The organism is Affinirhizobium straminoryzae (genome assembly GCF_007004135.1).
GTDB classification, from domain to species: domain Bacteria; phylum Pseudomonadota; class Alphaproteobacteria; order Rhizobiales; family Rhizobiaceae; genus Neorhizobium; species Neorhizobium straminoryzae.
The window spans coordinates 1-44367 of the sequence record NZ_VJMG01000083.1; the positions used below are offsets into that span (position 1 = coordinate 1).

Below are 44367 nucleotides of genomic sequence, written 5' to 3' on the forward strand. Positions count from 1 at the left end.
GACCAGAGTTTCGAGGCCGCGCGCGAGGGCGGCCTCGAAACTCTGGTCGAACAGGAAGAATTCGAGTTCGCTCGCCATGAAGGCGGTATAGCCCATATCCGCCAGACGCTTCACCTGGGTCTTCAGGATCGTGCGGGGCGAGTGCGGCACCTCTTCATGGGTATGGTGATCGAGCACGTCGCACAGCACAAGCGCAGTGCCTTCAAGCCACGGCAGCTTGCGCAGCGTCGCAAGGTCCGGCTTCATCGTATAGTCGCCGTAACCCTTCTCCCAGCTGCTGGCCTTGTAGCCCGGCACGGTTTCCATCTCCATGTCGGTCGCCAGCAGATAGTTGCAGCTGTGCGTTTCCTTAAAGGCGCTGTCGACGAAATATTCCGCCTGAAAGCGCTTGCCCATCAGACGGCCCTGCATGTCCACCTGCGCCGCGATCACGGTGTCGATCCGCCCGGCCGCCACGTCGATCTTCAGGTCGTCAAAGGTATAAGTCGAAGTCATATCGATATCCGTTCGAAAGGAGGATACCGCCGCGCCTCCCCGCGCGGCGGCAGGATGCCGGCGATGGCTCAGGCCTCGCCGACGGCTGCCTCGGCGGCAGCAATCTCGGCCTTGCGCTTGGCGATGGCGTCGCCGATCGGCGGGCCCATGAAACGACGGTTCTCGAAGCCGAACCAGACGATCGCCGTCAGCACAAGGAAGCCGACGGTGATTTCCAGCGCCCAGTCGTTTGGCGGCTGCACGCCGATGTAGAAGATGATGGCCATCGAGATGATCACCAGCACTGACACCAGCTTGTAGGTACCGATCCCCATGTTCCACGGCCCCATCTTCGGCCACTTCGGCGTGCCGATGGCCACCAGGCCAAGCGCGATCGGCAGGGCAAAGGACAGGAACAGGAAGATGACCGTGCAGGACACGACGATCGAATAGGCCGGCGTCCCGGCAATCGTGATCGCCGAGGTGAACCAGATGAACAGGACCGACAGGATCGACCCCGTCCAGATGGCCGCCACCGGCGTGCGGTATTTCGTGCTGACCTTGGCAAGCGCCGCCGAGGCGGGCAGGCCCTTGTCGCGCGAGAAGGCGAAGATCATGCGCGAGACGGAGGTGACCGTCGCCAGGCCGCAGAGGAACTGCGAGACGAAAATCAGCGCGTAGAGCACGGTCTTCACCGTGGCATTCACCTGGGTATCCATGGCCCAGAAGAACACGTTCCAGCCCTGCTTGGCCGCATCCTCCATGTTGGGCAGCATCAGGACGAAGGCGCACAGCATGATGTAGCCGAACACGGCGGACCATATGACGGCAGACACCATGCCCTTCGGCACGGAGACGGCCGCCTTCACCGTTTCCTCCGAGGTATGGGCAGAGGCATCATAGCCGGTGATGGTGTAGATCGGCAGAAGCAGGCCAAGCAGGAAGGCCATGCCGCCCGAGACGACATTCGGCCAGACCGCCGCGCCCGTCATCGTGCCATCGGCAGCCATTGTCGGCTGGCCCGTGTAGTTGGCGAAGGTGAAGAGCCGGGCAAACTCGTAGCTCGGCGCAGACACCAGACACACGATGGTGAGAGCCAGCGCGGTGGCAAAGATCAGATAACCGGAGAAATCGGTCAGCTTGGCGGTCAGGCCGATCCCGAAATGATTGATCAGGGCCTGCAGTGCCGTGATGACGGCAGCAAAGACGACGCGATGGACAAGCGTATCCTCGATGCCGAACGTGGTACCGAAGGCGCCGAAGAAGAAGTAGAAGGTGCCGACATTGATCGCGCCGAGCACGGTGACGAGGCCAAGCAGGTTGAGCCAGGCCGACAGCCAGCCGGTAAACCGGTTGCCGAGGATGGAGCCCCAGTGATAGAGGCCGCCGGCTGTCGGATAGGCGGAGCTGATCTGCGCCAGACCCAGCGCGAAGATGCCGGAGATCAGGCAGCCCAGCGGCCAGCCGATGCCGATGGAAGCACCACCGGCCCCGGCCGTTGCCTGCCCCAGCGAATTGATGCCGCCGGACAGGATGCAGATGATCGAGAAGGAAATGGCAAAATTGGAAAACGAGCTCATGCGACGCTCGAGTTCCTGCGCATAGCCCATGGAGTGCAGGATCTGGATATCCTGCTTCTTATCGCTTTCAGTATAATCGGACATGACGTTCCCCTGTTCACAAGATCCGCCGTCTGCCGGACGGATTCCGAGATTGAACTTGCGCAGCTTTCGCTGCGGTCACGCAAACAACTGCTCCCGCGGGGTCTTCGTCTTTTTATGATCGGTGCATGTCGGCGAGTGTCTCGCCGAGCAGCCCCGTCAGGAAATCGGCCACAACCCCTTGGCCGGTTTCCTCCTGAATAAGGTCGTTGCGCACCTCGATCATCACGTTGAGCAGGCCCGCCGGAATGGCGTGCTCTTCCAGCGTATGGGTCACCCCGTCCGTGGGCCCATACGGCTCGTTGCGCGCGATGCGATAGAGATGCGTGGTCTTGGCCGCCTTGAGGAGCGCATCGGCAAGACGGGCATCCCGCTCGTGCAGGATGCCGATCTCCACCGCGCGCGGCTGACCGAAATAGATGGGTGTGAAACTGTGGACGGTGACAAGCACTGTCGGTCTGCCCGCCGCACGGCGCGCGGCAATCTCCTGCGCAATCCGGCTGCGGAACGGCAGATAGATGGCTTGCGCACGCGCCGCCTTCTCCCCGTCCGTCAGGTTCGCATTGCCGGGAATCTGATAGACTTCGCTGACATCACGGATGGCGCCGGGCGATTCCGGCGGACGATTGCAATCATAGGCGAGCCGCGAAAAGCGCTGGTGGATGAGAACGGCATCGAGCTGCCTTGCCATGATCATCGCGACCGGGAGCGCGCCGGGATCCCAGGCGATATGCGAGGACAGCGCCTCTGCCGATAGACCGAGCGTTCCGAGCGATGCAGGAAGCAGGCGACCGCCATGCTCGCACACGAGGAGAACCTCGCCGCGTCCTTGCGGGTTTTCCACAGCGACCGGTTGCCCGTCCGCCTCAGTCAGCAGGTGCGTCTGCGCAAGCATGGATCATCCAGCCCCCTGTGATCATGAAGAAGAGAATTCTTCAACATTGGGTCGCCGTCAATCACCATGCTGAAAGATTCTTTTCAGCGGACACATTGACTTTCATCCGCAGTCGATTGTTAATTCCTGCATGTAAACCGGCAGAAGACCGGCAAGGGGAAAACAGGGAAACGTGACGTCACCTCCACACACGGTGCTGGACGTCATCCGTCTGAACTATGACGGACTGACGCCTGCCGAGCGAAAGCTGGCCGACAGCCTGCTGGAACACTATCCGGTGTCCGGCCTCGGCAGTATTACGACCGTTGCGGAAAATGCCGGCGTATCAACGCCGACCGTGGCCCGCATGGTGCAAAAGCTCGGCTACAAGGGATATCCGGAGTTCCAGCAGCACCTGCATCAGGATCTGGAAGCAACCATTTCAAGCCCGATTGCCAAGCACGACCGCTGGGCGGCCGGCGCGCCGACAGCCCATATTCTCAACCGCTTCGCCGATGCCATCACCGCCAATCTGCGCGACACCCTGAGCAGTCTCGATGTCGCGACTTTCGATGGCGCGGCCGCACTCCTGCGGGACGAAAAGCGCAGCCTCTATTTCGTTGGCGGTCGCATTACGGGCGCGCTTGCCGAATACTTCTTCACCCACATGCAGGTGATCCGGCCGAAGACAACGCTCATCTCCACCAATCGCAGTTCCTGGCCGCAATATCTCCTGAACATGAGCCCCGGCGACGTGCTGGTGATTTTCGACATCCGTCGCTACGAGCAGGAACTTGCGACGCTCGCAGAAGCGTCGGCGGCCAGCGGCGTGGATATCATCCTGTTCACCGATGTCTGGGCCTCTCCGGTCGCCCGCCATGCCCGCCATGTGTTCAAGATCAGCATCGAGGCGCCGTCCGCCTGGGATTCGTCCGTGGTGACGCTGTTCACGGTGGAGGCGCTGATCGAGGCGGTGCAGAGTGCGGCCTGGGAAAAGACCCGTGAGCGCATGAATTCACTGGAAAAGCTCTTCGAACGGTCAAGGCTGTTTCGCCGGCCGACGCCGGCGGAAGGAAGCTAAGCCACTGTAAAGACGCCAAAAGAAGAAGGAGAACGCAAGGCGGCATCGCCATCGTCAGTGTTAACAATCCTGTCACATGCCATTCATCAAACGACTCTACGAGTCGCGCCACACGACAACACCCCAGGAGGACATCGTGATGACCAAGTTCCATCGACTGCTTTCCATGACCACTGCCATGGTCGTTGCGACGGCAAGCCTCGCCTATGCCGAACCGAGCGCAGAACTGATTGCTGCCGCCAAGAAGGAAGGCATGCTGACGACGATCGCCCTGCCCCACGACTGGTGCGGCTATGGCGATGTGATCGCTTCGTTCAAGAAGAAGTATCCGGAAATCCAGGTCAACGAACTGAACCCGGACGCCGGCTCGGCAGACGAAGTCGAAGCCATCAAGGCCAACAAGGACAACAAGGGCCCGCAGGCTCCGGACGTCGTGGACGTGGGCCTCGCCTTCGGTCCGCAGATGAAGAAGGAAGGCCTGCTTCAGCCTTACAAGGTCTCCACCTGGGCCGAAATCCCTGACAACCTGAAGGACGCCGAAGGCTACTGGTACGGCGACTATTACGGCGTCATGTCGCTTCTGGTGAACAAGGACCTGGTGAAGAACACGCCGAAGGACTGGTCTGACCTGAAGAAGCCGGAATATGCCGGCCAGGTTGCGCTTGCCGGCGACCCGCGTGCCTCGAACCAGGCCATTCTCGGTGTTCTCGCGGCCGGCATGGCAGGTGGCGCCAAGGCTGGCAAGGATGCCGGCGAAGCCGGCCTGAAGTATTTCGCCGAACTCAACAAGGCCGGCAACTTCGTCCCCGTCATCGGCAAGTCCGGCACGCTGGCACAGGGCGCAACCCCGATCGTCGTGATGTGGGACTATAATGCGCTGGCCGCCAAGGACACGCTGGCCGGCAACCCGCCGGTGGACGTCGTCGTTCCGGCGTCTGGCGTTCTGGCCGGCGTCTACGTTCAGGGCATCTCGGCCTATGCACCGCACCCGAACGCCGCCAAGCTGTGGATGGAGCACCTCTATTCCGACGAAGGCCAGAACCTGTGGCTGAAGGGCTACTGCCACCCGGTCCGTTTCAACGCCATGGTCAAGGCCGGCAAGGTTCCGCAGGACCTGATCGCCAAGCTGCCGCCGGCAGCCGCCTATGAAAAGGCCTACTTCCCGACGCTCGAGGAAGTCGATGCCAACAAGGCTGCCGTCACCGGCGGCTGGGACAAGGTCGTTGGCGCCAACGTCAAGTAACTGAACTGAAATCCGGTGCCGCCTCGCATTTGACAATCGAGGCGGCACCGTTTTTGCATAACCTGCGATGACTGCAGGAAAGAGGGGCAAGACGAGATGTCGACAGAGACGGCCACGAAGGCCAACAGCGCTGCGCCGCCAGGACGGTTCGCGCGCTTCCCGATGCACTGGCTGGGTGTCGTGCCATTTGCCGCCTTCGTTCTGCTGTTCCTGATCCTGCCGACGATGAAGATCGTCATCGGCGCGTTCCAGACCGCGGATGGCGGCTTCACGCTTTCCAATGTGGCGGGGCTCTTCACGCCCTCGATTCTGGCGGCCTACTGGATTTCCATCAAGATCAGCTTCATGTCCGCGATCCTCGGCTGCCTGATCGGCTTCGCCATGGCCGCCGCCGTGGTGCTGGGCGGCCTGCCGCGCTCGATCCGCGATCCGCTCCTGACCTTTTCCGGCGTCGCATCGAACTTTGCCGGCGTGCCGCTTGCCTTCGCCTTCCTGGCAACGCTCGGGCCCGTCGGCCTCGTCAACCTGTTCCTGCGCAGCGAATTCGGTGTGGACCTGCGCATGCTGGGCTTCAACATTCTTTCCTTCTGGGGCCTGACGGTCACCTATCTGTTCTTCCAGATCCCGCTGATGGTCCTGATCATCACGCCGGCGCTGGACGGGCTGAAGAAGGAATGGCGGGAGGCGGCCGCCATTCTCGGCGCGACCAACGGCCAGTACTGGCGCATGGTGGGCTTTCCCATCCTGCTGCCCTCGCTGCTCGGCACGCTGGCGCTCCTGTTTGCCAATGCCTTCGGCGCCGTGGCAACCGCGATCGCGCTGACAGGCTCCTCGCTCAATATCGTGCCGATCCTGCTCTATGCCCAGATTCGCGGCGATGTGCTCGGCGATCCGCATCTTGGTTATGCACTGGCCTTCGGCATGATCGTCGTGACCGGCTGCGCCAATGCGATCTACATCTGGCTTCGCGCCCGCAGCGAGAGGTGGCTGAAATGAAACGTCTCTGGGCCTGGGCCGCGCTGATCATCGGCCTCATCTATTTCATCCTGCCGCTCGTCGGCATGACCAATTTCTCGCTGAAGATGCGGCGCGGCGAATATTCCTTCGATGCCTATGCCAAGGTCTTCGCCGACAGCCGCTTCCACGAGACCTTCGGCTACTCCGTGTGGATGGCACTGCTGACCATCGTCTTCGGCGTATTCCTGGTGGTGCCGACGGCCTACTGGGTGCGGCTGAAGCTGCCCTATCTTCGCCCCTATATCGAGTTCGTCACGTTGCTGCCGCTGGTCATTCCGGCGATCGTCATCGTGTTCGGCTATATCCGGCTCTACAATACCTCGAGCTGGCTGCCGCTGACGGGCTCCTATGTCGGCACCGACGTGCTGCTGGTGTTCGGCTATGCGACGCTCAGCCTTCCCTACATGTACCGCGCGGTGGATACGGGGCTTCGCACGATCGACGTGACGACGCTGACGGAGGCCGCCCAGAGCCTCGGCGCCGGCTGGGCCACCATCATCGGCCGCGTGATCCTGCCGAATGTCACCGTTGCCGTGATGTCCGGCGCCTTCGTCACCTTCGCCATCGTGATGGGCGAGTTCACCATGGCGGCGCTTCTGAACAAGCCCGCCTTCGGCCCCTACATGCAGTTGCTCGGCGCCAACCGGGCCTATGAACCTGCCGCGCTGGCGGTTATCGCCTTCGGCATCACCTGGGCCTGCCTTGGCCTGATGCAGCTTGTTTCCCGGCTGCAGAAAACCCCGCAGCGCCCGGTTTGAGGATTTTTATCCATGAGTTTTCTGACACTGACCCATCTGCAAAAATCCTTCGGCACCGTGAAGGTCGTCCATGACTTCAATATGGCGATTGAGAAGGGCGAATTCATTTCCTTCCTCGGCCCATCCGGCTGCGGCAAGACCACCGTGCTGCGCATGATTGCCGGCTTCGAAACGCCGACCGGCGGCACCATCGAGATCGACGGCAAGAACCAGACCAACCTTCGCCCCAACCAGCGCAATATCGGCATGGTGTTCCAGGCCTATGCGCTGTTTCCCAACATGAATGTCTTCGACAACGTGGCCTTCGGGCTGAAGGTGGCAGGCAAGCCGAAGGGGGAGATCGAGACCCGCGTGAAGGAGATGCTGAAGCTGATCCATCTCGAGCATCTGGCCGACCGCTATCCCTACCAGATGTCCGGTGGCCAGCAGCAGCGCGTGGCGCTCGCGCGCGCCCTGGCGCCAAAGCCGCAGGTCCTGCTGCTCGACGAGCCGCTGTCGGCGCTCGATGCCAAGATCCGCGTGTCGCTGCGCGAGGAAATCCGCCAGATCCAGCGCCAGCTTGGCATCACCACCGTCTTCGTCACGCATGACCAGGAAGAGGCATTGTCCATTTCCGACCGCATCGTGGTAATGAATGCCGGCAAGGCCGACCAGATCGGCACGCCGGGCGAAATCTACAACCGCCCGACCACCCGCTTCGTCGCCAATTTTGTCGGCACGCTGAACGTGGTGCAGGCCGTGCTGGTGAATGGCGCAGCCGGCACCGTGCAGATCGGTAACAAAACGCTGCAGCTGTCGCAGCCGGTCACGGGCAAGGCCGATGGCAGCAGCATCTCCCTCGCCTTCCGTCCCGAAGCCGCCACGCTGGCGGATGCCGCAAACGGCGATGCGGCGCTCTCCGGCACCGTGATCTCCTCGAACTTCCTCGGCTCGGTTCTGCGCACCAAGGTGGATCTCGGCGGCAACATCGTCTCCTTCGACATGTTCAACCAGCCGTCTGCCGTTCTGCCGAAGACGGGCGACACCGTTTCGCTTTCGCTGCAGCAGGATGGACTGATGGTGCTGGGAGACTGAGCCGAGCCTCTTGCGATCCGGGCAAATCAGGCTACTGCTATGCCCGGTTTATGACAGGAGACGAGATCATGCGCGCCCTCTATTACGAACGTTTCGGTGAAGCGCCGGTGGTTGCCAACCTGCCCGATCCGACGCCGTCCGACGATGGCGTGGTGATCGCGGTCAAGGCAACGGGCCTCTGCCGCAGCGACTGGCACGGCTGGATGGGGCATGATTCCGATATCCACCTGCCGCATGTGCCGGGCCATGAATTTGCCGGTGTGATTGCCGCGACAGGGCGTGACGTGCGCCGCTTCAAGGTGGGTGACCGCGTCACCGTGCCTTTCGTCTCCGGATGCGGACATTGCCATGAATGCCGCTCGGGCAACCAGCAGGTCTGCGAGGCGCAGTTCCAGCCGGGCTTCACCCACTGGGGTTCGTTTGCCGAATATGTGGCGATCGACCATGCCGAGCAGAACCTTGTATCGCTGCCGGAAAGCATGTCCTATGCGACGGCGGCGAGCCTTGGCTGCCGCTTCGCCACCTCCTTCCGCGCCGTGGTGGACCAGGGACGGCTGAAGGGCGGCGAGTGGCTTGCCGTGCATGGCTGCGGCGGCGTCGGCCTCTCGGCCATCATGATCGGCAAGGGACTTGGCGCGCGCATCGTGGCGATCGACATTGCCGCGGACAAGCTGTCGCTGGCGCGCGACCTCGGCGCCGATGTGACCATCAACAGCCGCGACGTGGCCGATGTGGCGGAGGCCGTGCGCGAGGTGACCGGCGGCGGTGCGCATGTTTCCGTCGATGCGCTCGGCCATCCGCAGACCTGCTGCAACTCGATCTCCAACCTCAGGCGGCGCGGCCGCCATGTGCAGGTGGGCCTGATGCTGGCCGACCATGCCATGCCGCAGATCCCGATGGCGCGGGTCATCGCCCATGAGCTGGAAATCTATGGCAGCCATGGCATGCAGGCCTGGCGCTACGATGCCATGCTGTCGATGATCGAGGCCGGCACGCTGCAACCGGAGAAGCTCATTGGCCGCCACATCAGCCTCACCGATGCGGCAGAAGCCCTTCCCGCCATGGACAGCTTCCGCGAAAGCGGCATCAGCATCATCGACCGCTTCGAGTAACCTCCCATGACCTTTCGTCTCGACGTCATTGCCAGCCTCTCCGATGCTGGCAAACCGGGCCGTCCCAACGAGGACCGTTTTGGTGCCAACCGAACCGCCGCCTTCGTGCTGGACGGCGCCACCGGCCTCGGCGACCGGCAGTTCATGACCAGCCATGACACAGATGCCGCCTGGATTGCCGATTACGCGACGCGGCGGATGGCCGTGGAGCTGACGCCGGAGGTGGAGGTCGCAGATGTGCTGCGCGCCATCAGCGCCGATGCGCGCACACTCTTCGATGCGACGGCGGGCGAACAGCCACGCTATGCCTGGCCGGCGGCCGCGCTGGCAGGGCTCCGCGTCACGGAGCGCGGCCTCGAATTCTTCGGCCTCGGGGACAGCGTCGTCTATCTCCTGCATGATGACGGTCGCGCCGAGACGCTGACCGCCCTGCCCCAGGCCTTCGAACGGGAACAGGCCGCCGCCCGCGCCCATCTTTCCCGCCTCGGCGGCATCGGGGCGGCGGGCGCCCTCGTTCACGATCCGCAGACGCTTCAGGATCTGAGGGCAAGCCGTGCCAGACAGAACACGCCGGAGGGCTGGGTCTGGTCGCTGGGCCTTGTCCCCGAGGCGGCCGACCATCTGGCGCTCCAGACGATCCCGCTCTCGGGCGGCGCCACCGCCGTGATCTGCTCGGATGGCCTTGCCGATCTCGTCAGCCTCTACAAGACGACGGATGCCGCCAACCTCGTCCGCCGCGCCGCCACCGCCGGTCTTGGGTCCCTTATCGCGGAACTCAGGCATCTGGAGCGCGAGGTGGACCCGGACGGGCTCAAATACCCACGCTTCAAGCAGAGCGATGATACCACGGCGATGCTGGTGCGGGTGGAGGGGTGAGGCAGGTTTCAATCATCCGCCAGAGTGTGACAATGAATATATCTAACTATCTCCAAATGCGGAGAGCCAAAGAGTGAAGCGGCAACATACGACACCTTTATTGATTTCAGCGGATGATAATTCCGTCTCTCTAGCCGTTGAACTTGACCTCGGAGCATCGGGGCATGGAATGGCCGAGAGCGAAATTCGGGATCTTATACATAAGCATCCGCTGTGCTTACCTATCGCTGAAATTGACCCACTCTTCACCGGTGCCGTTTCCATATGCACAGAGCTTCGAACACCCGCGGGACCAATCGACAATTTTCTCGTGACTGCAGACGGGATGCCAGTGATCGTCGAGTGCAAACTCTGGAGGAATTCGCAGAGCCGACGCGAGGTGGTTGGCCAAATACTCGACTATTCCAAGGAACTGACGAAGTGGTCAGCATCAGATGTCCAGCGTGAGGTTAGCCGTCGAACAGGTCGGAAAGGTAACGTTGTCGTCGATATTCTCCGCAACGGCGGATACGAGATCAATGAGATATTTTTCAATGATGCTCTGAGCTATAACCTGCGCCGCGGAAGATTTTTGTTGCTAATCGTAGGCGACGGGATACGGGAGGGTGTTGAGGCTATATCGGATTATCTGCAAGCACATGCTGGCTTGCACTTCACATTCGGTCTCGTTGAAATGCCGGTCTATAGAACCCCGGACGGCGGCAAATTACTTGTGCCCAGGGTGCTGGTACGCACCCAATCAGTTGTGAGAACTGTCATATCTCTGCCGAACGGCACAGTTATTGCTGAAGAACAAAGCATAGAAGAAGAATTGGAAACTTCGCCCGAGCGGACAGAAATCTTGATTAGACGCAGGGAGGTAAACAAATCGTTTTGGGAAGATTTCCTGCAAGATCTGAAACTTGATGACCCTGATCAACTAGTGCCGAAACCCTCCATCGGGGGCAAAATTACGTTCAAACTCGGCTCGGCTTCCGGCTCGGCATGGATAACCGTTTACCGTGAGGTAAACCCGGATACTGTGGGCGTGTTCCTATCATTCCGCAGCGGCTCGATAGGAGAGCATACGTCGCAAGCGCTTTCAGCTCAGGCATCGGAAATCAAAGAAGAACTTCCATTTGCAACAGTGGATTTCGCTCAGGCACGTCCACAGGTTTCTGCAACTCTCCGCGTCGGAGATCTTGAGGATGCCGTCAACAGGGACCGTGCGCTGTCTTGGTTACGGGAAAAGGCAAACAGCTTCATCAACGCCCTGCGCCCAAGAACGAGATCAATTGAGGAAGAACTGCAGTTGGGACGCAACGGCCGGGAGCAATAGGGAGGCTGAAAACCGCTTCCTAGCGTTCCCGGAAGTCCATAACTGATGCCGGTCATCCATATGCGTCTGGAAGAGTAAAGCCCCCCTCACGCCGCGTCGTCCACCGCCTCCTCGCCGCTCACCGGCACGTAGTTCAGCACAGGCCCCAGCCAGCGTTCAACCTCGGTGATCTCCATGCCCTTGCGACGGGCATAGTCTTCCACCTGGTCGCGCTCCACCTTGGCCACGCCAAAGTAATAGCTGTCGGGATGGCCGATATAGAGGCCGGAGACGGAGGAGCCGGGCCACATGGCAAAACTTTCCGTCAGCACCACGCCAGTGGTTTCCTCGGCCTTCAGGAGATCGAACAGCGTGCGCTTTTCGGTGTGGTCGGGCTGGGCGGGATAACCGGGCGCCGGGCGGATGCCGGCATAGGCTTCCGCCACCAGCTCTTCGTTGGAAAAGCTTTCGTCCCTGGCATAGCCCCAGTACTCGCGGCGCACCTGTTCATGCATGCGCTCGGCAAAGGCCTCGGCAAAGCGGTCGGCGAGCGCCTTGACCATGATCGAGGAATAGTCGTCGTTGGCGCGCTCGAAGCGTTCGGCGATCGCCACCTCCTCGATGCCGGCCGTCACCACGAAGCCGCCGACATAGTCCACCTTGCCGCTCTCGAGCGGGGCGACGAAATCGCTGAGGGCCACGTTCGGACGGCCATCGCGCTTGGAAAGCTGCTGACGGAGCGTGAAGAAGGTCGCGAGGTCTTCGGCGCGGTTCTCGTCGGTGAACAGGCGGATGTCGTCGCCCACCGCATTGGCCGGCCAGAAGCCGATGACGGCGCGCGGACGGAACCACTTTTCCTCCACGATCTTCTTCAGCATGGCCTGCGCATCGGCATAGAGCTGGCGCGCCGCCTCGCCCTGCTTTTCGTCCTCAAGGATCGCCGGAAAACGCCCCTTCAACTCCCAGGTCTGGAAGAAGGGCGTCCAGTCGATATAGGGCACAAGCTCGTCCAGCGCGTAATCCTCGAACACCTTGGTGCCGGTAAAGCTTGGCGTGGTCGGCTGATAGGCCGCCCAGTCGATCTTCTGCGCATTGGCGCGCGCCCGCTCGATCGGCAGGCGCACCTTCTCCGCCTCGGCGCGGGCGTGGGCCGCCGCCACCTTGGCATATTCGGCCCGGATCGTTTCGACATAGGCCTCGCGGCCGCCTTCGGCGAGCAGGCTGGAGACGACGCCGACGGCGCGGCTGGCATCCGTTACATAGACCGCCTGCCCCGCCTTGTATTGCGGATGGATTTTGACGGCCGTGTGCACACGGCTGGTGGTCGCACCGCCGATCAGCAGCGGCATGTCAAAGCCCTGGCGCTCCATTTCGGCGGCCACATGCACCATTTCATCCAGCGACGGCGTGATGAGGCCGGAGAGGCCGATGATATCGACCTTCTGTTCCTTCGCCACCTCGAGGATCTTCGTCGCCGGCACCATGACGCCGAGATCGATGATCTCGTAATTGTTGCAGGCGAGCACGACGCCGACGATGTTCTTGCCGATATCGTGCACATCGCCCTTCACGGTCGCCATCAGCACCTTGCCGGCGGCCTGCTTCTCGTCGCCGCCGTTGAGGCGCTTTTCCTCTTCCATGTAGGGAAGCAGCACGGCAACCGCCTGCTTCATCACGCGGGCGGATTTCACCACCTGCGGCAAAAACATCTTGCCGGAGCCGAACAGATCGCCCACCACGTTCATGCCGGCCATCAACGGCCCTTCGATGACATGCAGCGGACGCTCCGCCTGCTGGCGGGCCTCCTCGGTATCCACCTCGATGAAATCGGTGATGCCGTTGACCAGTGCATGCGACAGACGCTTTTCCACCGGCCATTCGCGCCAGGCGAGATCCTGCGCCTTGGCCTCCTTGGCGCCGGCGCCACGGAAGCGCTCGGCCACTTCCAGCATGCGCTCGGTCGAATCCTTGCGGCGGTTCAGCACCACGTCCTCGCAGGCCTCGCGCAGGTCCGGATCGATATTCTCGTAGATCGCCAGCTGGCCGGCATTCACGATGCCCATGTCCATGCCCGCCTGGATGGCGTGGTAGAGGAACACCGCATGCATGGCCTCGCGCACCGGCTCGTTGCCGCGGAAGGAGAAGGAGAGGTTCGAAACACCGCCGGAAATATGCACCAGTGGCATTTCCTGCCGGATGGTGCGCGTTGCCTCGATGAAATCGACGCCGTAATTGTCATGCTCCTCAATGCCGGTGGCGACCGCGAAGATATTGGGGTCGAAGATGATGTCTTCCGGCGCAAAGCCCGCCTGTTCCGTCAGGATCTTGTAGGCGCGCCGGCAGATCTCCACCTTGCGGGCATAGGTATCGGCCTGCCCCTGCTCGTCGAAGGCCATCACGACCACAGCGGCGCCATAGCGGCGGATCAGACGGGCCTGCCGGACAAAATTCTCCTCGCCTTCCTTTAGCGATATGGAGTTCACCACGGCCTTGCCCTGCACGCATTTGAGGCCGGCCTCGATGATCTCGAATTTTGACGAATCGATCATCACGGGAACGCGCGCGATATCCGGCTCGGCAGCGATGAGGTTCAAAAACTCCACCATGGCGCGGCCGGAATCGATGAGGCCCTCGTCCATGTTGATGTCGATGATCTGGGCACCGTTTTCCACCTGGTCGCGGGCGACCGCAAGTGCCGAGGTATAGTCGGCAGCTGTGATCAGCTTGCGGAATTTGGCCGAGCCCGTGACGTTCGTGCGCTCGCCCACGTTGACGAAGGGAATGTCCTTGGTGAGCGTGAACGGTTCGAGACCGGAGAGCGACATGAAGGGCCGGTGTTCCGGCACCTGGCGCGGGGCAAATTCCTTCACCGTCTCGGCAATGGCGCGGATATGCTCAGGGGTAGAGCCGCAGCAGCCGCCGACCACGTTGACGAGGCCTTCCCTGGCGAATTCGCGCACCTGCCGCGCCATGTCGTCCGGCGACTGGTCGTACTGGCCGAATTCGTTCGGCAGGCCGGCATTCGGATAGGCGCAGACGAAGGTATCGGCCACCGCCGACACTTCCTGCAGATGCGGGCGCATGGCATCTGCCCCCAGCGCACAGTTGAAGCCGATGGTGAACGGGTTGGCGTGGCGAACCGAATTCCAGAAGGCCGTCGGCGTCTGACCGGACAGCGTGCGGCCGGAAAGGTCGGTGATCGTGCCGGAAATCATCACGGGCAGGCGGATGCCCTTCGCCTCGAAGCGCTCCTCGCAGGCAAAGATCGCCGCCTTGGCGTTCAGCGTATCGAAGATCGTCTCGATCAGGATGATGTCGGCACCGCCATCGATCAGACCGTCGATCTGCTCGGCATAGGCAAGCCTCAGATCATCAAAGGAAACAGCGCGGTAGCCGGGATTGTTGACATCCGGCGAGATGGACGCGGTGCGGTTGGTCGGACCGATGGCGCCGGCCACAAAACGGCGCTTGCCATCCTCGCGCATCGCCCGCTCGATCGCCCGGCGCACCACCTGCGCGCCTTCGCGGTTGAGATCGTAGACCGCCCCTTCCATCTGGTAATCGGCCTGGGCGATGCGGGTCGAGGAGAAGGTATTGGTCTCGATGATATCCGCGCCCGCCATGGCATAGCGATAGTGAATCTCCTCGATCGCCTGCGGCTGCGTCAGAATCAGCAGGTCGTTGTTGCCCTGCTGGTGGCAGGCGCAGCCGATGAAACGCTCGCCGCGGAAATGATCCTCATCGAAGCCCAGCCCCTGGATCTGCGTGCCCATGGCGCCATCCAGAATGAGAATGCGCTCGCGCGCGGCCTTCGCCAGCGCCTCGAAGATCTCGTGACCGTTGCGCGCCGCTCCTTCGGGACCAAACAGATGATCAAACACAGGCACTCTCCTCGGGGGCTTGGATGGCAGATCAGGGTTAATCACATAAAGATATCTTTATGTCAATATTTTACCGGGAGAACGCTCTGGCCTGCAATCGGTCATGACAGTCTCTCCCGGGACCGGTATAGGCATGTTCCGTTGCCATTCCAAGTTTCGGAGCTCGCATGAACGCCGCCGGACCGCTTCCTTCGCTCTGGGCAGACCGCCCGTACCATCGCCACTGGCTTCTTGCCCAGGCGGAAGGCCTGATGGATTTCTTCCAGTACCGCGCCATCAATCCAAAGGGCGGTTTCTACGATCTGGACCCTCAGGGCGCGCCGCTTACCACCCACAACCCGGTGCGTGGCATTCACGCCAGCGCCCGCATGGTGCACTGCTTCGCGATCGCCCACCTGCTCGGCCGTCCGGGTGCCGCCGACGTGGTGGATCACGGCATGCGCTACCTCTGGGAAAAGCATCGCGACCAGACCCACGGCGGCTATTTCTGGCAGGCGAATGACGATGGGGCAGCCGACGCCTCCAAGCAGGGGTATGGCCATGCCTTCGTGCTGCTGGCGGCATCCTCCGCCAAGGTGATCGGCCATCCCCTGGCCGACAGCATGCTGGCAGACATTACCGAGGTCATCGAGACGAAATTCTGGGAGGAGCGCCACGGCGCGATTGCGGAAGAGTTTTCACAAGACTGGCAGCCGGTGCCCGGCTATCGCGGCCAGAATTCCAACATGCACCTGACCGAGAGCCTGATGGCCGCCTTCGAGGCGACGGGCGAGCGCCCGTATCTGGCAAAGGCGGAGAGCATTGCCGACCTTTTGATCAACCGCCGCGCCCGCGAAGAAGGTTTTCGCGTAGCGGAGCATTTCTCCGAGGAATGGGTGGTCGACCGCGACTACTACCATCCGAACGAGATGTTCCGTCCGGCCGGCACGACGCCGGGCCACTGGCTGGAATGGGCACGCCTGCTGCTGCAGCTTTATGCGTTGGGTGGCAAGCGCCATGCCTGGATGCCGGAGGCGGCCGCAGCCCTGTTCGAGCGCTCGATGACGCTCGGCTGGGACAAGGAGAAGGGCGGCTTCTTCTATACGCTCGACTGGCAGGACCGGCCCGACAAGCGCTCCAAGCTGTGGTGGCCGATGAGTGAGGCGGCCGGCGCCGCCCACTTCCTCAACCAGCATGTGCCGAGCGCCTTCCACGAGGAGAGCTATCGCACCATCTGGTCTACGATTGCCGCTCATTTCCTCGACCGCCAGAACGGCGGCTGGTTCGAAGAAACCACCGAGGATCTCGTACCGGCCAATACGCTGTTTCCCGGCAAGGGCGATATCTATCACGCCTTGCAGGCCTGCCTTATCCCGCTGTTCCCGGCAACCGGCAGCCTGACCAAGGTCGTTCAGGAGCATGGCGCGGCGCTTTAGGGGAATTTCAAGCCACCGGCCATTGCGCCGGTGGCGCCCCTCCAGCAGGTGGCAAGCCCGGCTTGCCGCCTCTTCTCACGCGGCAGCTTCAAGCATCTTGCGGCGCAGAAGCCAGGCATTCTTGCCAAGACGGAAACAGAACCCTGGCGCCGGCACGCCGGAGAGGTTCAGCACCGTCTCATACATGTTTTCCGCGCCAAGCTTTGCCACCGCCTTCTGGGAGCGGATATTGGTCGGCGCGATGTGGAACCACACCTCGTCATAGGTTTCAAACGCATGATCGAGCATCAGCCGCTTCAGCTCGAAATTGGTGCGCCCGCCCCAGTATTCATGATTGATGAATGTGTAGCCGATGGACAGGCTGTCTTCACGATCCGGCGCCGGGTAATAGCGCGAACAGCCGATGATCGTGTCTCTTGCCCTGTCGATGACGGCAACGGTTCCGCCGCTGTCCAGCAGAAGCCCGAAATACGGTTCGAATTTTTCACGCGTGTAGCGGTCGCTGGCCGGATGGCCGGCCCAGACGGCGGGATGGCCGGCAGCAGCAAACAGCCCGTCCCAATCGTCGCGCCCGAGCGGCCGGATGGAGATCGACGGACCATCAAGGCTCGGCTGCGGATCAAAACTCGGCCTGAACATCAAGATCTGCCTTCCAATCATGAAACGGGTTCCCCGCCGGGACTTCGGGGAGACGTGACTGAATGTCAACGACGGATATCGCCCACCATCTCGCGGATACGGCGCGCCAGCACGTCGTAATCATAGGGCTTGGTCACCAGCTTTGCCTTGGCAAGCCCCTCCGATCCCGGCACATGCATGTCGCCGGTCGCAAAGATCACCGGCAGGTCCGGATGCGTGTCGCGCATGCGCCGCAAGAGATCGAGACCATTCATGTCCGGCAGGTGCACATCGGTCACAAGAATGTCGATCGCGGCCCCATCGACGGCCTCCAGCGCCTCGCGCGCCGTGCCCGCCTCCACCACCGTCATGCCGAAATCCTGCAGGTAATCAGCCGTCGAGATGCGGATCAGCGCCTCGTCCTCGCAGAGCAGAACGCGGATCGATGGAGGCGGACCACTCGATGCCGACGGGACGGTCGTTGCACCGTCCGAAGACGGGCCGCGTAGCCTCGCCTTGTCCAGCAGCATGCGGATCTTGCGGGCCAGCGTTTCGCGGGCATAGGGCTTGCTCAGAAGATTGACGCCGGGATCCAGCCGGCCGCCATGCACGATGGAATTTTCGGTATAGCCCGAGGTGAACAAGACCTCGATGTCCGGTCGGCGCTCCTTGGCCTTGCGGGCCAGTTCGCTGCTCTTCAGACGCCCGGGCATCACCACATCGGTAAAGAGAAGATCGATCGGCACGCCACTTTCGATGATCGCAAGACCGCTATCCGCATCGCGTGCCTTCAGCACCTTGTACCCGAGTTCGCTGAGCAGGCTGACGGTGATGTCGCGCACCGCCTCGTCATCCTCCACCACGAGAATGGTCTCCGTGCCGCCGGTCACCGGACCACCGGAATCATCCGCGAGCATGTCTTCAGCATCCATGGAGCGCGGCAGGTAGATGCGCACCGTCGTGCCGCTGCCAACCTCGCTGTAAATGTTGATGTGACCGCCCGACTGCTTCACGAAGCCATACACCATGGAAAGCCCAAGGCCCGTACCCTTGCCTTCCGGCTTGGTCGTGAAGAAGGGATCGAAGGCGCGCGACAGCACCTCAGGCGGCATGCCGCAGCCGGTATCGCTGACGGCGAGCATCACATATTGCCCCGGCTCCACATCGAAGGCGTTCTGGGCATAGCGATCGTCGAGATAAGCATTGCCGAGTTCAATGGTCAGGCGCCCGCGCCCATCCATGGCATCGCGTGCATTGATGGCGAGGTTGAGAAGCGCATTCTCCACATTGGATGGGTCGACCAGGGTGTTCCACAGACCACCACCGACGATGGTATCGATCTCGATCGCCTCGCCCAGGCTGCGGCGGATCAGGTGGTCCATTTCCCGCACCAGCCGGCCGAGATTGAGAACCTTCGGTGCCAGCGGCTGGCGTCGCCCGAACGAGAGCAACTGGGAGGCAAGGCGCGCGCCACGCGAGGCTCCGGACAACGCACTGCTCAGCCGCCGCTCGGCCGCCTCGTTGCCTGCAAGATCCTTTGCAAGCAATTGCAGGTTTCCGGTAATGACCTGCAGAAGATTGTTGAAATCGTGCGCGATGCCGCCGGCCAGATTGCCGATAGCCTCCATCTTCTGGCTCTGGCGCAGCACTTCCTGCGTGCGCAGCAGTTCGGCCGTACGCTCCTCCACCCGGGTTTCAAGCGTATTGGCCAGGTTTTCCAACCGGCTGACCGTCTTCTTCTGCTCCTCGATATCCGTATTGGTGCCGACCCAGCGGACAATGTCGCCGCGCGCATTTCGGATGGGCACCGCACGACTGAGGAACCAGCGGTAATTGCCTTCCCGGCAGCGCAGCCGCATCTCGGTGTGATAGGCATCACCCGTCTTGATCGACGCGGCCCATGTCGTCGCCACGACCGAGAGATCATCGTGATGCACGAGGTCACGAATCCGGCTCAGTTCTTCCGGTGTCTCGGGCAGGCCGGAATAGTCGCGCATGGCAAGGTTGGCCCAATCCAGCGTTCCTTCGGCGGTCGCGGTCCAGACATGGTTCGGCAGCGACTGCGCCAGGGTCTGGAATCGATTCTCGCTCTCGCTGGCGGCATCCTGTGCCCGCTTGAGATCCGTCACGTCATGGCCCTGTACGAAGGTACCGATGATCTCGCCGCTGCCGTCGCGCAATGGCTGATAGATGAAGTCGAGGAAGCGATTCTCCCGCTCGGCATCGGGCCCACGCTGCAGCGAAACGATGGCGCCATGCGCGCTGTAGGGCTGGCCGGTGCGATAGACCTGATCCAGCAGCTCGAAGAAGCCCTGGCCGCTGATATCAGGCAGCGCTTCGCGCACAGGCTTGCCGATGAGGTCACTGCGCCCCACAAGCGCCAGATAGGCCGCATTGGCGATCTCGAACACGTGGGTCGGCCCGCGCAGCACCGCCATGAAGCCCGGTGCCTGTTCGAACAGACCGCGCAGATATTCCCGCTCACGCCCCAGCGCCAGGTTCTCGCCCTGCACCGCATCGGCTCGCCGCAGCACGTCCGTCTCGATCTTCCATGCATTTTGCGGCGCCGCCTGCCGCAACATGTGCAGTTCGGTCACATCCACCGTATGCTGCAGGATCAGCCGCACCTGACCGTCTTCGCCAAGGATCGGTGTATGGGTCGCGCTCCAGAAGCGCTCTTCCATGGAGCCATCCGGCTTGGCGATCGGATAGGGAATGATCGGCAGATGATCCACCTGCCGTGTCTGCAACACCTTGGCGAAGGACTGCCGCAGCATGCGTCCATGCCCCGAATCCGGATCGCTCGGAAACGCATCGAAGATGCCGCGGCCCAACAGCGCCTCGCGCGTCTGCATCGTGGCAGCAAGATAGGCATCGTTCATGCCGACCATCACAAGCTGCGGATCGACGATGACGTAAGGATTGGGAGATAGATTGAAGAGGTGATCAAGATCGAGCCCGGAGAGCCCAGTCCTACGAAACATTCGATGCCCCACGCCACTGCCCTGTTATTTGCGCGCATATAGCGCAGCACTGGACAAAGACAATGGCGCAAGCATTCACATGCGACAATGCATCGGAATTTGTTTCAGACGCGGTGGCGCGGCGCGGTCAGTGGAAGACGGGAACCATGTCGGCAAGGCGCCTCGCGGCCGCGAGATCCCGTTCGTAGGACTTGCGCAGACGCGGATGCTCGTTGGCAAGACCGACGGAGCGCATTGCAGGAAAGGCACCATCGGGATAGGTGCCTGTCGGCTCGGCAAGGTCGCTGCGGTTGCGAAGTTGTTCGATAAGCCGGAATACCATGACGCCCTCCTGTTCAGCCCGATAACGACACATCGGGCCACACGTTCCATGAAAAACCGGAAACCTTAAGAATTAACCATGCAAGCAGCTGATCGAGCTTGGCTTTCGACAAAAAGGTTTTCCACAGGAGGGAGGCTGGTACGGTGAAGCCAGCAGTGAACAGAACGGAACATAGCAAAAACGCATTTGTTCCCTTTCCCGCGCTATCCACAGATTGTCCACAGTTTGTCCAGAGCGCACGGATGCTTCGGATTGCCTGACATGCAAGCCTTTGCGGCATCCGCGTTGGTCGCCCTGTGCATCGGGCCCCTTCACCATCCACCGCAGAGAGCCGTCGGTCAAAAAATCACCGGTTCGGACCACTTCTCTACAATTATGTCGCATTTGACTGACATTTTGCGCGTGTTGCGGAGGAACAGGGCATGGAAAGCGATCTCAGCATCAATGATGTCAAGGCAGACCCGCTGATCGCACTGCTGATGCAGGCAGACGGCGTACGGATCGAGGATCTGGAAATCTTGCTGAAGGCAACAACGCAGGCACAGGTGGAGCGTCTGGAAACGCGCATCCGCGAGCAGCGCGCCCGCGAATTCTATCAGCGTCTGGATCTCAGCCTTGCAGGCACATCGACGCAGCGTGGCCAGCGGCGCACAAGACCCTGAAAGCCTGGAGAGTGACGGTGAGGATCGATTGACGGGTGGCGGCACATGCTACTGCCTGGCGCGTGACGGCTGACCTGGCGTGATCCGCAGATCCACGTCTTCTTCGGACTCCGGCATCGCTTCATTTTGAAACACGGCATTGTGCGGTTCTTGACACTTGCACCACCCCGCCGGAAGGTGCCCCCCCCGCCCGGGATCAGGCGTGCATGGCGGCGGGCGCCGCGGCAATATAGCCCGTGAAAAGCGCAGTCAGAGACCGCGACAACGACCCCTTGACTGGACGAGCCTTGTCAATCAAGGCTTCCCATCCGCTGCGACGAGAACAGCGCGCGTGAGGCGACCTGCAACGCCAGGTGGGTAGTGAAGCGCTTGGGAGGACAGCAACCCAAGAGAGTATTGCGCGCCAGCTATAAACAATCATAAATTGATTGAGATAAAATGTGAGCGGCACTCGGACGGTTTGCGGGGCGATTTGCGACAGCCATGCCGCATCGCCACTTTCCTTTCACCAAAGGAACTGACAAACTATCCCTATTGATTTGTACGGGGACACAATCATGAAGACAGATACGGAACTTCTCTGCGCACAGGCCAGCGCCCTGTCGTCAGCAGCCCTGCTGACCTCGCTGATCGGTCGTCTGGTCCAGAACGGCGTTCTTTCACAAGACGACGAAAAGGCGATCTACACCAACGCACTCGACGCCCTTGACGAGAATGGCGAAGATGATCCGTCCGGTGTTTTCGACCTTGCACGCGAACTGATCGAGGACCAGATCCCGTCTTCCAGTGAAACCGTCACCCTCACGCTGGTCAGCGCATCGGCTTGATATTCTTGTTCGCGTCAGTTTTTGGCACGATCTCCAGCGCAAAGCAAGCGGCTCGCGACGGATTTGTCGCGAGCCGTTTCATTTTGGAACTTCCGGATATTCGATATCTCCGATTGGCTGGCGCCGAACCCGGTCGCTGGAGCTTTTCCGGTGAAAACCAGATCACCTGAAATGCTCTGTCTCTTTGTTTTCACACAGTCAGGACGCAAAACCGCTGACGCACTTTTGGCTCGGACGGGCTCTCGGGCCGGCATGCTCCATCGGATCAGAATTCTTCCCAGTCTTCCTTGAGGGCGTTGGCACCGCTCACGGCCACAGCCGGGCGGGATCGGGCAGGTGTCCGGGCAGGCGCAGCGCGCTGCTGCACGGCAGGCCTTGCCCCGACGACAATGGCGCCGCCGTGACCGCCGAGCGCAAAGCGGCCGAGCAGTTCGCGAAGGCTGGCGGTTTCGTTGGCAAGGGCGGCGCTGGCGGCATTCGACTGCTCGACCATGGCCGCATTCTGCTGCGTCATCTGGTCCATCTGGTTGATGGCGGAATTCACCTCGGCAAGGGCAACGGACTGCTCCTTGGCAGCATTGGCGATCGCCTCGATCCGCTCGTTCACCGCGGAGATGTTCTGCTCGATCGCCTTCAGCACCTGGCCGGTCTCGCTGACCAGACGCACCCCGCTTTCGACCTCGACGGAGGAGTTCTGGATAAGGCCCTTGATCTCCTTGGCGGCGGCGGCAGAACGCTGGGCAAGTTCGCGCACTTCCTGCGCGACCACCGCAAAGCCCTTGCCCGCCTCGCCGGCACGGGCAGCCTCGACGCCAGCATTCAAGGCGAGAAGATTGGTCTGGAAGGCGATCTCGTCAATCACGCCGATGATGTTGGAAATCTGTCCGGAGGACGATTCGATGCGCGCCATGGCGCTGACCGCATCGGCCACGACACGTGCCGAACTGACGGCACTGGAGTTTGCGGTGGCGGCGGCGGCCTTCGCCTCGTCGGCACGCTGCGAGGAATTGGTCACATTGGTCGTGATCTGGTCGAGGGCTGCAGCGGTCTCCTCCAGGGATGCGGCCTGCTGTTCCGTCCGCTTGGACAGATCCTGCGCGCTGCGGCTGATTTCGCGCGTGCCGGTATCGATTTCCTGGGTGGACTGCGAGACGGAGCGCAGCGTGGTCCCCAACTGCCGCAGGGCCTCGTTGAAATTTTCGCGCAGCGGTTCGAAGTCCGGTGCAAAGGGCTTGTCGATGGTTGTGGCAAGATCCCCGGAAGCCAGACGCTGCAGGCCCTGGCCGATGCGACCCACCGCCTTGACGCGATCGGTCACGTCCGTTGCGAACTTCACGACCTTGGCCACCTTGCCGTTGGCATCGAAGATCGGGTTGTAGGAGGCGCTGATATAGACGGGCTTGCCACTCTTGCTGATGCGGGTGAATTCGGCAGCCTGATAACGCCCCTCGTTGAGATCGGCCCAGAATTGCTTGTAGGCGGGGCTTGCCGCGTAGTCCGGCTCGACGAACATCGCATGGTCCTTGCCCTGTATCTCGTCCAGCCGGTAGCCCAGCACCTTGCAGAAGTTTTCGTTGGCGGTGACCACCTTGCCCTGGGGCGTGAACTCGATGATGGCCTGCACGCGGCTGATGGCTGCCATCTGGTTCTGATAATCAAGATTCTGAAGACGGGCATTGGCGTCGAACCACTCCACCGCGAACCCGATCACGCTGCCGCCTTCTTTCAGCGGCGTCACCGTGAGATCGAAGGCCCGCTTGCCAACCCAGATGGTGGCCTTGTGTGGCGCCTGCAGCCGCGCCAGCATGCTGCGCTGGTGCTGCGGATTCTTGTGAAAGACGTCGATGGTGCTGCCAACCAGCGTGCTGACGTTGAAGCTCGGCAATTCCTTCTTGAGATCGGACTCCGCCTCCTGGAGCAGGCCGCGAACCGCCTGGTTCATATACCGGATCCTGAGCTGCGTATCCGCGATCATGATATTGGCGGACACATCGTCCAGCGCCCGCATGCGCGCGCGGTTGCTCTTGCTCATCAGGTCCAGCATTCCTACCTCCTTGGTGACTCGGTCAAACGGACACCGGAACCAGGGATTGGAACGGTCGAGGCCTTGGCGTGAGCGGAAACACGTCAATCCGATGCAGCCTCTCTTCCAGAGTCCGACAGACAGGCTGAAACAGCAGTTAAGAACGGACTGCTAATATGTGCCATGCAGAATTGGGGTGCAGCCGTGAAACCCCTTGTGAACGGGTGATCCGTGCGCTCACCACGCATTGGCACGATGAAGGAATGCTGCGAACTGTCAGACCGTGCGCAGCCGGGAAAAGGCCAGAATATCCGCAACAACCGGCGTCTCGACCCGCGTCTCGGCCGGCCGGGACCACTCCAAGCCCCCCTGCCTGGATCGCTTGTGACGATAGAGCGCCGCATCCGCACGCCGCATCAGCCCGGTCAGATCGCTGCCATCGCGTTTGCTGCTCGCAATGCCGACACTGACCCCAAGCGCCAGTTGATGCCCCCTCCACACATGCGGCCGCCGCAGCGCATCACAGATCCGCCGGGTCACTCCTTCCACCTGCTGTTCGCGGGTGACGGACAGCAAAATCGCAAACTCATCGCCACCGAGACGACAGATCGTGGCCGATGGCGGCACCGCCTCGCGCAGCCGGTCTGCAACGGCCTTCAGCACCTCGTCACCGGCCTCGTGGCCGAAATCGTCGTTCACCTGCTTGAAGCGGTCGAGATCGAGCAGGATCAGCGCCAGCATGCCATCGGTGCGCCCCTCCAGACAACGCAGTTCGAACTGCCAGCGCTCGGCCAGCGCCCGGCGGTTGGCAAGCTCGGTCAGCGGGTCCTCGTGCGCGACACGGCGCAGGGCATGCTCCACGGCCTTGCAGTGGGAAATATCCTCGAAGGTGGCAATGGCCACGCCTTCGCCACGGTCAATCGCCACCCGGTGCAGGGTCGAGACGATCGTGCCATCGGCACAGCGAAGATCCAGCTCCAGGGCTGCAGGCGAAGCGCCAGAAACCTCATCCTCGCGTGCAAGCGCCTGCCAGAGCGCCCGTGCCCGCTGACGGTGTTCCGGATTGGAGCAGGCCGCGGCAAGCCACTCATCGATGGAGGAAAAGCAGCCATTCAAGGCTCCGAAGCGCCCGATGAAGGCGGAATTGGCGGCGCGCACGGCAAGATCGGGAAGAGACGCCCAGAAAAGGGCCGTGGGCGTGAGATCGAGAACGGCATGGAGCTCGCGCCAACCCAACACAGCCTGCCTCTGCGCCTGCTCAACCACCCGCGTCATGCACCTCTCCATAGTGATCAGCCGCGGCTCGGGCGATTTTCCCCGTTCCTCCTGCGGCACACATGCCCCCGGTCAGGGGTCATGGGGTGAGGCAAAACCTGCCCGCCTGATGGTCCCGGTCCGAACGGATATGAAGCATCGATCCTGATATTGAATGTCAAAGCATCATGCGCCGCGTCACGCGGGCGTCACACTTCTGTATCGAACTGGAACGACTGCCGCTGCACGATTTTGGAGATACAGCGCAGGGCGCCGTTGCGGCTGGCGAGCTGGCTGAAACCATGCACGGGCACCACCGCGAAGCCCAACTCCTCCCACAGTGCCCGGTTGGCGGCATCATAGGCGTCGAGCGGCTCCACATCGGCAAACTGCGGCAGAAAGACCAGCGGGCGCTCGCCTCCCGGCCGCACCGCATTTTCCAGCACCAGATTGTTGTAGAGGCGCGGCAGGCGCTTGCCGCTGTCCGGCGTCACGCAAAAAGGCACCGGATTGCGCCTGACGGCAAAGCCCTGATCGGCAAGACGACGCGCGGAGGCATCGAGCTGACGGCCGATCTGCTCCACCATCGGACTCGTGCCGGCATCGGCCATCTGCGCCTCGGCGACGATCAACAGCGGCTGCCCCGCGTGCCGAAGCCCGGTCACCGTCACATACTGGTCGACATGGAAGCCGCATTGATAGACGCCCTTCAGCGAGCGCGGGTCTGGAACCGGCATCGCCGCACCGCCGAGATCGGAGGCACGATAGGCGAAGAGGTGCACGGGGCGCGGATCGAGCGACAGGAGGGCCGCCCCCGCCCCGCCATCGCCCGGCGGAAACGCCTCTCCGGCAATCGCCGAACGGCCGATGAGCCGGAAATCCGGCCCCACCAGCTGGTTGCCGCCATCGAGATCGACACCGGGATCGGCCACCTGCCAGCCGAGCGCGGCCGCGAGCGTCGGGCCGATGCGGGCGCCAGGACGGGCGAGAATTTTCCCCTGTTCATCGGCAGCCGTGGCGGGCGCCCGGACGTGAAACAGATCCTGCGTCCAGGGGCTCTGGCGGGCGCGGGCCGGCCCCTCCACCGGGATGATGCGCAGCGGACAGGCAAGCGGCAGGCTGCCGATCCAGGCTTCGGCGGACGCGCACGCATCCGGCTCGACCAGCACGAAAACCTCGATATCCGCGACCAAGGCCTGCAAAAGGTTGCCGATCGGCACCAGCGGACGATACCACTCCGAAGGCCGCGCCTCCAGAAAGACAGGCGGCACCGAGAAGGCGATGCGACGGATGAGGCCGCCGCAATCCGGCAGCAGACCGCCCTCCGGCAGTCCCGCGGCCTTCGACCCATCGCACACCTGCTCGACAATCATCGGGTCACCCATCTCAACGCTGCCCCGCAACGCGGACCGCGAGGCTGCGGAAGAACAGCGTGTTCTGGAACCGCCAGCCCGGCTGAGGCGCTGCAGAACATTCGTTCTGCAGCAGGGTCAGCAGCGCCAGCGCATCGGCCTGTTTCGGGCTGACGGCGCGTTCGGCAAGGACCTGCGCGACATCAGCCCCCTCGCCGGCGGCCAGCGCCACGGCGCGCCAGGTGCGGCGGGAGAAATGCAGCGCACGCGCCGCAGAGAGAAGCCGGGCGAGCCGTGCCGGTGCAAGATCCGGAGCGAGCGCCGCAAGCGTCGCCTCCGCATCCACCAGCGCCAGCGTCAGCGGCCGGTAATCGAGATCGGCCGGCGCATGGGAAAGCGCCACATCCGCATCGGACACGCGCAGACCATCGCGGTAGGCCTCGTAAATCCGGCCGACACCCTGCATGCCGAACAGGTCGCATTCGGCAGCGCGCAGCGCGCCCATGCTGGCCGCACCGTAGACAGCGACACCCTGCGACAGGGCAAAGAGGATTTCCTTGTGCCACACGGCAGCGCAATCGCCATAGAGCCCGTCGATCAGGCCGATCGCCCGCGCGCCCTGCTGCACGGCCTGCAAAAGATCGCCGCAGGCGGCGGGACCGCGCCAGACAAGACCGGGAAAGGCCGAAGGATCCAGCCCATGCACGGAGGGGCCGGCGAAGATCACGGTGTGCGGGATTTGCGTCATCGTCTCAGGAACCCGTCGAGCGTGGACAGCGACATGCGGTTCAGTCCGCCATGGGCGGCAGACAGCCCATCGGCCAGCACGCGCACCACATGAATATCGGGATCGCCGGTTTCCAGCGCAAAGACGTAGACATCCTCGACGCCATGGCGGAAGAGATGCGCGGCAAGGCGGTGCCAGAGCGGCCCCTCCCCCTCAAGGTCAAGCCGTTGAGGGCCGGCGCCGGAGAGGGTTGCGCTGACCGGCGGCGCCCGGCCAGCCAGATCGGGAAGATAGCGGTCCGGCGCCAGATCGTCGCGCGCGCCGCTGATATCGGTGAGGCGCGACTGGATGGCCTCGAGCAGCGCCGCCTCGGCGGCGGCCAGCGGATCGAACCGGCAGGCCATGCCGGCGGCATGGCGAAAGCCGGGACCGCTCGCCGACATCACCGGCCGCTCCAGGCTTGCCAGAATGACGGGTACGCCGTTCGACGCCGTGACATCGAGAAAGCGCGCCGCAAGACCCGCCGCCGACAGCGTGGCGATCAGCCCGTCGAGCGATAGACGGTGGCCGGCGGCCGGCGCCCAGGGGCGCAGACCGAGCGAGCGCGTCTCGAACGTATCGATGAGGATGCAGGCATCGTGCTCCACCAGTTCCAGCAGGGCATGCAGCACCACGCGGTCATGATCGAAGCCGGCGGCGAGCCCCTGCGAACTCATCTGGAACGCCTTGCGGTCCCAGGGAAAATCGGCGCGGAAATCCATGCCGACCAGTTCGAAAGGGGCGAGAACCGGGCCGCCATGGCGGGCGGAAACCCCGCGTACCCAGGCCCGCTCGCGGCCGGCCTCGAAATGATCGGGATTGACGCGGGCGAGCCGGTCGAGCGGAACCGTGCGCTCGCCGCGCGCCTGCAGGGCCGTCCAGCTGCCATGCGCGGCCACATGGCGCTGCGTCTCTTCTGCCACAGCGCCTTCGATGGCTTCCATCAGGGCGGAAAGCTGCGCCTGCCGCTCCGTCAGGCCCTTGCCCTGCGAAACGGAGAGGCCGCGCGAATTCGGCCGCACGGCAAACCAGACGGGCACGCCGATGATATCGAGCCCCGTGACATCACCGATGCGGGTGACCCCGAACCGGCGCAGCCGCGCCCGATCCCCCAGCAGCGCCGCACCCTTGTCGGGAGCGACCTGCCCGCCCTCGCAGCCGCCGGATGCGACGGCTGCGGCCTGCCCTGCCTGCTGCATGGATTACTGGATCGTGTTCGGCGCGTCGGACATGATGGCGTGATGCAGGCCACCCCGCGCAACAAGCCCTGCGGCAACAGTCTCCTGCCGGTCACCGGCAGGTGCATACACCTTCCGGTTCGTATCCCAGCCCTGCCCGACAATGTCACCGACGACAGCGATGTCCAAACCGGCCACCTCGCCCCCCAGCGCCGTCATCACATCATCCAAAGGCGTGCTGATGAAGCGATTGGAATCCCAACCATCGTTCAAAACGCCGCCGACCATCGCGATGTCCGCAGCAGCGCCCTCGGGCTGCAGGGCGGTCATGACATCATTGAGGGGGGTCTTGATGTGGCGATTGAGATCCCAGCCGTTTTCGACAACACCGCCAACCATGGCAATGTCGGCTTTCAACGGATGAGCCTGATTTGTGATATCGAAACCATCAGACGGCATGGTGATATCCCGGTTGAAGTCCCAGCCGTCATCGCCGACACCGCCCACCATGGCGATATCCGCCGGTTCCGCGCCGGGAGCCGCCTTGGTTGCACGACCGTTCTGAGGGCCGAGCGCCACCATCACATCATCCAGCGGCGTGGTAATGTCTCGATTGAAATCCCAGCCCTCGTCAGCCACGCCGCCAACCATGGCGATGTCGGCCTCCCGCACAGGCTCTCCTTGCGTCATGCGGGCTTCGAGAGCCTCCATCTCCGCCATGTCGACAAAACTGTCGGCCTCGCCATCGTTTTGCACCAGCATGGCCTTGGCCGCGGCCGCAACCCTGGCATAGCCATCAATGCCCGGATGCCCGGCCTCATAGGCAAGAATCGTCTCATGCGAAACGAGCGAGACGCGCAAAGGCTCGGTGCGCACGAACAACACGCCGGAGCCCCGCTTGCCGACGATGAAAAGCTGCGATTTGGACATGATGCTTCCCCTCTGGTTCGATCTCGGCGCCGGCGCTTGCAGCCTCGCCAAAATGCAACCATTGCTCAGGTTTTTCTGGTTGTACAGAGAGCTTTCGAAGTCAGACGAACAATTTTGCCGGATGTCGGCAAATGGCGCGTCCAGGAAGATCCACGGCCGCCATGGCGGCGACCGTGGTGTCGATTTTCACGCTATCAGACGGCGCTGTTCGGGCTGTCGGAGAGAATGGCATCGAACAGGTCACCACTTGCCGGCGCATCTGGCCCCAAAGCCGCGAGTGCGCCTTCAAGAGGTGAATTGACCATACGGTTTATCGTCCAACCCGAGTCGGTAACCTCTCCCAGGAAGGAGAAATCTACATCAGAAATGACCGCACCGCCTGCGACAAGGGCCTCAATTCCTGCTCTTTGCGCTTGATCGATGGCGCCCTCAGGCTGGCCGTCGCGGGAAGCAAGAAGCGCCTTGGCCGATGCGGCGACTTTTGCATAGCCGTCAACACCGGGATGCGCTTCTTCATACTTCAAGATGGTTTCATCAGAAACCATCGCGACGCGAAGCGGTGCAGTTCTAACGAACAGCACGCCCAAACCCCTTTTTCCAATTACGTACAGATGAGAAGTGCCCATAGTATCTCCTATTTTAGGCCTGCCAGTCGAAGCGCATGACAAAAACGTTCGTTCGCGTCGACATCTTGATCGGGAGACAACCCGCTAATTTGCTTGGCCGTCATGCCCGGATAGTTTTGTTGAAGCCGCTCGCCCGCGCTTTGGGCTTCCTCCAGATCTCCGCTCAAAGCGAGGCTCGCCGTTAATACACGCAAGGCGGGCTCGTCATTCTGCATGCGTCGACACAAACGGACCGACTCGGCATAATCCTCAAGCTTGAAGGCGATGCTGGCACCCGCCCACCAGTAAATATCCGGCGCAAGCGGATTGAGATCGATGGACTGCTGGAAGCGCAACCAAGCCGCACCCGACTGTCCGAAATGCGCCAGCGCATCGGCATGCTGCAGCAGCAGGTCCGCGGAATTTGGCGCAAGCGCCTCGGCTTCGAAAAACTTTTCGGCCGAGGTATCGAAATCGCGGCGATAGAGCGCCACCACCGCGCACATCCAGTGGCCGATGCCGGAGGCGGGGTCGAGATCGACGGCGGCTTCGGCCTCGGCCTTGGCGCGGTGCAGGAGATGCGGATCGCCGCCGCCCAGCATCAGCCATTCCAGCTGCAGCGTCTGGGCAATGCGGGCTCGCGCCACCGCCATGCCGGAATCCAGATCCACCGCCTTGCGGAATTCGGAGCGCGCCCGCCGCAGGATCGGCAGATCGCATTTGCCGCCCAGCATGTGCTGGCCGGCCAGCAGATGGCGATAGGCATCCGCCGCATGACTGCGCACGAGATCGATCTGCAGCCGCTCGATCTGTTCGGCAAGTGCTGCGGCAATCTGCTTCGACAGCAGGCGGAAGGCTGCGTGGGCATTGCCTTCGTCCAGCGCCACCTCCACCGACCAGAGAATTTCCGCGGTCGCATTCTCCACCAGCGTCAGGGAGAGGCGCGCCTCGTCCAGCAGCAGCGACTGCACCCGGTAATTCGCGCGCAGCGACTGGTAGAGCGCGCCGGTCTCATCCGCGGCGGCGGCAAAGCTGCTGTGCGGGGCAAGCACCGTGAACGTGCGATAGCGCACGAGGCTGTTGGCGACATCCTCGATGAAGGCACGGGCAAGCACCGGCACCAGCCCGCCGACCGACGCCACCGGCGGCAGAAAGGCAACGCGCGGCCGCGCCGTACGCGCCGGCTCCGGCTGAACCTCCGGCGACTCGGCCGGCGCGGCATGGCTTCTGAGGCGCCGCATCAGGGCAAGCGTCGCAGCCTCGGGCTGCACCCCGTCCAGCTTCAGCCGCTGATTCAGCTTGTCGAACATGCGCTCGGCGGCTGCCGCATCGCCTGCCCGCGCATAGGCAGAGATCACCATGCGGTAGGTCTCCTCCCGGTCGTCCTCCAGCCTGAGCGCGGTTTCGGCAAGAGCGGCGATATCGGCCAGCGGCCGGGCGCCGAACCGGGTCATATCCTCCAGCAGGCGGGCGGTCGCGGCAAAGAAGAGGTCCTTCAGGCGGGCCCGCTCGGCCAGCAGCCAGAGATGGAACTGTTCCTGATCGGCATCCACGCCCTGCAGCAACTCGCCGCCAATGCCGCGCAGCACCTTCAGCCGCAGCGCCACGTCGTCGGCACCGACGACATCGAGAAAGGCAGAGAGATCCGAGCGACGGGCCAGCGGCCCGGCGGCAAGCCCGCCGGGCGTCGCCTCGATCAGCGCCTCATCCCCCTCGGCAAAGGGCTGCAGGCGCGACAGCAACTGCCGGAGATTGCCGAGCGCCCGCTTCTGGTCCGCATCTTCCCACAGAAGCAGCGCCGCCGCCTGGCGGGTCAACACCCGGCCGGGCGCCAGAAGCAGGGCCGCCACCAGCACGAAACCCTTGGCCGGAAAGAAGCCGTCACGCTCCAGATGGCAGCGCGGGATCCCCAGAAGACTGATCGTGAAGCCCTGCTCATGCCCTGCCACGACTATTCCCTACCCTGCCCCCGGAGGTTGCAATAAAAATCAACTACCTGTCAGATTTGACGTCTGCGTGACGCTCTTTGTGCATGATTCTGAAACAATCTACAGCAAGGAAAACGACACGCGTCTAAATATTGCGTGACACTTCATGACAGATCGCGTGCACTTCAAGCATTCCTATATGAGTTTCCCCTTACGAACGGAGCCCTATCAGCGCGCCGACGATGTGGGTTATGCCATGACGGAACTGCTGTGGCACAATGGAAAGCCCTTTTATCCCGTCACCGCCCTTGCTGAAGCAAGATATGCTTGCGCAAGACTTGCGGAGGGACGCTTTGACGAGACTGATGAAGACAATATCGACCTGATCCTGCAGATGCGGCGGGCAACCGGCGGCTATTTTTTCGAGATCATCCTGCGCAACGACAAGGGCACCGCCTATGGCGGCTGGGCCTGGGGCCAGGAACTCAGTATCGGCGACGAGATCCATGATGGCTATCGCGTTCTGACCACCCACAATGGCAGGCACGCTTTCCGTTTTGCCTGGGATGCGACTACCGGCCGCTACCGCTGCCTGAACGAGTTGCCGGTCAGCAAAGGCGGAGGCAGCTGAGGGAGAGGCCGCCGCTCAACCGCGATCGAGGAGATAGCGAACAATCTGCCGCGCGCCCTCGTCCGGATCATGCCCGTTCGTTTCGATGCGCAGGTCGGGCGAAAGCGGCTTTTCATAGGGCGAATCAAGCCCGGTGAAATTGCGCAGCTCTCCTGCCGCTGCCTTGCGATAAAGCCCCTTCGGATCACGCCGCGCGCATTCCTCGATCGGCGTATCGACGAAGATCTCGATGAACTCTCCCGGCTCCATCAGGTCTCGCGCCATCTGCCGTTCCGCCGCGAAGGGCGAAATGAAAGCCGCCAGCACGATCAGCCCGGCATCGGTCATCAGCCGGGCCACCTCCGCCACGCGGCGAATGTTTTCCACCCGGTCCTCGGCCGTGAAACCAAGATCGCGGTTCAGGCCATGGCGCACATTGTCGCCATCGAGGAGATAGGTATGGCACCCCTCGGCATGCAGAAGCGCCTCCACCCGGTTCGCCAGTGTGGACTTGCCGGACCCGGACAGGCCGGTGAACCACAGCACGGCGGGCCGCTGTCCCTTCAGATGCGCACGATCCTGTTTCGTCAGGCTGGTGGCCTGCCAGTGGATGTTGGCCGCTCGCCGCAGCGGAAAATCGAGAAGGGCCACCCCCACCGGCTGACCCGAGACACGGTCGAGCAGCACCCCATTGCCGGTCGCCCGGCTGTCGCGCGAGGCATCGAAGGCGATCGGACGCGCCAGCGACAGATTGCACACCCCGATGCGGCCGGCCGGCAGCAGGCGGACAGCCTCATGCGAGAGGCTGTCATCGCTCATGGCGTAACGCAGCGCCGTCACGGTCGCGACAACCTCATCGCCTTGCGTCTGCAGCCGGTAACGCCGCCCCGGCAACAACGGCTCGGAATCCAGCCAGAGGATATGGGCCTGCACCTGATCCGCCACATGCGGGCGCGCATCAGGGCAAACCAGCAGACGCCCCTCTGCCACCTCGGCATCCAGAACCAGCGTCAAGGCCTCGCCCGCCGATGCCGATGCCTGCTCGCCGTCCTGGGCGCGAATGCCGGTCACCCGCGCCGCCTGACCGGTTTCTGCGACCACGACCGGATCGCCGAGCGCAATGCGCCCGCCAATCACCCGTCCGGTCACGGCCGCCGCCGTCCCGATCCTGAAGGAGGCGCCGCCCGCGGCAAAGCGAAACGGCGCTTCTGTCAACGAGGGCGCGAGGGGAGCCGCCTCGATTTCGTCCAGAAGCGTGCCGCCTGCAAACCACGGCATCCGGCCTGACTGCCGGACAAGATTGTCACCGGATGCGCTTGCCACGGGAATGGCCCTGATCCAGCGGAAACCGATCTGCGCCGCCGCCTGCTCATAGACCTCGACCATCGAGGTGAAGGTCCTTTGCGAAAAGTCCACCTGGTCCATGTGATCGATGACGAGGATGACCTGCGACGCGCCCTGAAGCGCGGCGGCGAAACTGTGCTGCAACACCGGCGAGACCAGTCCGTGACGGGCATCCACCACCATCAGCGCCAGATCGGCTGTCGGGCTGCCCGCAAGGTTACCCCCGGCCGCGGTCATCGCGCGTGACACATCCACCGGTTCAAAACCGCGATGAGCCGTGACAGGACAAGGCCCCGTCGAGGCGCCCGCTTGGGTTCCCGGGACCTGCATCAACGCCAGCAGCCTGTCGATGAGAGCGCCTGTCCCGGCAGGTGCAGATCCACCGACCAGCAGGCGGCGCAAGGATTTCGTTGGAAACGCGAGAGCGGCCTTTTCCGTCGTCATGTCCAGAGCCCCATCCGCTGCCATCCTAACTGTCCTTCCACTGCCGGCCGCCTACAGGGCAGCCAGGCCTTCAGAAAATGCCGACTGGCCCCGTGCCGGTAGTCTGACGGGGCGAGGGCCACATGTACGAATCTCTGCTCAGCTCGACAACAGGTCGAACGCGATCCCGCGCCTCGCAAGCTCGGCGGCGACATGTTGCGGCGGCGCGAGGTCGTCAATCAAGAGATCGAGCACAGGAACAAGCGCCTCTCGACGCTTCAGGCTGCGGGCGACATCGTGACCGCAGCCATGAATCAAAAAGACGGACACTGGATGCGTTGCACCGGCAAGGATCGCCTCGGCATGGCGCACATCGTCGCCGACGTCACTGCCACAGAAGATCATGTGGTCAAGATCCTGCGCCTCGGGACAGGGGCCGTGAGGCAGGCAAGTCTCGAACCGCCAGTTGTCTATTTCCGCAATCTGATCCTGCCAACGCCGCTCCCAGGGGCAATGATCAGGGTGCACGGAATACTGGGGACAGAAGGCAATGGAACGTCGGATCCCGGGCAATACAAGACTGAACAGGATGGCTGCGAAGCCCCCCATGCTGTTGCCCAGCGTGACGACAGCCCGGCCGTCCTGCATCGCCAGAAACGGAGCGAGACATGCCGGATCCACGCTGTTATACCAGAGTGCCGGCCGTTCCCGAACGAAGGCCACGTGGCGCCGGGCTTCCTCGACATTCTCATCCGAGGTGAGCGTTTTCGCAAACTCCCACACCTCGATGCCACCCAAAATGGACTGAATGCCGGCAAAGGCAATGACGGCCCGCCTGACGTCAGGACTCCCGGGCAGAACATAAACTGTTTCCATGTCAGTTTGATCGGTTGCGTCCAGAATGCACCTCCAATACAACCAGAAATAACATCATCGCACGCATAATGACATCAATAATGAACGCACTCTTGCAGGCCTTCTTCGTCCCGCCTTCTGCACAGCAGGCATACCGGGGCATGAGTTCGGCGAAACGCGTTGAAACTTCGCAGAATGCTTCACGTCAAGGAGGTGATGACGTTTCACCCACCTCGCATGACGCTCTGCCGAAACGAGCTTGCGTGAACCTGCTTGCGGTCTGATTTGCGAATGCATTGAAAGGGGACACATGGCTGATATTCTGATCACTGGTTTTCCAAGATCGGGCACGACACTGGTCGCATCGCTCCTGAACACACAGCCGGATGTGATTGCGCTGGCAGAGCCCTTCGCGCTGCCGCAGGGACAGGATAGAGAGGGAGCTGTCGAACATATCCGTGCGCTGATGCACGACTATCGTTCGCAGGCCCTGGCCGGCTCGCCGCTGGTGACAAAGCATATGGGCGGCAGGATTCCGGACAACTGGGTGGAACCGCCCAAGGAAAACGGAGGCCTGCGGCGCGTTCTGGAAGAGCGGGGCGCCCTGCTGTTCGACAAGCCGCTGACCGACGACTTCACGCTGGTCGCGAAGCATCCCGCCGAATTCACGGCACTCGCGGATTTGCTGGTGGATCACTTTCCGCTTTATGCGGTGGTGCGCGATCCGCTTGCGGTGATGGCGGCCTGGCAGACGGTCGACATGCCCATCAACCGTGGCAGGATGCCGATGCTGGAGCGCCTCGCGCCCACCGACTGGCGCGTGCAGCTGGATGCGATCGAAGAGCCGCTGGAGCGCCAGGTGAAGCTCCTCTCCCTGCAGCTGCAGACGTATCTGTCGCTGCCGAAGGGTCGCCTTCTGCGCTACGAGGATCTGATCGCCAACCCGCGCGCGACGCTTGCTCCGATCTGCCCGGGCCGATCAGCCTATCCCGAACAATCCGCATTCGATCCTGTGCAGCGCTATGTCGGGGTGGATTTTTCGGCACTGGCGAAACGGCTGATGCCGCTTCTGCCGATGATCGAGGAAATCTATCCGGATTTCGCGCGCCGATGGGAAGCCTATCTGCCGGCGAGGACGGTGGTCCCCGTAGCGGAAGGCAGCCTAACCCGGCAGATGCCCATTCCCGTAGCGCCCCATACCACCGATCCCCCCAGGGTCTTTGTCATGGGCGCCTACATCCCCGCTGGCGGAACACGCATGGCCTATGAAATCGGGCACGTGGCAAGCGAGGACATGGGATTTGCGTGCTATGCCGTAAAATGGGGGCATGAAAGCCCAGAACAATCATTTTTCGATTATCCTGCGTCATTTGCTTCGGTTGATCGCGCAGAACTGGCCGGGCTGCTGCGCCCCCAGGATCTGCTTGTGTGCAACCCTTCCTTTTCAAACGGATCGGTGGGCCTCACCCATCATTGCCGCAAGCTGATGTATGTGCAGGGTTTCAACACCTTCTCGACGCTCGACTGCTGGTTCGACCGGCATGTGGCGGTCGGCAGTTTCGTTCAGGATTTTCTCGCCAACATCTATGGGGTGGAGGCGCCGGTCATTGCGCCGTTTGTATCCACCCGGGGACTGACTCCCACAGACTGGTGGAACAGGGAACCGAACTCGATATGGCTTTATCTCAAGGGCGAGGGCGGGTTGCAGATCGCGCTCGTTGCGCGGTTGCGTGAGGAACTTCGACGCATCGATCCGGCAGCCGAGGCAGCCATCGACTGGGAAGGCTCGATCCTGCGCGCCGGCGAATACAGACAGCACGACCTGCTCCGAAAACTCGGGGAGCGCCAGCACCTGGTGAGCCTGTCGATTTGCGAGGGCTTTGGCCTTGTGCCTCTCGAGGCCATGGCGCTTGGCACCATGGTTCTTGGTTTTGACGGATTTGGCGGCCGGGACTATGTGCGATCCGGTGCGAATTGCAGAGTCCAGCCCTACCCGAATCTGGCAGGCATCGCCCAGGATCTTGTACACTGCCTCCGGCACCCGGAATCCACCGCGACCATTGCCTCCCGCGGGCCGGCCACCGCCGCCCGCTATTCTCAAGAACGATTTCGAGAGAGCTGGAGACGGGAACTGGCACTGATGCTCGGCAGGTAAGGACCAGCCTCAAGGCACCATCCAGAGTTTGCCACGGAAACGTGGGCTCCTGTAGACCGAAAGAACAAACACAAACAGTTCAAGCAAGCGTCTGTCGGCGTCAATATGGACCGGACAGACGCTGTTCAACGCCACGTCACGTCACGCCACTTTCGCAGGCTTGCGGTCCGCCGCAGCCGAGACCTTGAAGCGGGAAACCAGTTCGAACAGCTTGGCGGCCTCCTGTGCCAGGTTCTGCGATGCCGCATTGCCCCCATGGAGGCCGCGCTGCATTGCGCGCCCTGATCCAGAGCATTGATGGCGGCGGAGACCTCGTTGATGCCGCGATCCTTTTCGTGGCTGGCCGTTGCGATGGCCGCCACGTTCTGGTCCACGATCTGCACCTGTTCGACGATCTGGCAGAGCACATGCCCGGTCTTCTGAACCAGAGTGACGCCCTGTCCCACGCTTGTCGAGGACTTCGCGATCAGCGCCTTGATTTCCTTTGCGGCAGAGGCCGAACGCTGGGCAAGTTCGCGCACTTCCTGCGCAACAACCGCCCCCTTGCCAGCTTCCCCGGCACGCGCCGCCTCAACCCCATCCCACAAGCCTCTCGCCATTGGTTGGGCTCAAAAGTTATCAAGCAGAAATTTTTAACTTAAGGTTGCACTGGAAAAAGCATCACGTTCCCTCTCCGGCTTCCGAGGCAGAGCACAGACAGGCGGAGTGCCCGTGTCTTGGTCCGGACAAGGGATACGCCACTCCAGGGCTTGGATGCGAAGGTGACATCTCACGAAACAAGACGACAGCGCGAAACATCGATACGCATGACGACGCTCAGAACGCGTGAACCAGTCGCGCCGGAACACGAACCGATCAAAATTTACGTATTGAATACGTCACAACACACAAAGAAACGCACAATGAAAATATAAAATTGAGATATAATAGATATTCAAAATAATATCATGATTTTAAATAAAAAATTAAATGATATTACGATAAATTAAATGATAAATTCCATTCAAAGCACCAAAACACATCCATATCGACTGAATTTACCACACATTAAATTATTCGAATATACGCTGGCTCATTAGGCGCTTTCCAGGTCCGGATACATGACGGACGGGCAAGCCGCCGCCCTTGCGCCGCGGAGCGAATATGTCGAACTTTCTGGACTTCAAGAAGTCATCTCGGTCAGCCACTGCCACGGCGGCCATCCGTCATCTCGCAAGCGTTGTGGACAAAGGCGATCTCTCGGCGCGGGCCGACCTCTCGCAGGCCACGGGCGAAGCGCAGGAGATCCTCGCAGCCGTCAATGACCTCCTGGACAAGGCGTTGCGGCCCGTCGCGGTCATGAACGGGCAGATCGGCCGGATGGCGGCAGAGCATGACAATGGCGACATTGACGTGCGCATCCCGGTCACCGAGTTCCGGGGCGACCTCGCCGACATGGCGCAGGGCATCAACGCCATGGTGGCCGGTCACATAACGGTCAAGAAAAAGGCCATGGCCTGTGTAAAGGAATTCAGCGACGGGAATTTCGAGGCAAGCCTCGAGCCATTCCCCGGCAAGAAGGCCTTCATCAACGACACGATCGAGACGCTGCGGCGAAACATGAAGGGGCTGATTGTCGAGATGAACCGGATGTCGGCGGAACACGACCGCGGCGACATCGACGTCTTCGTGCCCATCGACAAGTTCAAGGGTGACTTTGCAACGGTTGCGCAGGGCATCAATACCATGGTGGCGGGCCATATTGCGGTCAAGAAGAAGGCCATGGCCTGCGTGAAGGAATTCGCCGACGGCAATTTCGAAGCCAAGCTGGAGCCGTTCCCGGGCAAGAAGGCCTTCATCAACGAGACGATCGAAACCCTGCGCGGCAATCTCCAGGGCCTCATTGCCGAAATGAACCGGATGTCGGCGGAACATGACCGTGGGGACATCGATGTCTTCGTTCCCGTCGACAAGTTCAGCGGCGATTTCGCGTCGATGGCGCGCGGTGTCAACGCCATGGTGGCCGGCCATATCGCGGTCAAGAAGAAGGCCATGGCCTGCGTGAAGGAATTCGGCGAAGGGAATTTCGAAGCGAGCCTTGAGCAGTTTCCCGGAAAGAAGGCCTTCATCAACGAGACGATCGAGACGCTGCGCCGCAACCTGCGCGCCATCATCGCGGAAATCCAGCGCCTCATCGAAGCCTCCACCGCCGGACGCCTCAGCGAGCGCGGCGATGCGGGCCGCTTCGTCGGCGATTTCGGCAAGCTGGTCTCGGGAATCAACGGCATGCTCGATGCCATTCTTCTGCCGATTGCGGAAGGAAACCGGGTGCTGGCCCTGGTCAGCAACGGGGACCTGACCGAACGTGTCACGATTGCCTGCGAAGGCGATCACCAGCGCATGAAGAATGCGATCAATGATCTCGTGGAAAACCTCGCCAAGTTTGCGCTTGAGGTGAACAGCGCTTCGTCCCAGGTGGCTGGTGGAAGCCAGGATCTGGCGGCAAGTTCGGAACAGATGAGCCAGGGGGCTTCCGAGCAGGCGGCAGCGACGGAGGAAGCCTCGGCCTCGATGGAGCAGATGGCGGCCAACATCAAGCAGAACGCCGACAACGCATCGCAGACCGAAAAAATCGCCCGTCAGTCCGCCAAGAATGCGGAACGTTCCGGAGACGCCGTGCGCAAGGCAGTGGAGGCAATGCAGACGATTGCCGAGCGCATTTCCATCGTGCAGGAAATCGCACGTCAGACCGACCTGCTGGCCCTCAACGCCGCTGTGGAGGCTGCACGGGCCGGCGAACATGGCCGCGGCTTCGCGGTTGTCGCGTCCGAAGTGCGCAAGCTTGCCGAACGCAGCCAGACAGCAGCTGCCGAAATCGGTTCCGTTTCGTCCGAAACGGTCCGCGCCGCCAAGGAGGCCGGCGAAATGCTGGCAGCGCTCGTGCCGGATATCCGCAAAACCGCGGAACTCGTCTCTGAGATCACGGCCGCCTGCCGTGAACAGGATGTGGGGGCCGAGCAGATCAACCAGGCCATCCAGCAGCTCGACACCGTAACCCAGCAGAATGCCGCAGCATCGGAAAAGGTGAACGCAACCTCGGAAGAACTGGCAAGCCAGGCCGAACAGCTGCTGACCTCCATCGCATTCTTCCGCACCGCCCGCGAAGGCACCCGGGCGCAATACACCGCCGCAACGCAGGCGGGCCGATCCGAACAGGGCCCGCGTCGCCCGGCCCAGAAGCCCGCAGGCCGCTCCGGCAGGGATTCCGCCGCATCATCGGTCGGCCAGCAGCAAGCCCGCGTCCGCGGCTTCGCCCTCGAACTCGGCGGCCCCGACGAGGACGACCGGCATTTCGGGTGAGGATGGTGAAGGTGCCGTCATCGCACGAGGTGCGGGGCGGCATCGCTTTCTTTTCGATGAGACACTGACAACCGGACGGCGTGCGCGGACGCCTTGAGCGCATCTCGGGAGACATCGCCCCTTCATTGTCCTTCACGGCCGATTGTCCGCATGTTGCACAAGCAGCTTTCGCGGATGGCGGCATCTGCACTGCATGCGGCAATCATCGCGCACAACGGTTTCTTGCCTTGGCACATGGTTCTGGATATTGGGCTTCCTCAAAGAGGACACCCCTGCGATGTGCCACAAAGCCAAATACCAGTTTGCATTGATCGCGCTTGCTGGCGCCATCCTGCTGTTCCTCAGGAACCCTGACCCGATGCTGGTGCCAAGTCTGTATGGCGAGGATGCTCCCTGGAGCTCGGGCATTCTCTCGGGGAACATGACCGCAGCCTATTTGCGGACCCGAGCGGATTACCTCACCATCGGCCAAAGCCTGCTCTTGCACCTGGCTGTCGTTCTGAACACGGCTTCTTTCGGGGACAGCATCGCTCATCTGCCACAAATCATCGCCGGCCTCTCCTACCTGTTATGGTCATCGACCGCCGCGCTGGGCTTCTTGGCGTTCAGGCCGTGGATCAGAACGGAATGGCGGCTGGCCATTGCGGCAGCCATCCTTCTGATGCCCCTGGGTCACCATACCAACGAGGTGCTCGGCCGCGCGCTCAATCTTGGCTTCATGTTCTTCCCGATCTCGGTATTCCTGCTGGCGTTGAGGACGCAGCTGACATCGACCCGAAGCCGGATCATGACGGATATCTTGCTCTATATCTGCTGCTGCACGAACCCGCTGGCAATTATTGTGGTGGGTCTGCATGCCGCAGCATCTGCTGTGCGACGTCAATTTGCACAAAGAGTGGTGCCCGTGCGTGACATCCTCATGGGGTCTGCAATCGGGCTGCTCTGTCTGTTCTATGTGATCCGTTTCGGATCGGCGCCCCCCATAGATCGCGGTGAACTCCAAGCAGCGCGATTGGTCGAGGCTCTGGTCGCGCGATCCATTCTGTACCCATTTGTCTTCCCGTTTTATTCGGCTCTGTCGGATACCGTCTCCCTCCTTCTGCTTGCAGCCCTCGGCGCAGTGATTGTGATCGCCTTTCGTGCGTCGGACGAAAGACAGAAACGTTTCGGAACAGGCATCCTGGCAGCAGCAGCAGTGGTTATCATGGGAACCATCGTTACCCGCTACAATCTGACCACGCTGCTGCAGGGATACTCGACGACTTTTCCCGACCGCTATTTCTACGCACAGAACATCATGACCTGCGTGGTACTGGCCTGGGCTGGATCCAATCTTCCCGCGAAGACGGCGAAAGCGGCGCTGATCATCCTCTGCGGCGTCTATATGTCCGCCACGCCGAATCTGTTTGAGTGGCGCGAACCACAGATGGCAATCGCAACCTCAGGCTCACTTCGTGAAAGTGCCAAACAGGTCTGGGATACCGCCAGTTCGCCTCATCCGACACAGATCATCCATATACCCACCTATCCCGAGAGATGGTCGATGGGGACACCGGCCTACATCGTCGAAGCGACCGCCACGGATTCCTACAGAAGCAAGATCGCCCGACCACAACAGTTGACGGGAACCGGAAAGGCCGCCATTGGCGCTTTCCTCATCGCGCTTCTTCTGGTTTTTCTGGTTGTTGCCATCCCAGGGAAATGGGCCAGGCACGACTGAGCAGCGCCGGGTTTGCCGGCGACGTCAACTCGTAAGACGTAGGGTCTCAGGTCAACCGAAGTGTTCAAGGCCCTTAACGGTCAACACGACAGGCCTTCGTTGCCGTGCCGCGCGCCAGCGACCGCCTCTATGCCCTCGCCATGGCAGCCGATGTGACGGCCATCCTCTATGGATCGACGGGGCTGGACGCGCTTGCGGGCATCTCCGTCGATCTCCTCATCTGTGCCAATGCCTTCGTGTTCGTGCCGGCATGGGTCCGGCAACAGGCACGCTATGCGATCGGGTTTCATCCGTCGCTCCTGCCGCTCTATCGGGGAAAGACATCCGTTGCCGACGCGATCGCAGCCGGCGAGCGCATCACCGGCGGCACCGTCTACCACCTGACCGACGAGATGGACGCCGGCCCGGTTGCGTTTCAGGACGGGTGCTTCATCCATAACGGCGAGCAGGCGCCGGATCTTTGGCGGCAGGCACTGGCACCGATGGGACTGGAACTGCTGATCAGGGCGGCCGACCATCTTGCCGCCTATGGCTTCATCCCGGCAGAGGAACAGGCCATCCTTTGAAGGGTGTTTGAAGGGGCTTTGAGACGGCTTCGAGGCCCCTTCGATAGTGATCCTGGAATTCGACGCATGCCGTTCGCTCAGCATAACCCATGCTCATGATGTCTCAATGAGACCGTCTAACGCAGCGTCGCGCCGGCACCAAAACAACGACCGAAACTGTTAATCCGGCACGGAATGCAAAACCTGTTTTCACCTCAAAGAATCTTCTATAGCCATCGCTCGCAGAGAGAATTGGGGGCATCATGCGAGTTTTTGCTATTTTTTCGTTGTTGATACTGGCTGGCTGCACAGAAACGTCGACCATGCGGATGTCATCGAATGAACTGATCATCAACACCAGTGCCGAACCCATATGCGGTGGGACGGGAGCGGCGAAAGTCGCTCAACAGATGGCAGCAGTTGAGACGCTCCGGAACGGCTTTGACAGCTACATCATCATGGCGGCCGACCAGCAAAATAATGTTTCGGTCGTCCAGACGCCTGGCAGCTACACAACCTACGGGCATGTGAATAGGTACGGGAACTACAACTCCTTTAGCGCCAACACCTATTACACGCCGGGGATGACATACACGACCGGAAGCCATGACCAGCAGCTTGCTATTCGCATGTTTCGGCGCGGAGAACCCGGAAGCGCCCGTGCCATTCCCGCGAAGGACGTATTAGGACCCAAGTGGGCATCGAAGGTCAAGACGGGTGTGGCGACCTGCGTTGATGATTGAGATCGCGGCGGAACTTTAGTGGCGGTTGCCGGCGCCGACGTCGCGGAATCTGGAGGGCAAAGTGACCTGCACCGGGTCACCTACGGCTTCATTCAGGCAGGAGAAGAGGCCGCTCCTTGAAAGACTCCAAGGGGCGTGATGCCCCTTCTCTACTGTCCAGAGGGCAACTATCGCGCTACCTTTCTGCCATTGGTTTGGGTGAAAGAGTCCGCCAATGAATGACCTCTGGCAGATCCTTGCAGAACTGGAAGCGGCGAAGACCCACGCAGAAAAGGCCGGACAACCGCTCTTAGCCTACCTTATTGCAATGGCTATCGCTGAGGCGGAAGAGCGGTCGCGCAAGCCAGAGATCACTATAAATCGCCGGATATGGGTATTCAAATTAGCTTGCATTGTGATAGATGGCCTGCTGCCGGTTTTT

The 44367-nt window shown here is 61.9% G+C and carries 34 protein-coding genes and 4 pseudogenes; 19 read left to right on the forward strand and 19 right to left on the reverse strand.

The genetic code is table 11. The annotated features are described in order from the left end of the window. The 3 genes and pseudogenes from FNA46_RS23580 to FNA46_RS23590 form a co-directional block, all read right to left on the reverse strand. Window positions 1-495 (reverse strand): annotated as a pseudogene (locus tag FNA46_RS23580) (glutamine synthetase); the annotation flags it as partial. 68 nt (window positions 496-563) lie between these two features. Further along, entirely contained in the window at window positions 564-2138 is a 1575-nt protein-coding gene (locus FNA46_RS23585; RefSeq protein WP_143127669.1) for an amino acid permease, read from the reverse strand. A 112-nt stretch (window positions 2139-2250) separates the two neighbouring features. After that, window positions 2251-3030: an N-formylglutamate amidohydrolase gene (locus tag FNA46_RS23590; RefSeq protein WP_143127670.1), complete on the reverse strand. Its 780-nt coding sequence runs from the start codon at window positions 3028-3030 to the stop codon at window positions 2251-2253. Window positions 3031-3202: 172 nt separating this feature from the next. On the opposite strand from FNA46_RS23590, the gene FNA46_RS23595 reads away from it, so the two are divergent. The 8 genes from FNA46_RS23595 to FNA46_RS23630 all read left to right on the forward strand — a co-directional run bounded on the left by FNA46_RS23595 (window position 3203) and on the right by FNA46_RS23630 (window position 11488). Then, window positions 3203-4090, forward strand: a complete 888-nt coding sequence (locus FNA46_RS23595; protein WP_143127671.1) for a MurR/RpiR family transcriptional regulator — start codon at window positions 3203-3205, stop codon at window positions 4088-4090. Window positions 4091-4229: 139 nt separating this feature from the next. Continuing rightward, window positions 4230-5333: an ABC transporter substrate-binding protein gene (locus tag FNA46_RS23600; RefSeq protein ID WP_425468803.1), complete on the forward strand. Its 1104-nt coding sequence runs from the start codon at window positions 4230-4232 to the stop codon at window positions 5331-5333. 162 nt (window positions 5334-5495) lie between these two features. Continuing rightward, complete coding sequence (locus FNA46_RS23605; protein WP_425468804.1) at window positions 5496-6329, forward strand: ABC transporter permease; 834 nt, start codon at window positions 5496-5498, stop codon at window positions 6327-6329. Further along, a complete protein-coding gene (locus tag FNA46_RS23610) occupies window positions 6326-7108 on the forward strand; it encodes an ABC transporter permease (RefSeq protein ID WP_143127674.1) in 783 nt (260 codons plus the stop codon). Before FNA46_RS23605 ends, FNA46_RS23610 begins: the two co-directional genes overlap by 4 nt. Before the next feature lie 12 nt (window positions 7109-7120). Next, a complete protein-coding gene (locus FNA46_RS23615; RefSeq protein ID WP_143127675.1) occupies window positions 7121-8182 on the forward strand; it encodes an ABC transporter ATP-binding protein in 1062 nt (353 codons plus the stop codon). Between the two features lie 68 nt (window positions 8183-8250). Beyond that, entirely contained in the window at window positions 8251-9294 is a 1044-nt protein-coding gene (locus FNA46_RS23620) for a zinc-dependent alcohol dehydrogenase family protein (protein WP_143127676.1), read from the forward strand. 6 nt (window positions 9295-9300) lie between these two features. Continuing rightward, on the forward strand, window positions 9301-10170 hold the full coding sequence (locus tag FNA46_RS23625; protein WP_143127677.1) for a protein phosphatase 2C domain-containing protein: 870 nt from the start codon (window positions 9301-9303) through the stop codon (window positions 10168-10170). Between the two features lie 73 nt (window positions 10171-10243). Next, window positions 10244-11488, forward strand: a complete 1245-nt coding sequence (locus tag FNA46_RS23630; protein ID WP_143127678.1) for a PDDEXK family nuclease — start codon at window positions 10244-10246, stop codon at window positions 11486-11488. 86 nt (window positions 11489-11574) lie between these two features. On the opposite strand, the gene metH is transcribed toward FNA46_RS23630, so the two are convergent. Then, on the reverse strand, window positions 11575-15348 hold the full coding sequence (metH, locus tag FNA46_RS23635) for a methionine synthase (protein WP_143127679.1): 3774 nt from the start codon (window positions 15346-15348) through the stop codon (window positions 11575-11577). 167 nt (window positions 15349-15515) lie between these two features. On the opposite strand from metH, the gene FNA46_RS23640 reads away from it, so the two are divergent. Continuing rightward, window positions 15516-16763, forward strand: coding sequence for an AGE family epimerase/isomerase (locus FNA46_RS23640; RefSeq protein WP_143127680.1), 1248 nt, complete (start codon window positions 15516-15518; stop codon window positions 16761-16763). 75 nt (window positions 16764-16838) lie between these two features. Here FNA46_RS23640 and FNA46_RS23645 read toward each other — a convergent pair whose 3' ends face one another. From FNA46_RS23645 to FNA46_RS23655, 3 genes are all read right to left on the reverse strand, one after another. Next, a complete protein-coding gene (locus tag FNA46_RS23645; protein WP_143127703.1) occupies window positions 16839-17402 on the reverse strand; it encodes a GNAT family N-acetyltransferase in 564 nt (187 codons plus the stop codon). Window positions 17403-17467: 65 nt separating this feature from the next. Next, window positions 17468-20365 (reverse strand): hybrid sensor histidine kinase/response regulator, encoded by a 2898-nt coding sequence (locus FNA46_RS23650; protein ID WP_143127681.1) that lies wholly within the window; start codon window positions 20363-20365, stop codon window positions 17468-17470. A gap of 127 nt (window positions 20366-20492) precedes the next feature. Continuing rightward, window positions 20493-20687: a hypothetical protein gene (locus FNA46_RS23655; protein WP_143127682.1), complete on the reverse strand. Its 195-nt coding sequence runs from the start codon at window positions 20685-20687 to the stop codon at window positions 20493-20495. 422 nt (window positions 20688-21109) lie between these two features. Between FNA46_RS23655 and FNA46_RS23660 the strand changes: the two genes are divergently transcribed. Further along, the gene (locus tag FNA46_RS23660; RefSeq protein ID WP_143127683.1) at window positions 21110-21349 is read left to right on the forward strand and encodes a hypothetical protein; all 240 of its coding nucleotides are present in this window, start codon (window positions 21110-21112) and stop codon (window positions 21347-21349) included. Between the two features lie 557 nt (window positions 21350-21906). Continuing rightward, window positions 21907-22176, forward strand: coding sequence for a hypothetical protein (locus FNA46_RS23665; RefSeq protein WP_143127684.1), 270 nt, complete (start codon window positions 21907-21909; stop codon window positions 22174-22176). 265 nt (window positions 22177-22441) lie between these two features. Here FNA46_RS23665 and FNA46_RS23670 read toward each other — a convergent pair whose 3' ends face one another. The 8 genes from FNA46_RS23670 to FNA46_RS23705 all read right to left on the reverse strand — a co-directional run bounded on the left by FNA46_RS23670 (window position 22442) and on the right by FNA46_RS23705 (window position 32233). After that, window positions 22442-24220 (reverse strand): methyl-accepting chemotaxis protein, encoded by a 1779-nt coding sequence (locus FNA46_RS23670; protein ID WP_143127685.1) that lies wholly within the window; start codon window positions 24218-24220, stop codon window positions 22442-22444. 255 nt (window positions 24221-24475) lie between these two features. After that, a complete protein-coding gene (locus FNA46_RS23675; RefSeq protein ID WP_185969975.1) occupies window positions 24476-25474 on the reverse strand; it encodes a GGDEF domain-containing protein in 999 nt (332 codons plus the stop codon). Between the two features lie 188 nt (window positions 25475-25662). After that, the gene (locus FNA46_RS23680; protein ID WP_143127687.1) at window positions 25663-26838 is read right to left on the reverse strand and encodes a hypothetical protein; all 1176 of its coding nucleotides are present in this window, start codon (window positions 26836-26838) and stop codon (window positions 25663-25665) included. A gap of 1 nt (window position 26839) precedes the next feature. Next, window positions 26840-27553 (reverse strand): TfuA-like protein, encoded by a 714-nt coding sequence (locus FNA46_RS23685; RefSeq protein WP_143127688.1) that lies wholly within the window; start codon window positions 27551-27553, stop codon window positions 26840-26842. Then, window positions 27550-28770: a YcaO-like family protein gene (locus tag FNA46_RS23690; protein WP_143127689.1), complete on the reverse strand. Its 1221-nt coding sequence runs from the start codon at window positions 28768-28770 to the stop codon at window positions 27550-27552. The genes FNA46_RS23685 and FNA46_RS23690 overlap by 4 nt, the downstream gene beginning before the upstream one ends. Window positions 28771-28773: 3 nt before the next feature. Next, window positions 28774-29679, reverse strand: coding sequence for a hypothetical protein (locus FNA46_RS23695; protein WP_143127690.1), 906 nt, complete (start codon window positions 29677-29679; stop codon window positions 28774-28776). A 194-nt stretch (window positions 29680-29873) separates the two neighbouring features. Then, window positions 29874-30305 (reverse strand): hypothetical protein, encoded by a 432-nt coding sequence (locus FNA46_RS23700; protein WP_143127691.1) that lies wholly within the window; start codon window positions 30303-30305, stop codon window positions 29874-29876. An 8-nt stretch (window positions 30306-30313) separates the two neighbouring features. After that, entirely contained in the window at window positions 30314-32233 is a 1920-nt protein-coding gene (locus FNA46_RS23705) for an AfsR/SARP family transcriptional regulator (RefSeq protein WP_143127692.1), read from the reverse strand. 145 nt (window positions 32234-32378) lie between these two features. Between FNA46_RS23705 and FNA46_RS23710 the strand changes: the two genes are divergently transcribed. After that, complete coding sequence (locus tag FNA46_RS23710) at window positions 32379-32843, forward strand: hypothetical protein (protein WP_143127693.1); 465 nt, start codon at window positions 32379-32381, stop codon at window positions 32841-32843. Window positions 32844-32858: 15 nt separating this feature from the next. Here the strand turns inward: FNA46_RS23710 and cysC are convergent, their stop codons facing one another. Beyond that, a complete protein-coding gene (gene cysC, locus FNA46_RS23715; protein ID WP_185969976.1) occupies window positions 32859-34403 on the reverse strand; it encodes an adenylyl-sulfate kinase in 1545 nt (514 codons plus the stop codon). Window positions 34404-34748: 345 nt separating this feature from the next. Continuing rightward, window positions 34749-35465 (reverse strand): alpha/beta fold hydrolase, encoded by a 717-nt coding sequence (locus FNA46_RS23720; protein WP_143127695.1) that lies wholly within the window; start codon window positions 35463-35465, stop codon window positions 34749-34751. Window positions 35466-35754: 289 nt separating this feature from the next. Here FNA46_RS23720 and FNA46_RS23725 point away from each other — a divergent pair, with 289 nt between their 5' ends. Continuing rightward, complete coding sequence (locus FNA46_RS23725) at window positions 35755-37599, forward strand: sulfotransferase (protein WP_143127696.1); 1845 nt, start codon at window positions 35755-35757, stop codon at window positions 37597-37599. Between the two features lie 141 nt (window positions 37600-37740). Here FNA46_RS23725 and FNA46_RS26595 read toward each other — a convergent pair whose 3' ends face one another. Then, window positions 37741-37872 (reverse strand): hypothetical protein, encoded by a 132-nt coding sequence (locus FNA46_RS26595; RefSeq protein WP_281288984.1) that lies wholly within the window; start codon window positions 37870-37872, stop codon window positions 37741-37743. A 68-nt stretch (window positions 37873-37940) separates the two neighbouring features. After that, a pseudogene (locus FNA46_RS26480) lies at window positions 37941-38198 on the reverse strand (methyl-accepting chemotaxis protein); the annotation flags it as partial. Window positions 38199-39054: 856 nt separating this feature from the next. Here FNA46_RS26480 and FNA46_RS26685 point away from each other — a divergent pair. From FNA46_RS26685 to FNA46_RS23755, 6 genes and pseudogenes are all read left to right on the forward strand, one after another. Beyond that, a pseudogene (locus tag FNA46_RS26685) lies at window positions 39055-39192 on the forward strand (hypothetical protein); the annotation flags it as partial. Window positions 39193-39198: 6 nt separating this feature from the next. Further along, a pseudogene (locus FNA46_RS23735) lies at window positions 39199-40732 on the forward strand (methyl-accepting chemotaxis protein); the annotation flags it as partial. Window positions 40733-41215: 483 nt separating this feature from the next. Continuing rightward, entirely contained in the window at window positions 41216-42658 is a 1443-nt protein-coding gene (locus FNA46_RS23740) for a hypothetical protein (RefSeq protein WP_143127699.1), read from the forward strand. A gap of 104 nt (window positions 42659-42762) precedes the next feature. Next, a complete protein-coding gene (locus FNA46_RS23745; protein ID WP_143127700.1) occupies window positions 42763-43224 on the forward strand; it encodes a formyltransferase family protein in 462 nt (153 codons plus the stop codon). Between the two features lie 242 nt (window positions 43225-43466). Further along, a complete protein-coding gene (locus FNA46_RS23750) occupies window positions 43467-43946 on the forward strand; it encodes a hypothetical protein (protein WP_143127701.1) in 480 nt (159 codons plus the stop codon). Between the two features lie 214 nt (window positions 43947-44160). After that, a partial coding sequence (locus FNA46_RS23755) for a hypothetical protein (RefSeq protein WP_143127702.1) occupies window positions 44161-44367 on the forward strand: 207 nt, incomplete at its 3' end.

Excerpts from the sequence above, each read along its gene's own strand:
- FNA46_RS23585 (WP_143127669.1), bottom strand. The coding sequence starts at position 2,138 with ATGTCCGATTATACTGAAAGCGATAAGAAGCAGGATATCCAGATCCTG.
- FNA46_RS23590 (WP_143127670.1), bottom strand. The coding sequence starts at position 3,030 with ATGCTTGCGCAGACGCACCTGCTGACTGAGGCGGACGGGCAACCGGTC.
- FNA46_RS23600 (WP_425468803.1), top strand. The coding sequence starts at position 4,230 with ATGACCAAGTTCCATCGACTGCTTTCCATGACCACTGCCATGGTCGTT.
- FNA46_RS23605 (WP_425468804.1), top strand. The coding sequence starts at position 5,496 with ATGCACTGGCTGGGTGTCGTGCCATTTGCCGCCTTCGTTCTGCTGTTC.
- FNA46_RS23610 (WP_143127674.1), top strand. The coding sequence starts at position 6,326 with ATGAAACGTCTCTGGGCCTGGGCCGCGCTGATCATCGGCCTCATCTAT.
- FNA46_RS23615 (WP_143127675.1), top strand. The coding sequence starts at position 7,121 with ATGAGTTTTCTGACACTGACCCATCTGCAAAAATCCTTCGGCACCGTG.
- FNA46_RS23620 (WP_143127676.1), top strand. The coding sequence starts at position 8,251 with ATGCGCGCCCTCTATTACGAACGTTTCGGTGAAGCGCCGGTGGTTGCC.
- FNA46_RS23625 (WP_143127677.1), top strand. The coding sequence starts at position 9,301 with ATGACCTTTCGTCTCGACGTCATTGCCAGCCTCTCCGATGCTGGCAAA.
- FNA46_RS23640 (WP_143127680.1), top strand. The coding sequence starts at position 15,516 with ATGAACGCCGCCGGACCGCTTCCTTCGCTCTGGGCAGACCGCCCGTAC.
- FNA46_RS23645 (WP_143127703.1), bottom strand. The coding sequence starts at position 17,402 with ATGTTCAGGCCGAGTTTTGATCCGCAGCCGAGCCTTGATGGTCCGTCG.
- FNA46_RS23650 (WP_143127681.1), bottom strand. The coding sequence starts at position 20,365 with ATGTTTCGTAGGACTGGGCTCTCCGGGCTCGATCTTGATCACCTCTTC.
- FNA46_RS23655 (WP_143127682.1), bottom strand. The coding sequence starts at position 20,687 with ATGGTATTCCGGCTTATCGAACAACTTCGCAACCGCAGCGACCTTGCC.
- FNA46_RS23660 (WP_143127683.1), top strand. The coding sequence starts at position 21,110 with ATGGAAAGCGATCTCAGCATCAATGATGTCAAGGCAGACCCGCTGATC.
- FNA46_RS23665 (WP_143127684.1), top strand. The coding sequence starts at position 21,907 with ATGAAGACAGATACGGAACTTCTCTGCGCACAGGCCAGCGCCCTGTCG.
- FNA46_RS23670 (WP_143127685.1), bottom strand. The coding sequence starts at position 24,220 with ATGCTGGACCTGATGAGCAAGAGCAACCGCGCGCGCATGCGGGCGCTG.
- FNA46_RS23675 (WP_185969975.1), bottom strand. The coding sequence starts at position 25,474 with ATGACGCGGGTGGTTGAGCAGGCGCAGAGGCAGGCTGTGTTGGGTTGG.
- FNA46_RS23680 (WP_143127687.1), bottom strand. The coding sequence starts at position 26,838 with ATGGGTGACCCGATGATTGTCGAGCAGGTGTGCGATGGGTCGAAGGCC.
- FNA46_RS23685 (WP_143127688.1), bottom strand. The coding sequence starts at position 27,553 with ATGACGCAAATCCCGCACACCGTGATCTTCGCCGGCCCCTCCGTGCAT.
- FNA46_RS23690 (WP_143127689.1), bottom strand. The coding sequence starts at position 28,770 with ATGCAGCAGGCAGGGCAGGCCGCAGCCGTCGCATCCGGCGGCTGCGAG.
- FNA46_RS23695 (WP_143127690.1), bottom strand. The coding sequence starts at position 29,679 with ATGTCCAAATCGCAGCTTTTCATCGTCGGCAAGCGGGGCTCCGGCGTG.
- FNA46_RS23700 (WP_143127691.1), bottom strand. The coding sequence starts at position 30,305 with ATGGGCACTTCTCATCTGTACGTAATTGGAAAAAGGGGTTTGGGCGTG.
- FNA46_RS23710 (WP_143127693.1), top strand. The coding sequence starts at position 32,379 with ATGACAGATCGCGTGCACTTCAAGCATTCCTATATGAGTTTCCCCTTA.
- cysC (WP_185969976.1), bottom strand. The coding sequence starts at position 34,403 with ATGACCGCGGCCGGGGGTAACCTTGCGGGCAGCCCGACAGCCGATCTG.
- FNA46_RS23720 (WP_143127695.1), bottom strand. The coding sequence starts at position 35,465 with ATGGAAACAGTTTATGTTCTGCCCGGGAGTCCTGACGTCAGGCGGGCC.
- FNA46_RS23725 (WP_143127696.1), top strand. The coding sequence starts at position 35,755 with ATGGCTGATATTCTGATCACTGGTTTTCCAAGATCGGGCACGACACTG.
- FNA46_RS26595 (WP_281288984.1), bottom strand. The coding sequence starts at position 37,872 with ATGCAGCGCGGCCTCCATGGGGGCAATGCGGCATCGCAGAACCTGGCA.
- FNA46_RS23740 (WP_143127699.1), top strand. The coding sequence starts at position 41,216 with ATGTGCCACAAAGCCAAATACCAGTTTGCATTGATCGCGCTTGCTGGC.
- FNA46_RS23750 (WP_143127701.1), top strand. The coding sequence starts at position 43,467 with ATGCGAGTTTTTGCTATTTTTTCGTTGTTGATACTGGCTGGCTGCACA.